Origin of the sequence: Pseudoalteromonas sp. CH_XMU1449-3 (genome assembly GCF_037027245.1) — a bacterium.
GTDB classification, from domain to species: Bacteria; Pseudomonadota; Gammaproteobacteria; order Enterobacterales; family Alteromonadaceae; genus Pseudoalteromonas; species Pseudoalteromonas shioyasakiensis.
This window is the reverse complement of sequence record NZ_JAYMDY010000018.1, coordinates 1-57671: the sequence shown is the minus strand read 5'-3', so window position 1 is coordinate 57671 and position 57671 is coordinate 1. Positions and strand designations below refer to the sequence as shown.

Here is a 57671-nt window from a genome sequence, read left to right as displayed (position 1 = left end):
AAACCGGTTGCATGGCTTTTTCGAGGTTAACTGTTTGACCTTTTTTATAATGTGCAAACCCAGTTAAGCTGATTGTTTCGTTTGATAAGTCAGCACTAAAACCATCGCTATGTTTAGCGACAACCGTTAAACACACACCATTGGTGGCAATACTGTCACCGAGCTTGACGTCTTTCATATCCAAATTAGGGCTTTGAATACGAATAGCTAGATCACCTTGCTTTTGTGTTAGTTCAACAATTTTACCTGTTGCTTCAATAATTCCAGTAAACATAGTGCTACTCTTTATTTTCAATGTCTGTGGCTTGCTTTGCTTTTATCGCTGTTAAGCGAATATCGTCGCCAATCATCACTGTATCAGTAAAGGTCAGTTCAGTGATATCACTCATCATGGTGACTTCTGCAAAGTTTAGTAAGCTTTTGCCCATATCACCTATTAACTTAGGGGCAATATAAACAATGTATTCGTCAATTAAATCTTGCTCTGCGAACACCCCAGCAAGGGTTGCACCCGCTTCGAGCCAAATATGATTAAATTGTAGTTCAGCAAGACGCTTTAAAACCGCCGATAAATCAACTTTATTGTTATTTGCTGGCACCACTTCGTGTTTAACAAAGTGAGGCCACTTGGTGTGATTATCAAGCGAAGTGGTAAAAATTATCACCGGGCTCTCGATGCTGAATAACGCAAGCTCAGGCGTTAACCTGTTTTGTGAGTCAATAATGATTCGGGTTGGTTGGCGCAAAGGCAACGAGGTTGGCATGGTAAATGGCAACTCATCAACACGGACATTAAGTTTGGCATTATCAGTAATAACGGTGTCTGCACCGGTAAGGATAGCACAGCTTTGCGCACGAAATGCTTGCACATCTTGGCGCGCTTTAGGGCCTGTTATCCATTTACTTTGGCCGTTATTTAGCGCGGTTTTACCATCTAAACTACATGCCATTTTACAAGTCACATATGGCAATCCAGATTCCATACGCTTTAAAAAACCTTTATTTAAATCGCGCGCTTGTTGCTCAAGTAAACCAGATGCAACGCTAATACCGGCGTCAGCTAAAATTTGTAGGCCGCGACCACTCACCGCAGGGTTTGGGTCAACCATAGCGGCAATCACCTTGCTAACACCCGCGGCTTTTAAACCTTCGGCACAAGGTGGAGTACGTCCATAATGACTACAAGGCTCTAAAGTCACATATGCAGTGGCGCCTTTCGCGTTGTCGCCAGCTACAGCCAAGGCATTCACTTCAGCATGGCCCTGCCCTGCTAATTGATGAAACCCTTCACCGACTATTTCGCCATCTTTAACCAAAACACAGCCAACATTCGGGTTTGGCGTCGTAGTAAAACGACCTAGTTTAGCAAGCTCAATGGCACGCGCCATGTAAGCAGTATCAAGCTCTGTAAACGACATGATTAATCACCTAAACGAGCGATTTCTTCACCAAACTCGCGAATATCTTCAAATGAACGATAAACCGATGCAAAGCGAACATAGGCTACTTTGTCGAGTTTCTTTAGTGACTCCATGATGCATTCGCCAATTAAATGGCTAGAGATTTCACGCTCACCCGTAGCACGAAGTTGAGATTTAATGATGTTAACGACTTCGTCGACCTGCTCAGTGCTCACTGGGCGTTTCTCTAAAGCGCGATGCAAGCCATTCAGTAACTTGTCTTCATTGAATGGTTCACGGCTACCGTCTTGCTTGATGACTCTTGGCATCACAAGTTCAGCGCCTTCAAAGGTGGTAAAGCGCTCATGGCATTCGTTACATTCACGTCGACGTCTCACTTGGTGACCACCGCCAACTAGTCGAGAATCAATTACTTTAGTATCTTTTGCGGTGCAAAAAGGGCAATGCATAGGGTTCAACTTCCGTTTATAAAAAACAAAAAAAGGCCGCTTAGTAAGCGGCCTTTATAATAGCAAAAAACAACGCTATTGTTATCTTAATTACGGTTTAACCAGTAATTAAGCGTAAACTGGTAATTTTTTACAGATAGCTTTAACTTTCTCTTTTACTTCTGCTTGTACAGACTCATCGTTGATGTTGTCTAGTACGTCACAGATCCAGCCAGCAAGCTCTTTTGACTCAGCTTCTTTGAAACCACGGCGAGTAATAGCCGGAGAACCAATACGCAGACCAGACGTTACGAACGGTGAACGTGGGTCGTTTGGTACTGAGTTTTTGTTAACAGTGATGTTTGCGTTACCTAGTGCCGCGTCAGCATCTTTACCTGTGATATCTTTGTCGATTAGGTCAAGAAGGAATAAGTGGTTGTCTGTTTTACCAGAAACAACTTTGTAGCCACGCTCTTGCAGTACTTCAACCATCGCTTGTGCGTTCTTAACAACTTGTGCTTGGTACGCTTTAAATTCTGGCTGTAATGCTTCTTTGAAAGCAACTGCTTTAGCAGCGATGATGTGGCATAAAGGACCACCTTGACCGCCAGGGAAAACAGCGCTGTTTAGCTTTTTGTAGATCTCTTCATCACCACATGCAGAAACGATTAGACCGCCACGAGGACCTGCTAATGTTTTGTGAGTTGTTGTTGTAACAACGTGTGCGTGAGGGATTGGGCTTGGGTATACACCTGCTGCGATAAGGCCAGCAACGTGAGCCATATCTACGAATAAGTATGCACCTACTTTATCAGCGATTTCACGGAATTTAGCCCAGTCAACAACGCCTGAGTATGCAGAGAAACCAGCGATGATCATTTTTGGCTTGTGCTCTAATGCAAGTGCTTCAACTTGAGCGTAATCAATTTCGCCAGTTTCGTCGTTTAGGCCGTATTGAATTGCATTGTACGTTTTACCAGAAAAGTTAACGTGTGAGCCGTGAGTTAAGTGACCACCATGAGCTAAGCTCATACCTAGTACTGTATCGTGCGGCTGAAGAAGAGCTTGGAAAACAGCTGCGTTTGCTTGTGAACCCGCATGTGGTTGAACGTTAGCGTAATCTGTGCCGAATAATTCGTTTGCACGGTCAATTGCTAATTGCTCAACAACGTCAACATGCTCACAACCGCCATAGTAACGTTTGCCTGGGTAACCTTCAGCATATTTGTTGGTAAGCTGAGAACCCTGCGCTTCAAGTACGCGTGGGCTACAGTAGTTTTCAGACGCGATCAGTTCGATGTGCTCTTCTTGACGAGCCGTCTCTTTATTGATGGCTGCAAATAACTCTGGATCGAAATCCGAAATATTCATGCTACGTTCTAACATGGGGTCTCCTAAGGCAACGTGTATGGTGTTTTTTAAAGGCTGTATTGTACGCTTAAAACGCACTTTTGCCTATCTTGTAAAGATGAACATATTTAAACAGGGATTGAATTTATTTCACAGTGTTTTAATAATGATATTTTTTTATTGATACATAACAAAAATTTATAAATTTAAAATATTTCATAGATATTTAAAATGTTACTTAAACAAAAAATCGCACTGTTAAATTGCGTTTTTATTAGGGCAAACTAAGCTTATATAACTAGTCAATATCAAGGATGGTATAAGTACATGTTAGCTAAACCAATATACGAATTAATCCCCTACGGATACTTTTTTCTCGGCATCAGTTGTATCACATTAGCCAATAATTATGTGCCTACATTAATCGGTGTAATCTTATTTTTATTAGGTGCTAACATTTGGCGGATGCGTTCTGAAGCCAGAAGAACCGATCATTCAAGCCAGCGAGTCAAGCAAAGAAAACGTCGCTATTACTATGAATTTAAACCTTTTATCATTTTTATTTCGGCATTCACCTTGATGCAATGGACGCAAAATGAACTCGTTTCGGTGATCAGTATTTTGCTGTGTATCTCGGCAGGGGTCATTCTAAGCATGCGGATTTTAAACCGTCATAGCCATTCGTTACTTCATTGAGGGCTTTATTAAAAGACTGCATAAAAAAGAGCGGCTTAGCCGCTCTATAATCAAGGTTATGCTAATTTATTTAACAGCTCAGTTCGAAGCAATTGATAATCAAACTTAATATCTTCAGCCAAGCACTCATTTGCTAGCGCATCAGCGAGCGGTTTTGGCATAGGCAGTTCGATGTCTAAAATTTCTTCTACACTGTCTTTAAATTTAGCAGGGTGTGCAGTCGCTAAAAAGATACCTGCACTGCCATCTGCTAGATTTTCTTTCAAGCCTTGATAAGCAATTGCAGTATGAGGCTCTGCGATGTAACCCGTTTGATGAATTTTTTTCATCACCTCTTTTGTTTCTTCTTCACCAACACAGCTTGAATAAAAGTCATCATAGCTAAACCATTTGTTATCCAACATAAACTGAACACGTGGCCAGTTATTCGGTTTACTCACATCCATAGCGTTCGATAACGATTCAAGCGTGTCATTCGGTGCCCACTCTTTGCTTTGTAAGAAACGTGGCACAGTGTCGTTTTGGTTAGTTGTAGCACTTAGTTTCGCTACTGGCATACCAAGCACAGCACCGATCATCGCAGCGCACACATTACCAAAGTTACCACTTGGTACTGAGATATGCGCTTTACTACGCTGCTCTTTAGGTAATTGAGCAATGGCTTCAAAGTAATAGCAAACCTGTGCAACTAAACGACTGATGTTGATTGAATTAGCAGAATTTAGACCTAGCTTTTGTTTAACTTCATCGTCTAAGAAAGCTTGCTTTACCATGCTTTGGCAATCATCAAAGCTACCATCAACAGCATAGCAATGAATGTTATTGCCTAACGTTGTAAATAGCTTTTGCTGCGCTAGTGAAATTTTACCTTTCGGGTATAAAATCACGACATCGATATTTGGCTTATTATAAAATGCATGAGCAACTGCAGCCCCTGTGTCACCTGATGTTGCTGTTAAAATAGTGACTTTTTCGCCTTGGTTAAATTGTGCAAGACACTCAGCCATAAAACGGCCGCCAAAGTCTTTAAACGCAAGCGTTGGGCCATGAAATAGCTCTAAGCAATAAATATCTTTTTCTACTTCAACCAATTTCACATCAAAGTTAAATGCATTTTGTACCATCTGTGCAACGGTATCGGCAGGTAGTTCATCGCCAATTAGGTGCGATAAAATCTTACTGCTTCGGCTAACAAAGTCTAAATCAAGTAACGCATCAATGTCTTGAATTGGCGTTAGGCTTTCAGGGAAGAACACCCCTTGGTTACGCCCTAACCCCGTTTTTACCGCTTCTACAAACGACACCTGTTGTGTTTCATCTTTTAAATTATGTAATTGCATGTTTATTCCTTAAAATCTTTAAAGCTGTCGTGTGCCAAGCTGATCAAGTTTACAGATATGGCTGAAACCTTGTTCATTTACGTAATTATCATTCAGCCAAGCTGCACACTTTTGAGCAGCTTCGAGACTCTTACACACGGTAAATAATGTTGGGCCAGCACCAGAAATACTGACAATCTCTGCGCCAAGCTCTGGCAAGGCACTTTTAGCTTCAGCAAAACCTTGGATTAATGGTGCGCGATGTGGCTCAGCGATTTCATCTGTCATAATTGATAACGCAGCATCAAAACGACCTGTTAGCAATAAGCTGCTAAATGCAGACAGTCGCTGTGCAAACTCAACACTGTCGTGCATTGATAATTGCGTTGGCAATACCGAACGCGCTTTTGCGGTATTCAGTGAAAAACCTGGAAAAGCCGCTACGTAATACCATTGATTATCAACGGGTAACGAAATTGACTTGTTCGGAATGAGTTCACCAGTTAATTGCAAGCCACCTAAATAACAGGGTGTGATGTTATCGTAATGACGGCCGCCACTAACAATAGCTTCAAAATCAGCCATCAACTCGATAAGTTGTTCTTGAGATAAATTTGTTTCTGCAAATTTATCAAGGGCAGCAAACGCAGCCACTACAGAACAAGCACTTGAACCTAAACCTGAGCCAATTGGTAGGTTCTTTTTAAGCTCAAGTTTTACCGCTGGCATTGTCGGTGCAACGTGTTCTTTAAAATGAATTAAACATTGATAAGCCAAGTTTTCTTCAGCATTAGCTGGAAGTTTATGGGCATAGTCGCCAGAGCAGACAAAAGTATCTTGCTCAGCGGCACTCACCTCTACAACATCACCTAATAAGGTGCCATCAATAGGTGCCAGTGCGGCACCTAGTGCATCAAAGCCGACAGCAAAATTCCCGATTGAAGCGGGTGCATATACACGGATCATCACCAGCTCCTAACGTGTTAACGTTTTTAAGATATCAGCAAATACGCCTGCAGCCGTTACTTCAGCACCTGCGCCATAACCACGAATCACAAACGGACGTGGTTGATAATATTGACTTAAGATTGCCAATGCATTTTCACCGTCACGGATATCGTAAAGAGCATGGCTACTATCTACGGCTTCAATGCCTACTTTACATTGACCGTTTTCAATAGTGCCCACATATCGAAGTACTTTACCTTCACTTGCAGCACTTTGAATGCGGTCGTTAAACTGCGCATCAAGAGATGGTAGTTTTGCCATGAAATCTGCTACAGAATCATCTTCTGCAAACCCTTTTGGTAAAACTGATTCAACTTCGATATCGCTAAGTTCTAACTCAAGACCCGATTCACGAGCAATGATCAGTAGTTTTCGGGCAACATCAGTGCCTGATAAATCATCACGCGGATCTGGCTCTGTAAACCCACTTTCTTTTGCTTTTAATGTTGCTTCGCTAAGTGATAAACCATCTTGTAGTGCACCAAACATATACGATAATGAACCTGATAAGATACCGCTGAACTTAATAAGCTCATCACCGGCACCAAATAGTGATTTCAGATTATCAAGTACTGGTAAACCTGCACCTACGTTTGTTTCGTATAAAAACTTACGGTTATTCTTTTGTGTTGCTGCTACTAAATCTTGGTAGTAAGCATACGAGCTAGTATTGGCTTTTTTGTTTGCCGCAACCACATGGAAACCGGCATTCAAGAAATCAACATATTGCGCAGCAAGCTTATCGGCTGAGCTACAATCTACAATCACAGGGTTAATTAAATGGTTTTGTTTAACAAATTGCTCAACCAGATTTAAATCAAATGCCTGCTCTGACTCGGCTAGTTTGTCTTGCCAGCCATCAAAAGCAATACCTTCGCTATCTAGATAAAGCTGTCTTGAGTTAGCAACACCGTACAAGTTCAGCTTGATGTTACGTTTTTCAAGCCATGCTTGTTGACGCTCTAACTGCTGAATAAGCTCTTGGCCCACTAAGCCACAGCCAAGCAAAAACACATCGATTGAAGGAATGTGAGTAAAGAAGTTCTCATGGCACACTTTTACTGCGTCGTTGCACAGTTCACCGTCGATAACCGCTGAAATGGCGCTTTCAGTCGAATCTTGTGCAATAGCAACAATGTTAACCTGCGCTTGAGCTAATGAAGCAAAGAACTTAGCCGCTAAACCTTTGTGCGCACGCATGTTATCGCCAACTAGAGTAACAATCGCAAGGTTACGCTGTACTTGTACTGGTTCGATTAAACCGGCTTGTGATTCTAATTCGAAAGCAGTTTGTAATGCTTCTAAAGCAAGAGATAGGTCACTCTCATGCACACAGAAACTGATGCTAAATTCACACGAAGATTGAGTGATTAGTACAATTGAAACATTGTCGTGCGCCAGTGCATTAAATACTTTTGACGCCATGCCAACTTTACCTTTCATGCCTGGGCCAGACACCGTTAACATAGCGAGGTTTTGTAAACTTGATAACGCTTTAACTGGATCGTTCGACACACTGTCGTTACTGATCACAGAACCTTCTGCACGTGGGTTATGAGTATTTTTGATCTCGCACGGCACGCCTGCTTTAGCACAAGGTAAAATCGTTTTCGGGTGCAATACTTTCGCACCAAAGTAAGAAAGCTCCATTGCTTCTTTATAAGATAACGAATCAACCTTAGATGCTTTTTTGATATAACGCGGGTCAGCATTGTAAACACCGTCAACATCAGTCCAGATCTGGCATACATCAGCTTCTAGGCATGCTGCTGCAATGGCTGCTGAGTAATCTGAACCATTACGACCAAGTGTTGTTAGCTCACCTTGCTCATTGGCAGCAGTGAAACCCGGCATGATATAAATTGTGCTCGGTGCCGCTTTTAATGCTGCTTGAAAACGTAACTTACTTGCGGCCAAGTCAGCTTCAGCATCAATGTAGCCACCCACTGAAGCTATACAATCTGTCGCTTCTAAATAACGAGCATTACTGTCTTTAAGCATACACTCCATCAAGGCAACACTTACGCGCTCACCAAAACTGATTGCATAAGCACGTATTTGGTCTGGGCAACACTTCAAAAGTGCAACACCATCTAGTTTATTCTTAAGCTCGCTCAATTCAGGCCAACTTGCTACCTGACCAAAGTCAGCTTCAACAGCAGCTTTTAATTGTTCACAGCGCGCAACCAATGCTTGCCATAACTCACTAAAATTTTGCCCCTGCTCTGCAGCGCTTGCTAATGCTACTAATGAATCTGTCATGCCACCTGGTGCTGACAGCACTAACAGCATTTCATCGCGTAATTCTTCTTTGACTAACTGAGCTACCTGTTGCAAACATGCGTAGTCGGCCAAGGACGACCCACCAAATTTTAATACTCGCATTATTTATGTTTCCTCATTCCATAAACGAAAAAGGCCTGTGTTCTAGTGAACACAGGCCTATAATTTTGTTGCACCGACCTATGCCACTATCCCGTAAGGATGATGGTTGTAATAATAATGGTCGTTGCGTGATTAAATGTTTTCATAGCCTGTAGACTGCCTTAAATGTAGCCAGCCTGTCAACCCTTAAAGAAAAGATAAATTATGCGTTTGTGTTATATAAAAGATTAGTGAATACCAAATTTATGCAAAGTTGCTTTTAGTCGCACAAGATCTATCGGTTTATCAATGAAGTCAATAGCACCCAATTTTACTACTCTTTGTTTCATTTCAGCCTGAATATCAGCCGAAATCACTATAACAAAACACTCTATTTTCTCTGCTTTGATTGTTTCGAGCACTGCAACACCATCCAATTCTGGCATGGTTAAATCTAAGCACAATAGATCAAAGTTTTGCTCGCGCAATAAGGCAAGAGCTTCGCGGCCATTAGTGGCTTGTTGAACATCTGCATCCAAGCAATCCCCTAAACAGCGTACTACCTGCTTACGGGCAATATTTGAATCATCACAGACCAGTACTGAAAAATTAGGATTATTCATGAAATAAAAATCTTCGCTGTAGCAAATACAACATCAAAAAAGGCTAAATTAAAGATGGAATAAATTTATAACACACTTTTTCAAGCGCAGTAAGGGCAAGTTTTTTCAAAATTTACTAACAATTTATAAATGTTCCAGTAAAAAAGGATATATTTATTTCTTTTTAACCATTTATTAGCTAACTTTAGAACTAGCTGAATGTATTACAATTGTCACCAAGGAGCTATGGATATTCCATGCTACAAAAAAGCCTGTCTAAAGAATTATTAACAAATGTACTCTCAGTCTACTTTTTACTTACTTTTGTAGTGACCTGTGGACAAGTTATTGCTGAGTACGTTAATACCAAAGATTACATTCGCGACGAATTAACGACTTTGCAAAAAACATTTAGCCGCAGTTTAACCCGCGCTATTTGGGAACTGAACGATAAACAAACCATCACCACGGCTGAAGGCTTGCTGGCAATCCCTATGATCGAGGGTATTATTGTGCGTGATGATAGCGGCGAGGTACTCTCTCAGTTAGGTCGTTCGTTAGATATTCACGAGCTATACAGTCAACAGTTAGTGCAAGAAGAAGCGATTATCGAAGATACGCCATCAGGCTTATTCGGTTACACATTCCCTCTCATTTTTGAATTTTCAGGTAAAACAACCCAAGTAGGTGATGTAACCCTGTTTTCAAGTCGTGAAGTGGTCTTTAGCCGCATCATGATTTCTATCTACTTTTTAATTGGTAATGCGATGATCAAAACCACCTTTTTGATCATTCTTTTCTTACTTGCATTTAGAAAGCGCTTAACCGAGCCATTGGCACAATTCACAGAACAAATTGAAGATCTTGAACTAAACGACCTAGAAGGCCGCCATATCGAGATCAAAACTGTTGAGCACAACGAATTAAAAGTAATGGAAGAGTCTTTCAACCGCTTAATTGATAAGGTGGTACTTTACCGTGAAGAGCTCGAACATACGCAAAAAGAGCTTTTGATAAGCAACGAAAAGCTCGACCAACATAACTTACAGTTAGAGCAAGAAGTAGCTCGCAAAACTTCAAACTTAAGCCAAGCGATGATGGACTTGCAGCAACAAAAATACGAGCTAGAAAAACAAAAGCTGACACTAACTGAAGAAATTGATTTACGTAAACAAACTGAACAAGAACTCATAACCAAGCAAACTGAGTTACAACGCTACCTTGATGAACTAAATATGGCGCAAGAACGCTTAGTTGGCTCAGAAAAAATGGCTGCTTTAGGTGGCTTAGTCGCGGGTATTACTCATGATGTAAACACACCTATTGGGATTGGTGTTACTGCAACGTCATTCCTACAAGAACGCTTGGACCAAATTGAAGCGGCATATAAAGAAAAAACCCTATCGCCAAAAGCGCTTGAAGAGTTTATTAATGACGCCAAGCAAAGTACTAGCCTACTGACTAGTAACCTAGATAGAGCTTCAGAGCTGGTTGCAAGCTTTAAGCAAATTGCGGTCGACCAAGCCAGTGAAGCAGTACGTACCATTAACTTTAAAGAGTATTTAGGTGAAGTGATCCGCTCACTCCATCCAAAGCTAAAGAAAACATCGCATCATATTAATTTAGATTGCCCTGATGATTTAACACTTAACCTGCCTGCGGGTGCGATTAGTCAAATTTTCACAAACTTGATTATGAACTCACTCATTCATGGTTTCGAAGGAATTGAAAGTGGCATCATTGATATTGTTATCAAAGAAGAAGATGACGAAGTCGTTATCGACTTTAAAGACAATGGTAATGGCGTATCAAAAGAGCAGTTAGAAAAGCTATTCGACCCATTCTTTACAACCAAGCGCGACCAAGGCGGCAGTGGCTTGGGCACACATATTACTTTTAACCTTGTTAAGCAAACCCTGAGTGGCGATATTGAGGTATCAAGCGAAGTCGGTAAAGGCTTGCACTACCATATTAGTTTTCCGAAAAATATGCCAAAGCCACTTTCAATGTTTAACTCATAAGCAATTAACGCTGATGCCGAAATGATTCATTTCGGCATCAGTTTTTTATTGCTATGATTGGGCAAATTTATTGAAAGGATTAGCCTAATTATGTGGTTTAGTAACCTTATCTGTTACCGTTTTAAACAAGACGTTTCATACTCTCAAGAAGACTTCGACAAAGCCCTAGAACAAGACTTGTTCCGCTCATGTACAGGCCAAGAGCTTTCAACTTTCGGTTGGACAAAAGCCTTTGGTAAACATGGTCAAACCCTATCTCATTTCTCTCAAGACAGCATTTTAGTATGTGCTAAACGTGAAGAAAAAGTACTGCCAGCTGCCGTTATCAACGAATTGGTTGCAGAGAAAGTAGAGCAAATCGAAGCTGAAGAAAACCGCCCAGTAAAGAAAAAAGAAAAAGACGAACTAAAAGAAAATATTCTGCACACTTTACTACCTCAAGCATTCAAAAAATCGAGCCTACAGTTTGCGTTTATTGATCAAAAGAATGGCTGGGTTGTGGTTAACAGCGCAAGCTTTAATAAAGCAGAAGAGCTTTTAGCCCTATTACGTAAATCACTTGGCACGTTACCTGTCGTACCTGCATTTGCGAATTACGATTTAGATGTATTTTTAACTGACTGGTTAACTAATTTCAGTACCCCTGAAGGCTTTTCTATCGGTAATGATGCAGAGCTTGAAGAAGCCGATGACAGTGGCGCTCAGGTTAAATTAAAAGGCCATGACTTATCGTGTGACGAAGTAAAATCACACTTAGAAAATGGTAAGCGCGTAACTAAGCTGGCTCTTGATTGGCAAGAACGCGTTAAGTTCATGCTTCAAAACGATGGTTCAATTAAGCGTTTAAGCTACTCAGAAACATTAAAAGAAGAAAACGCCGACATTCCAAAAGAAGATATGGCAGTAAAACTTGATGCTGACTTTATCTTAGCGTCAGAAGAAATTAAACAGCTGCTAGAAGAGCTGACTCAAGGCTTAGGCGACGCAGAAGATTTATAAATTAAACCCAGATAATGGTTAACATTAAAAGCGCGACTTAGTCGCGCTTTTTGTTGCTGTTATTCAGTAAAAATCGCTTTTACTTCGTTAAGCATATCGTTATATTCATCGTCACTGAACATATCAAGTGATTCAATCACGCCTTTGTCCATGTAAGTTTGCAATGCCGCAGACTTATCAGAAACCTGTAAGATCCCTTCTAAAATCGCGCCAATACGAATAAAATCAACATAGCAAATATGCTCTGGACGATAGTTTGGATTTGCCCAGCTTTCAGCTACTTCTACAAACTCATCAGTAAAGCCCCAAGCACGCATAATTGCGCCACCTACTTTACCACCCAGCTTTTGAATGGCATGAGCAAGGAAACTTGGGTTTGCGAACACCTCGGGGTGCTTTTCAGCTTCTGTTAAAATGGGCAGTACGCCAATGTTATAAACCAATGCCGCTAAGGTAATTGTGTCGCGATTCAATGATGTATGCTTATTTCTGCGTAAGAAGAAGTCCATCAAGGTAATTGAGTGACATGCTACTTTGAGGGTTTTCTGCCATGCCTTGTCCATATAGCCTTTGATAAGCTCATTATGCGATACAAACAGCTGCTCCATTGCCATTGCAGTTGCAATGTTCTTAATTTGACGCAGGCCAATTCGTGTTACAGCTTGGTGTAGATTTGTAACTTTAACTGAGCGCCCCATAAATGCACTGTTGGCGACTTTGATCATTCGTGCTGATAATGCCGGATCATGAGAGATGACATCTGCCATATCCATCAAGTTTACCTCGGGGTTATCCGCGGCTTGCCTTACCTTCACTGCAACTTCTGGTAAGGTAGGTAACACTAAAGTGTCATTATTTATTCTGTCGACCAATATGGTCAGTAATGCATTTTCTGTTGACATATGTGTGCCATCCTCTTGGGTTAGCCCGCCTAAACAAAGACAGACTAATGACTGACATTATTAGATTAGTTATAGTTTTAGTATTGTCTAACTTAGCGCTAAAGTTAAGAAATTCACAGAAATTATCTATTTTTTATATTTTTTATATTTTTTAACTTCTTAACTCATAAATAAATATTGCTTCTAGTGCTGTAAACTTGCCATATATATGTCAGGTTTGCTTTAATGCATAGACTTTTTGTTTTCTAAGCAATGACTCTCACTTTTTTAACGGGCAAAAAAATGACATTAAATAAAATTAGCCAAGCACTTATCTTATCAGGTGCTGTTTTCCTTGGTGCATGTTCTGACCAGCAAGCTACCACTTCTCAAACTAAGCCTGCTGCAGAGCAAACAAAGCAAACTACTGAACAAAACAACCCACAACTTATCAATGCTGAGAAAAGCCGCTTAGACATTTACACTGACTTTACGCTTACTTCTGATCTTAGCCACTTAAGCGATAACCAGAAGCAAATGATTGGCAAGTTAATCGATGCCTCAAAAATCATGGATGAGCTATTTTGGCGCCAAGCATTTGGTGAGAGCAAAGACGCTTTCTTAGCAAAAATTAATGATGAAAAAGTTCAGAAGTTTGCAGATATTAACTACGGCCCTTGGGATCGCTTAAACGGTGACCAAGTATTCTTGTCAGGCTATGAAGAAAAGCCACTAGGCGCTGAGTTTTACCCAAGCGATATCACAAAAGAAGAATTAAACAACGCAATCGTTGATGACAAAACCGGTCTTTACTCCGTGATCAAGCGCGATGAAAAAGGCCTTCTTTATAGCGTGGCTTACTCGGTTGAGTACGCACAAGAGCTAGAAAAAGCAGCTAATTTATTACGCGAAGCAAGTAAATTGGCTGATGATAAAGAATTTGCTAACTACCTAAGCATGCGCGCAGACGCACTAGTAAGTGATGACTTCCAACCATCTGATTTTGCCTGGATGGATATGAAAAATAACCCAATTGACGTGGTTATTGGCCCTATCGAAACCTATGAAGATCAATTGTTTGGTTACCGTGCAGCGTATGAATCTTATGTATTAATTAAAGATTTAGCATGGAGCGAGCGTTTAGCTAAATTTGCCGCTTTCTTACCTGAGCTACAAAAAGGTTTACCTGTAGACGAAAAATACAAGCAAGAAGTCCCAGGCTCTGATGCTGACCTTAATGCTTATGATGTTGTTTATTACGCAGGCCACTCAAATGCAGGTAGTAAAACAATTGCTATCAACCTGCCAAATGATGAACAAGTTCAGCTAGAAAAAGGCACTCGTCGTTTACAGCTTAAAAACGCAATGCGCGCTAAATTCGATAAAATCTTAGTGCCAATTTCAGAGCAGCTAATTGTTCCTGAGCAGCGTAAACACATTACCTTTGATGCTTTCTTCGCAAACACTATGTTCCACGAAGTAGCGCACGGTTTAGGTATTAAAAATACCATTACTGGTAAAGGAACTGTTCGCCAATCATTGCAAGAGCATGCAAGTGCCCTTGAAGAAGGTAAAGCGGATATCTTAGGCCTTTACATGGTTGAGCAATTACTTAAGAAAGGCGAGATCACTGACGGTACGTTAGAAGATTACTACATCACCTTTATGGCTGGTATCTTCCGCTCAGTACGTTTTGGTGCATCAAGCGCACACGGTAAAGCGAACATGATCCGCTTTAACTTCTTCGCTGAAGAAGGTGCATTCTCTAAAAATGCTGACGGCTTATACAGCGTTAACATGGAGAAAATGAGCCAAGCAATGGAGAAACTATCTAACCTAATCCTTACTATTCAAGGTGACGGTGATTACCAAAAAGTTGATCAGCTAATCGCAACTCATGGCGACATCAAAGCTGAACTAGCTAAAGACTTAGAAAAACTAAGCCAAGCTAACATCCCTGTTGATGTTACTTTCAAACAAGGTAAAGAAGTATTAGGTCTTTAAGCCTTATTCTTCTCTAACAAAAAACGCTGCAATTGCAGCGTTTTTTGTTGCCTGAAATCGAGTAAAACACGACTAGTGTGCAACGAAGTTCAAACCATATTTGGAGTTTAGTTCTAAAATATCCCCGTTGATCAGCATTTTGTGAAACTCGGCATTAAAAGCATCAATAAATTCATCGAGTTCGCGTTGTTTACTAAAGCCATAGTAGCCCTGATTAACCGTCACCGGCGGCGATAAAACAATCACTTTATCTGCTATATCTAAACTGTCGATCACAGGCTTTGCAGCCCGAGGATGGGTAAGAATTAAGTCAACTCGGTTATGCATCAATTGTAAAAAGCTAGCCCGCACATTACCCACTTCAGATAGCGATAAATTTGCCTCGTTACGCTTAAATTCAGGACCATAGTTCCAACCTCGAATTATACCAATAATATCTTTTCGCAAACTGGCAAAGTTTCCAACCCAAGTCACATCGTTGTTCTTTTTGGTATATAAAACAATCGGGTCTTCGTAAAAAGGTAAGTCACTAAATTGCATATACTGCTGACGTAGAATGGATTTGTAAGGGCCGATAATGGCATCAGCCTGACCTTGCTCTACCATTTTTAAAGCGCGTTTTAGTGGCATGATATCAATAACCAACTCATGCCCTAAACGTCTGCAAATTTCGTGTGCGATATCGGCACCTAAGCCGACCACTGTTCCTTGCTGATCTTGTTCTAAAATGGCAGGAAAGTGGCTACCGACAAAATAGTAACTTTTAGCCACACATGAAAAAGAGCTCAGAATAAGCAACACGGCAAACACTGTGTGTTTCATTTATTCTGCACCTCTGTATTTATCATCCATTTAGCTTAGTTCAATATAACTAGATCAAACAGTTTAAAAATGCGCTTTTAATGCGGCAATTTGTTCGTCGCTATAAGGTACTGCAGGTAATTTACCCCAGATTGGTGTTGGCCAAGCTGCATCAGTTGTGAAACGCGCAATATGATGAACATGTAATTGCGGTACCATATTCCCTAGTGCTGCTACATTGAGTTTGTCTGGGTTGAATACCTGTTGTAATAATTTACTCAGTTTGCCCGACTCTTGTAATAAGGTAATTTGTAGCTCTTCAGAAAGGTCGATTATCTCTTTAACGCCAGCGACTCTTGGCACTAAAATAAACCAAGGATATTGGCTATCATTCATCAGCAATACTTTACACAGTGGCCAATCAACAAGCTCAATGCAGTCGCGTTGTAGTTCTGGGGCCAAAGAAAACGGCGTATCAGTATTTTTCATCAGTAAATCCTTTAATATTGGGTAAACAAACCTTACTTTATAGCATTTTGTTGCAGTTGCCTAAGCTTACCATTACCATCGTGGCAGTTTTTATTCGAGCGAAGGTGCTCCTGTGCTAAAAAAAATTAAATCTCTCTCACTTGCTTTGCCAGTGCTGGCAACAGCATTCAGTGTGACCGCTGAACCGCTTACTCTTGAGCGTATTTTTGACGATCCAAGCTTAGCAGGCAAAGCGCCTGTACAACTTAAATTCTCTCCAGATGGCAGTCGTGTAACTTACCTGCAAGGTAAAACCGATGATTACAATCGCTACGACTTATGGGAATACAACTTAAAAGATAACAAAAACCGCTTATTAGTTGACTCTGCTGCACTATTTTCTGGTCCAGAAAACTTATCTGATGAAGAAAAAGCACGCCGTGAGCGCCAACGTATTTTTGGTAAAGGGATCTTAGAATATAAATGGTCAAAAGACGGTAAAGCGCTTTTATTCCCGCTTAATGGCGACCTTTACTATTATGAGCTTGCCTCAGCTAAAAGCCGTAAATTAACCGACACAGAAGCATTTGAAACCGATGCACGTTTCTCACCTAAAGGCCATTATGTGTCGTTTATTCGTGAGCAAAACCTCTACGCACTTAACTTAAAAACGGGTCAAGAAATCCAATTAAGTAAAGATGGTGGCGGCGTTATTAAAAACGGTATGGCCGAGTTTGTTGCGCAAGAAGAAATGGGTCGAATGACTGGCTACTGGTGGTCTGGTGATGAGTCTAAAATCGCTTATACCCGTGTTGATGAAAGCCCAGTAAAAGAAGCGATCCGTAATGAAATTTACGCCGATGAAGTAAAGCTATTTAATCAACGCTACCCGTTTACAGGTACCGACAACGTTAAAATTCAGTTAGGTGTTGTAAGCATCAACAATCAAAAAACTGACTGGGTTGATTTAGGCGACGATCAAGATATTTATATCGCTCGCGCAAAATGGTTAAAAGATAACAAAACGCTTTCATATCAGTGGCAAGACCGCTCGCAACATAACTTAGAGTTACGTTTTTATAATAGCGACACTAAAAAACAAACCGTTGCCCTAACAGAAACCAGTGATACTTGGATTAACCTGCACTTTGATTTGCAGTTCTTAAACGATAAGAAACATTTCGTTTGGGCATCTGAGCGCGACGGTTTTAAACACCTTTATTTATACCGCACAAACGGTGAAATGATCCGTCAAATCACCCAAGGTGAATGGGTTGTTGATAGCTTAAAAGGTATCGATGAGAAAAAAGGCATCGTTTATTTTGCAGGTCGCAAAGATACAGCACTTGAGAGCCACTTATACAGCGTACCGCTATTCAAAAAAGGCGAAATTAAACGCGTAACTGAGCTAGGTGCTTACCATAATGTGGTAATTGCTAAAGACAACAAAACCTTTATCGATAACAGCTCTTCAGTGAATAAGCCTGGCTCTGCGGCATTACGTAAAATTAATGGCGAATTCATCACTTGGCTTGAAGAGAACAAGTTAGATAAGTCACATCCATTAACGCCTTACCTAGCTGATTTGATCACGCCTGAATACGGCACGTTAAAGGCTGAAGACGGACAAATCATGCATTACCGTTTATTCAAGCCAACTAATTACCAAGATGGTAAAAAGCATCCAGTTATTGTTAACGTGTATGGCGGCCCTCATGCTCAGCGCGTAACGAACAGTTGGCGTAGTAAAAACTTATACTTCCAGTACATGGCACAACAAGGCTATGTTATTTTCCAACTTGATAACCGTGGTTCATACAACCGTGGTAAAAAGTTTGAAGACGTGATTTATAAGCACTTAGGTGTTGCTGAAGTGGCAGACCAAATCAAGGGTGTTGAGTTCTTACGTACCCTTGATTACGTTGACCCTGAACGTATCGGTATTTATGGCCACAGCTACGGTGGTTATATGGCGCTTATGACTATGTTTAAAGCGGGCGACTACTTCAAAGCTGGTGTTTCTGGTGCGCCAGTCACTGATTGGGCACTTTACGACACTCACTACACTGAACGTTATGTAGGTCACCCTGCAACTAACGCGAAAGGTTACGAAGCAAGTGCAGTTTTCCCATATGCCGAAGGCTTAAAAGGCCCACTGATGATTTACCACGGTATGGCAGATGATAACGTGTTATTCACTCACGCCACTAAGTTATTCAAACAACTGCAAGATCAAGAAAAGCAGTTCGAAATGATGACTTACCCGGGTTCAAAACACAGTTTACGTGGCAAGAGCGTACAAACGCACCTACACCAAACCATCACCAGTTTCTTCAACCGACACTTTAACGTTGAGTAATCACGTTTAATTTCGGTGACTTAGACTAAAGGCTGATTGTTAAATCAGCCTTTTTTTTGTCTCAATGTATTCTACTATTTAACTAGATTTTCGACCTATTTTAGCTACGCTTAATACATTGCTCCTATGGGCATGACGAAGGAATACACATGAATTTACGCCGTTTTACAATTTTTCAGCGCCTCGCCATGTTAGTGAGTGTGGTCGTGATAGGGCTGATATTTTTAAGCGTCTCGAGTTTAACGCAGCAATACAGCTCGCTAAAGCAAGAGCAATACATTAAGACCCAAAACCTTGTTGAGTCTGCTTACTCTATTATTGAGCATAACTATGAATTGTTTGAGCAAGGTAAGCTGAGTGAGCAACAGGCCAAACAAGCAGCCCTCGAAACAATTTCTGCACTACGTTATGACAACAACAATTACTTTTGGATCAACGATTATCAACCCGTAATGGTTATGCACCCGTTTAAGCCCGAATTAAATGGTAAATCGCTAGCGGGCAGTAAAGATCCAGATGGCGTGTTGTTATTTGTCGATATGGTTAATATCGTCAAAAAACAAGGTGAAGGTTTTATTCCCTACAAGTGGCCAAAGCCAGGTAAAGATAAGCCGGTTGATAAAATTGCCTACGTAAAAGGCTTTGATAAATGGCAATGGATTGTTGGTTCTGGTGTCTATATTGATACTATTGAAGAGGCATTCTCTTCGCTACGTAACCATGTAATTATTACCGCAGTTGTGATTATTGCCCTACTGGTTGCGCTAAGCTACCTAATTGCCAATAGCATCTTGCGCCCGACACAACTTGCCGCCGACATGATGAAAGACATCTCACAAGGTGAAGGCGACTTAACCCAAAAGCTTGATGAAAATGGCAATGATGAAGTGTCTCGTTTATCGCGCTACTTTAATTTGTACACCGCAAAAATGCGTGAGTCACTCAAACATGTTGCCCACAATGCCGAGCAAGTAAATCAGTTTGCCCATAGTGTTGATGATGCCAGTAAAACCAATCACTCTTTTATTGAGCTACAAAACGACAGCTCGACTCAGGTAGCAACCGCGATGGAACAAATGACTCATCAAATTCACGATGTTAGTCAAAATGCCGACCAAGCTGAACATGCCGCTAATGAAGCGGCACAAAATGCCGAAGCGGGCAAGCAGGTTCTCAACAAGACCATCACCGCCATTGAGACCCTGTCGCATAATATTGAACAAGTGAGTAAGGTAACGGCGGATCTTGCTGCAGAGAGTAACAACATTGGCTCAGTACTGGATGTTATCCGTAGCATAGCTGAGCAGACCAACTTACTGGCACTCAATGCTGCCATTGAAGCGGCCCGTGCTGGTGAACAAGGTCGAGGCTTTGCCGTAGTGGCTGACGAAGTGCGTACATTAGCAAGTCGCACAGGTAAAAGTACCGACGAAATTCAAGCTATGATCAGTAAACTACAAACCGGCGCACAAGCTGCTGTTGATGCAGTTTCGGCAAGCCAACAGTTATCAACCGAAACAGTTTCACAAGCAGGTGAAGCAAATAGCTCATTGAGTGAGATTGAGCGACTTGTCTCTATTATTAAAGATATGAACAGCCAAATCGCCCGTGCTACCGAGCAACAAACCAGCGCCGCAGATGAGGTTAATTTACGGATTAATGAGCTTTCACAATCAACCGAACAATCACTGTCGAATACCGAAGGACTTTCGAACGCCAGTGAAAACTTAAAGCAAAGCTCACAAGCGTTAAGTGATGTCGTTAACCGCTTCAAGCTCGACTAACACCACAAAAAAAGCCCCACACTGCTGTGCGGGGCTTTTCAAACTTAAAACTTATAGATTTTAGCTTTTAGCTTATAAACAATAACGAGCGAATAAGCTGCTTACTGTTGCTGCGGTAGGCTTACCATGTTGCCAATCACCACCTTCTACGCCGCTACCTGCGATGTCCATATGAACATACGGTAATGGTTGCGCTGATTCAGTGCCATGTTTATCTAAACCACCAACAATCGCTAAGAATGCCATTGGGAACTGGTGACCACGAGCTGTCACTGCAGAAGCAGCATTGTTACTTGATAAAACATCGTCAGCTAACGTGCGAGGACGAATAAAGTCATAATCTTCACGGCGGCTACGAGATACTTCGGCGCCATCTGCCCATAAATCGCCTAAGTCAGCAATTTGGCGCGAAATTTTCGCTGCGCGAGCTGGACCATTTTCAACATATGCGCTGTAAGGACCCATAGCACGTGCTGCGTGGCCTGTTAGTGTTGCAACAGTGAATAGCTCTGGATTTACTTCGTTTAAGGCGCGATCTTTCATTTCACTTAGTAAGTCACCCATTGCTAAACGACCTTCAGCATCTGTGTTACCGATACGAACACGCACACCTTCACGGCTGGTAATGATTTCATCAGGAACAAAACAATCAGAACCAATTGAGTTACGAACTACGGCTAAGTAAGCAATCACTTTTACGCCTTTTGGTGCAAAGTCAGCCACTGATTTCATAAAACCAGCAACCGAAGCTGCACCGCCTTTATCGCGGCTCATACCTGCCATAAAGCCACCCACTTTAAGGTCTGCACCACCGGTATCGTAAACTAAACCTTTACCAACAAACATTAAGGTACGCTCAACGTCGCCTTCAGGCACGTATTCTAGTTTTACAACACGAGGGTGATGACGCTCAACAGCGTAAGATGCGCGCGCTACAGTGCTCATCATTGGGTAATCTTTATCGATAGTGTTGATATCTGAAATCACTTCAACAGACACCTTGCTACCCGCAAATAACTCAACGCAGTAATCAGCAAAACGTGGTGGTGCCATACGCTCAGGCTCGGTACCACATAAATCACGTGCAGCGTATTGACCCGCAGCAATAGCATTAAGCGCTTTGCTCATTGCCTCATCTGCACCCACTAGGCTAATTTGGCTAATTGGTTCAATCGCTTGGCCGTGGAACTCACGTGCCTCAAGTGGTTGCCAAAGCGCTTGGCAAGCACCTAAATAAGCCACTTCAAGGGCATGCTTGTAACGGCTATCTTGATTTACGTTAGCAAGTAAAATTGCAGGCTGAGTGCTACCCGATGCTTTCGCCTCTAGTACACCTTGCTTCGCTGCATCAAAGTAACGACGAACATCATCATAATCACGATTTAGAGGGCCTGTAGGCGCTAAGATAACGCGTTTAGAGTCAATAACAAGTAATGTCACTTGTTTGCCAATACGTGCGTCTACAGCTTGTTGAGCGCTAATAGCTTGGCTTAAGCTTGCGTCTGCTAAAGAAGAAAAATCATCACCGATAATAATCAATGCATCGTGATTTGCATCCGCTAATTGCGGGGCTGCAACTGCATGAGGGTATGCCATAAAAAAAGGTCCTGCTGTTAGAAACATAGGACCTTATTATCATTGATTTAGAGCGCTATTGCCAGCCAAGTAAGGCAACTTACGATATGGCTGGCAAGCTAAGTTTACTGCTCTGTAATGTGTGCTGAGTCTTTACGATGCTTAACAATCACAGACCAAGCTTCAAGCATAACCAGTACACTCACAACCAGTACTAACAAATCAAGTGTCACCAGTAACCAGTTACCTTGTTGATAGTACTCGCCCAGTTTAATAACCCCAGCAAAGAACGCCATAACTAATACAAAACTCATTGGGATCAAGGTGTATTTAGCCGGGCGATTCGCTTTAATAAGCATTACCGAGATAACCAGTAGGGTTAAGCTTGCTAAGATTTGGTTAGTCGAACCGAATAATGGCCAAATAATCATACCGCCACTACCGTCAGCGCCACCAGCACCAAAAGCAAGCAGTAAACAGCTAAGTACTGCAATGAGTGTAGCTACAATACCATTACGAATGATGCTGATATTATAAATATCACCCCACTCTTGAATGATATAACGCTGCAGGCGCACGCCAGAGTCCATCGTAGTCCCCGCAAATAAGACCACCATTACGGCAAGTAAGGTTGATGCCACCTCTTGCGAGATACCCCAACCACTTTCAATTAAGTTTGCGCCACCATTAATAAAGGCGCTCACACTACCGGCACCTAAGTGACTGTAAATTTCGTGCCATTCTTCAGGAGATACCGCAAGTGCAACACCACTTACTGCAACTAGTGTAATAAGCGCAAGCATACCTTCACCTACCGCACCTAAGTAACCCACAAAGCGACCATCAGTTTCTTTGTTCAACTGCTTAGAGCTGGTACCTGAAGACACAATACCGTGGAAACCCGATACCGCACCACAGGCTATGGTCACAAATAGCAATGGAATAATACTTGGTGTATCTACCGCAGTTTGAGTATTAAACGCAGGCGCTGTGATATCCGGCATTGACACAAAAACCGCACCATATAGTAATACTAAACCAACCAATAACTGCATACCGTTGATGAAGTCGCGTGGTTGTAAAAGCATCCATACTGGCAATAATGAAGCAATGGCTGCATAGATAAATAAGATGATGATCCAGTTCGCATTCGCACTTAAGCCAAACATTTCATCAGGTAATGAAATCGGCATACCACTACCAAGGTAAATAGTGTAATAAAGAATTCCCACACCAATTAAACAAAGCGGAATTAACGACACTTTACGGCGTAGTAACTGGCCAATAACTAAGGCCACGACAATCGCTGACCAAGCAGGGAATACCGCGTTAGGTTGCGATACAAATGACTTGGCAATCACCACACCAAATACCGCATTCACCATCAGTAGTACTAAGAACACCACAATCATAAATAATGCACGGGTGCGTTTACCAATTACGCTTTCAGACAAAGCGCCCATTGATTTGCCTTTGTTACGCGCACTGGCCCATAGAGCGCCCATGTCGTGAACACCAGCAAAAAAGATAGTACCAAATACCACCCAAAGTACCGCAGGCACCCAGCCCCAATATACGGCAATCGCAGGGCCAACAATTGGCGCTGCACCTGCAACAGAGGTGAAATGGTGACCCCATAACACAACTTTGTTGGTTGGCACATAATCCACACCATCCTCAAGTTCATGAGCGGGTGTGACAAAATTATCATCCATTTTAAATATTTTTTCGGCGATGAATTTCGAATAAAAGAACCATCCGAACAACATACCGACTATTCCGAGCAGCACGATTACGACCGATTGCATAGTCATCTCTCTTATTAAGTTATAATGTTGTCTAAGGTGTTGAACTAGGCAGGCCTAGCACCCCAACTAGACACTAACAAACTTTCAAGCACCAAGGTGTTAACCTTTAGTCTAATATACTCAGCTGAAAATGCTCGTGAGCTTGACTCTTTATTCCGACACCTATCCCTAACAGGCGTACTGGCTGGTTGTTACCTCGCTCATAGGCTTTACTCATTAACTCAGTAAAAATGCGTTCGTCTAATTGATGGTGGCTTTGATCGGCACTGGTCACGACAAAATTGGCAAACTTGACCTTCACAGATAACTTATTGATGCGGTTGTTTAATTGCTGTTTATCAAGACGGCGAGTTAATTCATCCATCAAGCGGGGTAACTGGCTTAAACACTCATCTAAATTATTTTTGTTGTATTCATAGGTGTGCTCAACACTGAGCGACTTTCGTACTCGCTCAGTTGACACTTTGCCAACGTACTCGCCTGCACACTTTTGATATAAAGACACGCCAAAATTACCAATATGCTGCTGCATCCAATTAACCCCTTTCGCGCGCACATCAGCCCCAGTGTAAAGCCCTTTAAGTTGCAGCTTTTCTAATGTCACCTTGCCAACGCCAGGGATTTTGCCAAGCGGTAAACTCGCCAAAAAGTCATCAACTTGATCGGGCAATACCACAAACTGACCATTAGGCTTGTTTTCATCGCTGGCAATTTTGGCAATAAACTTAATTGGCGCGACGCCTGCTGAGGCTGTTAGTCCGGTGGTGTCATAGATTTCTTGGCGGATTTGCTCCGCCATCAGTGTTGCACTGCCTTTGCACGCAGTACTGTCGGTTACATCAAGGTAGGCTTCATCTAACGATAACGGCTCAATAAGGTCCGTGTACTTTGCAAAAATGGCGCGAATTTGCGTGGAGATTTCTTTATAAACCTGCATTCGTCCGGGCACGATAACCAGATCGGGGCACAGTTGCTTGGCGTGATAGTTCGACATCGCCGAGCGCACACCATATTTACGGGCAATATAATTAGCAGTTGAAAGCACCCCGCGACGACTATTACCACCTATAGCCAGTGGCACATTGGCAAGCGCGGGGTTATCACGCATCTCCACGGCTGCATAAAAGCAGTCCATATCGATGTGAATGAATTTTTTCATCAGGAATACAACAACTGTTTATATATACAGTTATTATATTTAAACTTCCTGAGAGTGCAAGCTAAGAGGTTTGGCTTGTTTGTTGGTTTGGTTTTTTTCGGCTAATAAGCCGTGAACCAAATAACCAAAACGCGGCTTCTAATAACAAGCCCACGACAATTAAAGCGATAAATCCTGACATTGTGCCCATGCTATAACAGAGCAAAGCTAGAGCTAGCAAGATGAAAAGTGCAATCCACTTTATCACCTTCAAGGTTAGTTGCTGCATAATTAAGGTCCTTTAATGTGTGTTCATTTTGCTCACACTTTACGTAAGCGTGAACTTATAAATCTAGCACAATCTACTGAGCTTTCTAATTTCCTTGAGCTAAAAGCAGCATATTGCTAACCTAAGATTTCTCACAATCAACGAAGATTTACTATGCAATCGTTTATAGAACAACACCCTATCAGAACAAAAATTAATGTTGCATGGGGCGAAATGGATGCCCTGCAGCACGTCAATAATGTGGTGTATTTTCGCTACTTTGAAACAGCCCGTATCGATTTTTTTACTCAACTAGGCTTTCTTAAAGATTTACAAGCAACAGGTGTGGGCCCGGTGATCAGCGAAAACAATGCCCGCTATAAACGCCCTGTGACATTTCCTGATACTGTGTATGTTGGTGTAAAGATTAGTGACATTGAACAAGATCGTTTTATGATGCATTACACTGTATTTAGTGAAAGCCAAGACGCAGTAACAACCATTGGCTCATCACAAGTGGTTATGTTTAATTTTAAAACGGGTAAAAAAGCACAGTTAAATGATGAGTTATTAACTGCACTTAAAGCCCATTCTAGCGATTAACAAGGATCTACTATGCTTTATAGCCCACTTGGTCGAAGTGGTATTGATGTATCTCGTGTCTGCTTAGGTAGCATGACATGGGGTATGCAAAACAACCAAGCCGATGCCGATGAACAAATCGCCTATGCATTAGATAAAGGCGTTAACTTTATTGATACCGCCGAAATGTATGCCGTACCACCTTCTCCAGACACCTACGGTAAGACAGAAGAGATCATCGGTAATTGGTTAGCGCGTAATAAAGACAAACGCGATGATCTTGTCATTGCCACTAAAATTGCGGGTAACGGCTTACCTTGGGTACGCGATGCAGGCGATATTACTCGCCAAGCCATTGTTGAAGCCGTTGATGCATCTCTTAAGCGCTTACAAACTGATGTTATCGATTTATACCAATTACATTGGCCTAACCGTACATCACCGCACTTTGGTAAACAATGGCCAGGTAAAGTGTGCTTCTCAGAGGCTGACACTGATCAAAATATCGCGGGTATGTTAGATATTCTTGAAGGGCTGAATGACTGTATCAAGGCTGGTAAAATTAAGCACTGTGGTTTATCAGACGATACACCTTGGGGCATCAGCCAGTACTTACGCTTAAGTGAACAGCATAACCTTCCGCGTATGGTATCGATTCAAAACGAATTTAGTCTACTGCACGCCAAAGACTGGCCGTATTTGATTGAACAATGTATTCATGAAGATATTGCTTACCTACCTTGGTCACCGCTAGGTGGCGGCATGTTAAGTGGTAAGTACTTAAATGGTGCCCGCCCTGAAGGTAGCCGTTGGACGCTAGTGCAACGTAATGGCCTATTCAGAGACACTGCACAATCACGGGCTGCGATCGCTGAATATGTTGAAATTGCTAACGCCTTTAATTTAACACCTTCACAACTCGCACTAGCATGGTGTGATCAGGTAGATGGCGTAAGCTCTACAATTATAGGAGCAACATCAATGACGCAGTTAAAAGAAAATATAGATGCTTTTTCTGTGCAATTAAGCGATGAAGCTAACGATAAAATCGCTGACGTATTTAACCGCTATCCGATGCCTTTCTAAGCAATTATTTGCATTAGTATAAGCCTGTTACCTGACAGGCTTATTAATACTTATTCATCATTTTTATACTCTACCTACAATTTTACCCATACTTTAGTGTATAGTTATTCATAGTGTTTCACTATGTAGGTTGTTAATGAGTAAATACATAAAACAAGTAGTATGCGTAGTTGCAGGGGTATTACTTGCTCCCATTACTCATGCCTCCGACAAGCTCTCTATTACCTGGCTTGAAACTGATAACAAACCTTTTTTTCTTGATAAATCAGAGCAATATCCTTTTGGTGGCTTATGTAACAATATAACCGACCAGCTGATTGAAGCGATGCCAAACTTTAAGCACCAAAAATCACTATTACCACCAAAACGTTTGAGCAAATATCTCGACGAAGGACATCTTGCCTGCTATGCCTGCATGATCCATCGTGATAAAAAAACCAACCGTGCTACTTACTCAATCCCAACCACAGTGTACCCACCGTTTAGCGTATTAAGTACCAAAGAAAAAGCACTGAAGATTAAGCAAAAACACGGTAACCCAGTGTCATTAATCTCATTATTGACTGATGCAAATTTTATGTTTGGGCAAAATGATGCGCGAAAGTTTGGCAGTAAGCTTGATACTATAGCGAAAAATACCAAGCTTTACGAAAGTGCAGCATTAAGTGGCACCGGCAGCCATGCAAACCAAGCGCTACTATCGCAGTTAGAACATGGCTACATTGATTACACGATTGATTACCCATTTGTTGCTGATTATTACAATCAACAAAACCAACAGAATATTCAAAAACTCAACATTGTTAATCCGGCTCAGAATGTGGTTTTTGGCGCCATTGGTTGCTCAACGAATGCACCTAATAATTATGCCGAAAAAGTGCTAGCAGAAATAAATGAGGCGCTGAAGAACAAGGTACTGCCAAGTGAGAGATACCAGCAAAGCCAACGAACTTGGCTCGAACAAAGCTTTCCTGAGTTTTCAACTTATTATCAGCGCTACATTTTAGAACCGCTTAAAGAGCCTGCCATTGATGAGATAACAACTCCTGCTGACCATCCATAAGTGTTACCGCAAAAGTTGAATTAGCGACAACCTTCCCTACTCCTTCAGGCGTGCCTGTCATAATGATGTCGCCATCTTCTAGATCCATAAATTCAATGATTTCAGCTAAAATTTGCTCTGCGTTATGCAGCATTAACTTTGTATCGCCTAGTTGAGTGTCTTTACCATCAATCTTTAGACTAAATTGATAGTGTAAGTTGGAATTAACGGCAACAAACTCTGTAAAAAGCGCTGAACCATTAAATGCTTTTGCGCGCTCCCAAGGTAGGCCTTTTTCTTTAAGCGTGCTTTGTAGACCTCGCTTTGTTAAATCAAGCCCAAGCCCAACCGCAGCCAGTTGCTTGTTTTTAACTAAAAAACAAAGCTCTGTTTCGTAATGTAAAGTCTCACCTAAGTGTTCACTATTGAGAGAATCGGTGATAGCACTATTTGGTTTTGCAAACAGCACCATATTTGAAGGCATTTCGTTGTTAAGCTCTGCAATATGCGCTGCATAATTACGGCCAACACAAATGATTTTACTAGGTAAAAACGTTTTATCTGCAAATTTAACCTTATGCATTAGTCCTCCGTTAAGTAATTTATTCCAAATAATGGCCTTTACATAAAAAAGGCTAACAGATGCGACAGCACCTGTTAGCCATGAGGAACATTAAGGGAGAAAAAAGTTAGTTGCAAGAAATAGCAGTATCGTTTTTCTTCGAGGTTGTCACATTCAATTTAGCAATCGATACGTGCCATGCACCTTCAGTGGCTAGCTGCCAAGGTGAGAACACTTGTCCAAGTTGCACACCTTGCTCAGCAAAGCAGCTCAAATCGATTGTCAGGGTTTGCCAATCACTTGCTGCTTTAACCTGTTTGCTAATATCAAATTGGCCGTCACAGTTTTCACCGCATTGCATACCCAGCATTAACGGCGCATCAGCAGCTTGGTCTACCTTAATTTGCATTTCTAACTGCCCCGCTTTTTCAACGTATGAACGAAGATCCGACGGGAAAGCCGCCATTAAACGAACCGCAGCCGCTTCTTTACCATTAAAGCTGATTGCGCGCGCATCTTCTTGTACATCTTTATCAAAGGTTTTTACGCTAACAGCGTTAAGTGCTGCACGACTACTAGTCATGGCTTGTAGCTCAGAACCACTTTGTAGTTGCAGTGACCACGGTGCTTTTACGGCACGCTCAAATAGTACTAAGTCTTCTAATTTAGCGGCAACTTGTGATTTTTCGCTTAAGTCATCTGCTAATGTATTTTTATCTTGGTAAGTTAAACCAAAGCCGTAAGGCAATAGTGGCGCGTAATCTTTATCACCACGGTTTTGGTTACCTACCGGGTTATTTGGCCATGAGAACGATAACTTACCTTTAAAGTCATGATTGATAGAGCCATCTTGCTTTTTAAAGATAACATCGCTGATTGCATCACCTTCACTACCTGGTAACCAAGTTGCGACAAACGCATCACTGGCATTGAGCTCTGCATTCACCCACATTGGGCGACCACTAATAAATAGCGACACCACAGGAATACCGGCATCTTTTAGCTTTTTAAGTAGGGCTAAATCAGTTTTATTACCGCGTTGGTATTCAAGGTTATCTAAATCACCATTACCTTCTGCATATGGTTGTTCACCGAATACCACAATCGCAACATCTGGCTTAGCTTCAAATTCGCCATTTATATTGTATTGAACCTGACCACCGGCCTGCTCAACTGTATTTTTGATCCCATCAAAAATTGAAGAGCCACCCGGGAAGTCACTATTTTCGTTACCTGTGCCTTGCCATGTGATTGTCCAACCACCTGACTGCATACCAATGTTATCAGCGCCCTGACCGGCAACTAATACGTTTGAATTTGCTGATAGCGGTAACAACTGTTCTTTATTTTTCAGAAGAACCAATGATTCACGTACCGCTTGTTTTGCAACTGCGCGATGTTCTGCACTACCAATGATTTCTGTTTTACCTGAAAGCGGACGCTTAGCAGGGCTTGGCTTATCAAACAAACCTGCGCGCATTTTTACACGTAAGATACGTGTTACTGCATCATCAATGCGGCTTTGCGCAATTTCGCCACTTTTAACTTGCTTAATAAGGTTTTCATAAAGAGGTTTCCATGCATCTGTTGGCACCATGTACACATCAAGACCAGCATTTGCTGCTTGCGCGCAGTTGCCATTAGTACAACCTGGAATTTGGCCGTGACCGTTCCAGTCACCAACTACAAAACCATCAAAGCCCATTTTGCCTTTTAGTACGTCAGTAAGTAGGTATTTGCTGCCATGAATTTTTTCACCGTTCCAGCTGTTAAATGACGCCATTACAGTTTGTGCGCCAGCACCTAAGCCGCCTACATACCCTTGCGCATGAATATCAAATAACTCTTGCTCAGATGCTGTGTTATTACCTTGGTCATCACCGCCTTCTGTGCCGCCATCACCTAAAAAGTGCTTAACGGTACTTATCACGCGCTTATCAGATAAAAAGTCGTCATCAACTGCACCTTGCAATCCTTTAACAATGGCTGCCGAATATGCTTTCACAATTTCAGGATCTTCAGAATAACCTTCATAAGTACGGCCCCAACGGTCGTCACGAACAACCGCAACCGTAGGCGCGAATACCCAATCGATGCCGGTTACCATCACTTCTTGCGCAGTAGCGGCGGCAATTTTTTCGATTAACTCAGGGTTGTTTGTTGCACCTAAACCAATGTTATGAGGGAATAGTGTCGCACCAATAACATTATTGTGACCATGCACGGCATCGGTGCCCCACATAGTCGGAATTGAGCTGCCATCGAGCGAGTCATCAATTGAGGCTTGATACATTTTTTCAGCAAGATCAATCCAATCTGCGGCACTGGCATGTTTATCATTATTTGGGAATGCGCCACCGCCATTAAGGTAAGAACCAAAGCCGTATTTACGCATATCTTCAACGGTAATATCGCGAATTTCTGGTTGGATCATTTGCGCAATTTTTTGCTCAAGGGTCATATTTGCCAGCATATTTGCAATTTTTGCTTCCATTTCTGGATTTGCAGCAATGCCCGTTTCGATGTTTGGCCAAATTTCTTGCTCAGCGCTCACGTTTGCCACCTTATCTTGCCCAGTGCAAGCTGTCATGCTGGCGCCTGCCATCATTAACGAGAAGAGTGTGAATGTTTTTTTCAATTTCATTTTTACACCTATGAAGATTGCTGAGTCTGAGTCGATACTTTTGAGCCAACCAGCGCAAAGTAAGTAATATATAAATAACAGGCGATAGGTAAGAATAACGCCATTTGTACGCCAATAGAATCGGCTAACACACCTTGTAGTAATGGAATAATTGCGCCACCTACAATCGCTAAACATAAAATACCAGAACCTTTTGATGTGTACTTACCAAGGCCGTGTAAAGCAAGGCTGAAAATGGTTGGGAACATAATCGAGTTACATAAACCCACAAGCAGAATTGCCCACATAGCCAGGCTGCCCTCACCTGTCATGGCAATAACAACCAGTAAAACAGCCAATAAGCCATGACATGCTAACACCTTACCTGCATTAAATTTTTGCATTACCACTGCGCCAATAAAACGACCAACCATGGCTCCTGCAAAATAGTAGCTAATATAATGCGCGGCTTCGTTTTCTGGTAAACCCGCAATGTTATCTAGGGTCAAAAAGCCGACTAAAAAGCTGCCAATCGCCACCTCTGCGCCTACATACACAAAGATACCTACAGCACCTAGAATTAGGTGGCGGTAACGCCAAACACTACCTAAATCAACAAAGTCTTCTAAGTCTTGATGTGCCGCTTCGCTATCACTTTCTTTACCTAATTTTGGCAGTTTTAAAAACGCAAAGATAACCGCAAGTACAAGTAAGGTTAATGACAACATTAAATAAGGGAGTTTCACTTCCTCTGCTGTAGCTTGGCTAATTTCAGAGAGAATTAACCAACCACCAAAAATTGGCGCGACTGTTGTTCCTAAAGAATTAAAAGCTTGCGTCATAGTCAAACGCGAAGACGCTGTTTTTTGTGGACCAAGAACACTTACATAAGGGTTAGCAGATACTTGTAAAATAGTGATACCCGAAGCAAGAACAAACAAAGCCAATAAAAATAACTCATACACATGAGCAACAGCAGCTGGGTAAAACAGCGCACAACCAATGGCTGCAACCACTAAGCCGACAACAATACCAAACTGGTAACCAATACGACTGACCAACTTACCTGCCGGAATCGACATCACAAAATACGCGCCAAAGAAGCAAAACTGTATAAGCATAGCCTGCGTATAGTTAAGTGAAAACATGCCTTTTAAGTAAGGGATTAATATGTCATTAAGACAGGTGATGAATCCCCACATAAAAAATAATGTGGTCAATGATGCCAGCGCAAAGTGCTGCTTTGGCATATCTGCTTGGCCTGCTGCAGCCGAAACAGGAGTTGATACATGAGCCATAATTTTCTTCTCTAGTTAATTATATTTATCAGTTTGTTACAGCAAACTCTGGTACTTAATCACTAACAACAAATAGCGAAAAATGTTGCAACATTAAATGTAAGCGCTTACATTTATAACATATAAATCATATTTAGCAATTTATTTGCAGAAAAAATGTAAGCGCTTACAGCGGAGCCAAAACTCTAAATATTCAAGCCTTACACTAACCCAAAGGACGAGTATTAACTGTGTATAAATCAATCTCACTGTTACCAGATTCGGCTTTGCTCAAGCCCGAATTCACTTTTGGGGTGGCAACAGCCTCATTTCAGATTGAAGGGGCACGCGATAAGCGCCTCGATTGTATTTGGGATACATTTTGCGAAAAGCCTGGCACCATTGCAGATCAAAGCCATGGCGATGTAGCTTGCGATCATGTTGCGCGTTGGCAGCAAGATGTCGAGATGATTGCAGATTTGGCTGTCGATGCTTACCGCTTATCTATTTCGTGGCCGAGGGTCATGCAACAAGATGGCTCGGTTAACGAGCAAGGTATGGAATTTTACGCTCAGCTATTATCGGCGTTAAAAGCACGTAATATTAAGACCTACGTCACCTTATATCACTGGGATTTACCTCAATACCTTGAAGATAATGGCGGTTGGTTAAACCGCGAGACAGCCTATAAATTTAAAGACTATGCCGAACTTGTTACTCAACACCTTGGTCACTTAGTTGATTCATTCGCCACCTTGAACGAGCCATTTTGTAGTGCCTACTTAGGTTATGAAGTGGGTGTACATGCACCTGGCATTAAATCGCAACAAGCTGGCCGACAAGCAGCGCACCACTTATTACTTGCCCACGGCCTTGCTATGCAAGTATTACGTAAAAACTGCCCAGACACAGAAGCAGGTATCGTATTAAACTTCAGCCCGACCTACCCTTTAACCGCCGATGATAAAAAAGCCGCAGAGCTTGCTGATCAATACCATAATCAATGGTATATCAAAGCGGTTTTAGAAGGTGCTTACCCATCTTTACTGGATGATTTAGCAGATGAAGTTAAGCCAACTATTATTGCTGGCGATATGGCAATTATTAGCCAAGATGTCGACTTTATTGGCGTTAACTACTATACCCGCATACACTACAGAAATACCGCTGATAACTGGTTTGAAGAAGCAAACCTTACAGATGTTCGCGTTACCGATATGGGCTGGGAAGTTTACCCACAAGGTTTAACTGAACTTTTGGTATCACTTCATCAGCAATATGATTTACCAAAAATGTATATTACCGAAAATGGCGCAGCCATGGCCGATACGTTAGAAAATGGTGAAGTGAACGATATAGAACGAGTAGATTATTATCACACTCACTTAAATGCAGTGTGTGATGCAATTCGCCAAGGCGTTGATATTCAAGGCTACTTTGCGTGGAGCTTAATGGACAACTTTGAATGGGCGTATGGCTACGAAAAGCGCTTTGGGTTAGTTTATATTGATTATCAAAGCCAACAACGCATTTTAAAAGAAAGCGCAAAACAATATCGCGCGCTACTCAAACAGCGATAAAAATAACAACAATCGAGAACACACATGCTGACAAAAAGAGAAAAAATAGCCTACGGATTAGGCGATACAGCAAGTAATATCATCTTTCAAACGGTGATGTTATTTTTAACTTTTTTCTATACTGATATCTTTGGTATTTCACCCGCGATTGTTGGCACCTTGTTTTTGGTGGTGAGAGTCGTTGATGCAATTACCGACCCATTAATGGGAGCTTTAACTGATTCAACCCGCACTAAGTGGGGAAGCTATCGTCCCTACTTACTCTGGCTTGCTTTACCATTTGGGGTGATCAGCATGATCACCTTCACCACGCCCGACCTTCCTGAATCAGGCAAAGTCATTTATGCCTTTGTCACTTACACTTTGCTGATGCTGGTTTACACCGCGATTAATATTCCTTACTCAGCGTTAGGTGGGGTATTAAGTAGCGACCCTAAAGAGCGAGTATCCATTCAATCATATCGCTTTGTGTTTGGTATGCTGGGCGGCTTAATTGTCAGTGCCTGTACTTTGCCTTTGGTAAATTGGCTTGGCAAAGGTGATAACGCAACGGGCTACCAACTCACTATGGCCCTGATGAGCGGCTTAGGTGTAATCTTATTTCTGATTTGTTTTCGCTTTACCAAAGAGCGTGTTGCAGCTCATAACAGCTCATCGTTGAGCTGGAAAACCCGCATGAACACACTATGGCAAAATGGTCCATTTAAAGTGTTGTGCTTTGCTGCATTTATGCTGTTAACCAGTATGGTATTGCGCACGACCCTTGCCATTTACTATGTAAAATATGTACTTGGTGAAGCAGAGCTAGTCACCTACTTTGTTACCATCGGCATGATAGGTAATATTTTGGGCTGTGCCTGTGCAAACCCACTCAGCAAACGTGTTGATAAGAAAACCGCCTATATTCGTTTGCAATATATCTCTGCAGCTATCAGTTGCGTGGCATTTTGGTTGCCGGGTGAACAACTGATACTTGCCTTTGCAGTGTACTTTTTATGGTGTTTCTTCACGCAAATGGCAACCCCGCTACTGTGGGCAAAAATGGCCGACACCATAGATTACGGGCAATGGAAAACTGGTGAAAGGCTAACAGGCCTAGTCTACGCAAGCGTGGTCTTCTTTATTAAGCTTGGTCTTGCCCTTGGCGGTGCCATTGCAGGTTGGTTACTGGCATTTTATGGCTATGAAGCTAATACCGAACTCAGTGAACACACGCTTTCGGGTATATTAATTTCGTTTACCCTTTACCCAGCAATAGGTAGTATGCTTGTCGCTTTTATAATGAAAAGGTATATTCTGGATAACCAAACGGTTGAGCAGATCAGTGCCGATTTATCGTTAAAGCAGCATCCATAATTTTGTTTAAAAAGGAATAACATGGCCACCATTTACGAGGTGTCGAAACTTGCAGGTGTTTCTCTTGCAACCGTTTCACGAGTAATGAACAACAATGCAAATGTCAGTGATGCAACACGTAAAAAAGTCACTGCCGCAATGGATGAGCTTGGCTATCGACCTAACTCAATTGCTCAGTCATTGGCATCAAATTGCTCGAACAGTGTTGGCCTACTGGTCTCTGAATTACAAGGTCCGTTTTACGGGCCTATGATGAGTGGCATTGAAAATACCTTTCGTAACCAAGGTAAGCATTTGATTATTGCTGCGGGTCACAGTGATGAAGAGCGTGAAAAACAAGGAATTGAGTTTTTGATTAGCCGTAACTGCGATGGCCTTATTTTACATGTTGAAGCGGTCAGCGATGACTACCTTATAAAACTCAGTAAAGGCCGTACGCCATTTGTATTGATCAACCGCTATATCAGCGAACTCAGTGATCGCTGTATTTTACTTAACAATATTAAAGGCGGTTACTTAGCTGCGAAACATGTTTTAGAACAAGGTCATAAAGATATTGCCTACATCAGCGGGCCGCTTTGGAAACAAGATGCCAAAGACCGTCTAGAAGGTCATAAACAAGCTCTGGCTGAGTTTAATCTTGAGTTTGATGAAAACCTCTTATTCCAAGGTGATTTCATGGAAGCGAGCGGTTATGAAGGTTTAAAAGCGCTTCATGAACAAACGCACCCATTCACTGCGCTTATCTGTGCCAATGATGAAATGGCAGTAGGTGCCATGGCTAGCGCGCGCGATTTAGGGTTAACTTTACCTAAGCAATTGTCGATTATGGGTTACGATAACGTATTTTTCACCCGTCACGTTTACCCACAATTGAGCACCGTTAATTACCCAATAGATGAGATGGGTCGCATGGCAGCAGATTGGGTGTTAAATCATGTTTATCAAAAACAAACCCCACCACTACAAACGCTATTTGAACCGGAACTGGTAGTTCGGCATTCAATTAGCCGCCAATCAGCTCAGATAACAAGCCAAGGTTAATTGGCTTTAATAACACTTGTTCAATCTCAAGTTGTTCAATTTTTTCTGGCTCTGGCTCTGCGCCACTAACAATGACTAGATTTAAGTCAGGGTGGCGCTGTTTTATTTCATGGGCTAAATCAAGCCCTTCGCCATCAGGCAAATGCATATCGAGTAACACTTTAGCAAAGTTTTGATCGTCACTCAGGGTCGCAAGACACGCAGCACAACTTGGTGCTATAACAGTTTCAACACCTAAACTTTCAAGCAATAATTGAGTGATTTGCGCTGCATCACCGTCGTCCTCAACCAATAAATAGCGCGTACTCTGTAAGGTCACTTCAGGGCTGTCGTCTTGCTCAACTACTGGTTCTGTATTGCCTTCGCAAATGTAATGATTGAGCACTTGGTAAAGCAACCCAGAATCAACCGGTTTTGCAATCATATCGTTAAAGCCAAGCGCACTTAACTCAGTTTTCACCCCTTTCATGGTGGCAGCTGTAAGCGCGATGATTGGTCCTTGATAACCCATTTTACGAAGCTCAATAGTGGCTTCTTTGCCGCCCATAACCGGCATATGCAAATCAATAAATACAATATCAAAAGGCTTACCCGCTTGCTCTGCATTAGCTACTTTTTCAATTGCTTGTTTACCGTGCTCGGCATAATCCACTTCTGCGCCAGTGCTGGTGATCATATGGCCAACGAGATTACGTAAATCTTTTAGGTCGTCGACCACTAATACTCGCCCAGTGGTTTTTAACGTTGTTAGTTTTTGCTGGCAATCGGGGTTTGAATCAAAGCGCAGCACTTGGCGTTCAATATCTCGAATATTGCCAGGGTAAATCGAAAGGGTAAATTCAGAGCCCACGCCTTGCGTTGATTCAAGTTCAATAGAACCTTGCATACGACTAAGTAACTCTGAACAAATAGCAAGGCCCAACCCTGCTCCACCGACATCTCGTGATTCTACATCAGCAATTTGTTCAAATGGTTTAAAGATCAGTGCTTGTTTTTCAGCTGGAATACCAAGGCCTGTGTCTTTAATACTAAAAAACAGCATTTCTCGTTCATTAACCCAAGCAGTCCAAGCTCGCACTGTGATCTCGCCTTGGTTGGTAAACTTGATTGCGTTGTTGATGATGTTAATGAGGATTTGGCGTAACCGTGTAGCGTCTGTGTTTATAACTAAAGGCAAGGCTTGCTGTGACTCAAATTTAAGCGATAAACCTTTATCAAGCGCAGAAACGCGCATTAAGGTATAAACGTCAGCCATTAGGCTATCTAAGTTAACATCACTGCAATTGAGCTCCAGTTTATCGGCAGCAATCTTTGATAGGTCGAGCACATCATTAAGCAAACTCAGTAAATGTTTACCATTTCGGTAAATCACACCCAACTCATTTTGAGCATGCTGATTTTTATCACTTTGCATGAGTAACTCTGTGTAACCCAAGATAGAAGACAGAGGTGTGCGTAACTCATGACTCAAATGGGCCAAAAAGCGGTCTTTAGAGCGGTTTTCAGCTTCTGCTTTTAAACGCTCAACACGCTCATCTTCAACATCTCGGCGAGCTAAAGCGTAGCGTATAGCACGGGCAAAGCGGCTAGAGTTCATCTCGCTTTTAACCAGATAATCAACCGCACCGGCATCGAGCGCTGCAGAATCGAGAGCTTCATCTGATTGCCCGGTTAGCATGATAATCGGGCCGCGAAAGCCATTTGCCACAGCCCGTTTTAATACTTCGAGGCCATCTGATGCGCCTAAGCGGTAATCTAACAAACAAATGTCATGTTTGTTTTCGCTAAGCTCACTAATGGCCTCTTCAGGGCAACTTAACCACTCAACATCGAATGTATGGGAACCTAATTGGTCTAAGTAATCGCAAGTAAGAATATAATCGTCTTCGTCGTCTTCTACTAAGAGTAATCGGGTTACCTTGTCTAACATTCTTATTCCTTATACCAATTTGCTTAATTTAGTATGATTGCGAATTGGACTTAATCGTTCTGTGATGTTGGCAGCTCTACAAACTCTACCCAGTATTTCCCTAATGTTTGCATTAACTCAACTAAACCTTCAAAAGTAACCGGTTTAGTGATGTATGATGCAGCGCCCAAGTCGTAGCCTTTAACCATATCTTCTTCTTGTTTTGATGTGGTTAAAATCACAACCGGAATCCCCTTTAAGTTAGGGTTGGCTTTGATGGCTTGTAAAGCTTCTCGACCATCCATACGCGGCATATTTAAATCGAGTAAAATCAAGCCCGGACGAGGCGAGTTTTCTTTTTCACTAAATTTGCCTTTACGCTCAAGGTATTCAAGCAGTTCTACACCGTCTTCAACAAAAAACAGCTCGTTCAATACACGGCTTTCGGCCAATGCATCTTGGGTTAATAAACGATCATCTTCGTCGTCATCAGCCATTAAAATGGTAATTGGTTTAACTTTATTAAGTGGCATTACGCCTCTCCTTGTAATGTGAAAAGCGATGCTTCCACGGGTAATTTAATTGTGAAACTTGCACCCTCACCAACGCGACTGCTTGCGGTTATTTCTCCGCCGTGACGCTCAACAATACGGCGACAAACCGATAAACCTATGCCTGTGCCTTTATATTGAGAACGACCATGCAATCGCTGAAACGGAACAAATATTTTTTCGAGGTACTCTTCAGAAAAACCGATGCCGTTATCTGAAATAGTAATAATTTCCCATTCAACATCAGTGTTGTGATTTTCGCTGAATTCTGACGTTCGCTGGTATGTAATATCAATCACAGGCGCAACATCCTCACGCCTAAACTTCACAGCATTAGAAAGAATATTTAAGAACAATTGCAGCATTTGGCTTGGATCGGCTTGAATATGCGGTAAAGTGTCGAGATTAACCGTGGTCTCAGATTCTTTTATCGCAATTTCAAGATCATCAAGAACTTCTGCAACAACTTCATTTAAATCAGTATCAATAAAGTCTTTACCCCGGGTGGTTACACGTGAGAACTCAAGCAAGTCGTTGATTAAATTAGACATACGCTGAGCGGCATTTTTCATGCGGCTAATATAGTCGATGCCTTTTTCACCGAGTTCATCTTTAAACATCTTTTCGAGGCGGTCACTAAAAGCTTGAATCTTACGCAGTGGCTCTTGTAAATCATGACTTGCAACAAAAGCAAAGTCTTCTAACTCTCTGTTAGAGCGGCTTAACTCGTCTGAGTATATGGTTAGCTCTTGGGTACGTTCTGCAACTTTTGCCGCTAGATTCTCATTTTGGCTTTCAAGTTCAGCTCTATATTTAGCTTGGTTACGTTGGTTAATACGAGTTAATACAAACATACCTATAATCAATAAGGTACTGGTCACAGCCGTAATCGCAAATGTTAGCTTAGCTTCATTTCTAATCTCAGAAAGCTTTGCAAACTGCTCTATTTTAAAGTTCAGTTCACGCATTTGAATTTCATCAACTGCAGCGCGGATATCTTTGTATAAATCACGGCCTTGGTCTGTTAATAACAAGCGGCGAGCTTTAACGTCTTTATTTGCAAGGGCCAGATCGGTGGTTTTAGTCATCACCGCAACTTTGTCGTTTACTAAATATATTAAACGAGCAATGCGGTCTGCTTGGCCTTCAATTTCAGAATGAAGACTTTTCACAAGCATAATCTGCGCCTGCATTGAAGCGATTGCATCATTGTAAGGCAGTAAATAATCTTCTCGGTCAGTAAGTAAATAACCACGCTGACCTGACTCAGCTTGCACTACAGATAAATGCAAACGCTCAATCGCGGTGTTAAGCGAGTTGGTGTTATCAAGACTACTTTGTGTTTCGGTGAGTGAGCGAATGCTATTAAGGGCTAAAAACGCATTAGCCACCACGATACACAGCACCACGGCAATAAAGCCAGCCCAACTGACTGCTATTTTTCCTTTTTGTTTTTGCATTTGCTTCCCAGTTTTTAAGTGCTTAATCAGCTGCGTGAGTGTCGCTTATTTCCTGTAAGTGCTCACTACACTGCTGACAATTAGCTATTATTTTATTTAATGCCTCTAGTGCTTTTTGTTTTGGTATATCATTTTCTAATACGAGCTTAACTAACTCTGCATTCATTGAAATACGGTTCAGCGGCGCACGGGCATCGTGCACCATTTTTCGTAAAGACTCGTTATTATTCATAGCTATCCTTTTATTTGTATTCGCCAATGCCTCCATAAGCATTTAAACGGTTATAAAGTGTTTTAGTACTGATCCCCAGCATTTGTGCTGCAATCGTCTTATTACCTTGTACTTTATCTAAAGTAGCGTGGATCAATTCTTTTTCAACTTCTTCAATGGTTTGCCCTGCAACGACTTGGTTTGCTTGGCTCTCTTTATTCACTTTAGAAAATGGTGACTCTAATGATTCAGGTAAGGTAATAGTAGTGCCTTTAGGGTCACTCATAATAAAAGCACGGTGAATAGCGTGGCGAAGCTCACGCACGTTACCTGGCCAATCATGAGCTTCTAGCTCTTTGATTTGCGCCGCTTGCCATTTAAAGTCGGTGCCGTTTTCTTCATTAAGCTGCTCTAAAAAGGCATTGGCAAGCAGTGGAATATCTTCTTTGCGCTCACGAAGCGGTGGAATATCAATGGGGAATACCGCTAAACGAAAGTAAATATCTTCACGTATAACATTGTTTTGCGCAAGGTCGGTCAAGGTGCGGTTTGTTGCAGAAATAACACGGCAATTCACTGCTTGCTCTTTGGTACCACCCACTCGAGTTACTTTTTTGCTTTCAAGCACACGCAGTAAATTTGGCTGCATATCAATTGGCATTTCAGTTACTTCATCTAAAAATAAAGTACCACCAGCAGCTTGCTCAAACACCCCCTCTTTACGCGCAATCGCGCCTGTAAATGCGCCCTTTTCATGGCCAAAAAGCTCGCTACCAATCAGCTCTTTTGAAAATGCACCACAGTTAGTTGCCACTAGAGGACCATCACACTCAGTGGCGTTGTGAATTGCTTGCGCCACCACTTCTTTACCTGCACCACTTTCACCCATCAACATCACATTAGCAGAGGTTGCAGCGACGCGTTCAATCATAGTGTAAAGCTTTTGCATCACCTCAGATTCACCTATTAGAGTGCCGAAGTGGCGTTTAATCGCTGGCGTTGCTTTTTTCTTAGGGGCTGCTTTTTTAGGGTTAAGTACACGCTCAATGTCTTCACGTTGAAGTGGCTTAACTAGGTGGCCGACATTTGGCTCACACATTTCAGCCAACTTACCTTTTACTGAAGGGTGACCTGAAATTAACGTAACACGCGGCGATTGACCGATAGCTTTTAAGTGCTCAAGTAAATGAAGTCCGCTGCCATCTGGCAACATAAAATCTAAAAAAACATGGTCAAACGTATTGTTTTCAAACCATTGCTCAGCTTCAGCAAGGTTCGCTGCGGTATTTATATTGTGCCCTAGGAACTCAACTATATGACAAACTACATCGCTAAATTCACTGTCATCATCAACTAAAAGTACGTTCAACATATTCATTTCCTAAGCTTTTTCTACCATTCTACGCAAAGTTTTTTCGAAAATAAAACTAAACGTTAGATACCTAAATAGTTCTTAATTCCAGTTATATTACCTTATTAGTTTCGATTTAGGGTAAGTATAATGAATTAAATTCGGAAAAAAGGTTATTATGGCGAGTTCAATATTAAGCCAAGCTGTACTTGCATTAATTTAAAGTTGTAATTCTATGAAGTTATTAAGAAAAGTAATTCACCCAAGTTTAAGTAATGACTATGGAACGGTGTTCATTCGTCACACTGCCCGCGCCATTGTTTTAAAAGGTGAACAAATACTACTTTTATACACCGCCCGTTATGATGACTATAGCCTACCTGGTGGTGGCGTTGATGAAGGCGAAAGCATTAAGCAAGGGCTTCTACGAGAGTTACATGAAGAAACAGGCGCACTACAAATTAAAATAAAGCAGCCATTAGGATTATACGAAGAAGTTAGGCCTTGGTATAAAGACGACTTTGATTGTGTTCATATCAAATCTTATTGCTACTACTGTGAAATTAGCGATGAATTTACAGACCCAAAAATGGAGCATTACGAAGTGCAAAATGGCATGCACCCTAAGTGGGTGAATATTTTTGATGCCATCGCACACAACGAAACCACCATGGCAATGAGTGATAAACAGGGACTATCGATTCAGCGCGAGACCTTTTTATTAAAGCTGATTGCTGACACTCTTTAAGTTATTTTACATTACTTTACGCAACCATCAGATATTGTGGCAGTCTATACTTATAGTTAAAACCAATTATGAGAGTAAACCATGAGTAAGGTAGCCCCCCTTTCAAAGCCAACCATCCTTTTACATTGGACCGTTGCCATTTTGTTTATCGGCGTATTCGCGATGGGCATTTATGTTGCTGATTTTGCCGAGCCACCTGCTAAATTTACTTATATGGGTTGGCATAAATCAATGGGCTTAGTGGTATTAGTTTTTGCCATTGCAAGGCTTATTTGGCGTATTAAAGAAGGTGCATTACCCGCGACATCTGAAATGCCTAAATGGCAAACAGCGATAGCTCACCTCACTCATGGCTTATTATTACTTGCAACTCTAGCTATGCCGTTATCTGGTTTTATCATGAGCTATACGGGTGGTCGTGCAATTAGCTTCTTTGAGTTTGAGCTATTGAGCGCACCAGAGAAAACACCTTGGCTTGCTGATGCAGGCAGCTTTGTGCATCACAGTTCAGTGCTTATTATCGTGGTGATTTTAGCCTTACACATTGCTGCTGCACTTAAACACCAGTTTGTTGATAAAGATGGCATGTTGAGCCGCATGCTAGGTAAGTCTTAAATCAAATTTAAGCGGGCTTAGGATGAGCATAAAAGCGCCATAAGCCCACTAAATTACTTATTAAAAACACCGTTTCCATTACCACTGCTAGTGGTGAAAAAACCAAAATGTTATGGACTATCCAACCAATCGTGCCAACAATCATCAGTATGCGTAGGGTAAAATCTTTGCCTTGGAATGAAGCATAAGTTTGCAGTAACGTTGCCGACAGCGCGATAAAGCTAATCCAGCTTTGCCAAGTAAGTAGTACTGCGCTAATACTCAAAAGCATAAAAGCTATCATCACCCAGGCTTTGCGGGCAAAAATACAATAGCCATAACGTAGTGCTGCAATCAGCATTAAACATGCAGCGCTGAAGTTATCGAGCAGCATAAAGTGCACAGATGTCAGTAAAACCGAGCTAAACAAACAAGCTAAAATTGCCTGCCTTTGTTTAAACTGAAATGAAGCCAAATCGAGTAATGTGGCAATGGCAACTAAGCACTGAGATAAAATAAACATAACGACTCCTGAAAAATCAGCAGTGTAATGTTTACTGTTTTGCTACGCCTTAACTTAAGTTAAGACGCCGTCTAATTCGCGATAAAGAAATCGCAGAAACCCCTAAATACATAGCAACCTCGTTTAAACTCAGTTGTTCAAGCCAATGCGGTTTTTGTTCCAGTAAATATTGGTAACGCTGCTCAGGGGTATTGAGTAATAAAAACGCTTCTTTTGCTTCTTTAAACATTAATTGCTGACTAATTAACTGATGTTTTATTGCTTGCCAGTCGGCACTATCAAGTAAAGCCAAAGGCACCTTAATAAGCTCAGCATCACGTATCACTTTGAGCTGGTAAAGCGCTGGGGTTTTGGTTAACCAGTTACCATATAGCAGTGCAAATTCATCTTGAAAGTAGAACTCTTTACACTTTTGCGCACCTTGCGATGATGCATGTAATGCCCCAAGCACCCCAGATATAATTAAGTAACCTGCATCTTGTTCGTCACCTTGCTGCAATAAAACATCACCTTTAGCGAAACGCTTTATGGCGCATTGCCCAGCAAGCTTGTTACGAAATTCACAGGCTAGTTGATGGTAACTATCACCAAGTGGGAGTAACTGGGTATCAGTCAAGACTGCCAACCTTGCATTAGTAGTTCAGTAATTTGCTGGGCGTTTATACCTTCTCGAACCACAAAGCGCTCACCACACCAAAGCGGTGAAAAACCACTGTCGCCTTTAGCCTCTGCTTTTGCACGTAATGCCGTCATCGCAATCGACGCATACGGAAATGGCGGCGCCTGCTCTGGCATCGCCCCTAATTCTTGCATCACTCTGTTGCGTATTCCTCGGGCCGGTCGGCCAGAGAATAAGGTTGTCAATTCTGTTGAGTCTGGCTTAGCCGTTTTTAATACTTCACGATGTAAAGCACTTGTTGTCGCTTCTTCACAAAGTAAGTAAGCGCTCCCCACCTGCACTGCTACTACACCTAATGCTTGGTACTGGGCTACATCTTCTGCTGTACAAATTCCACCCGCAGCAATAACGGGAATATCAAGCTTTACACACTCTCGCACCAATTGAACAGTGGTTGGTTGCAGCGATAAATCCATTGATAAAAAATGGCCGCGGTGGCCGCCTGCTTCAATCCCTTGTGCAATAACCGCATCGGCACCATTTGCTTGTAACCAGCGCGCTTCATCTAATGTCGTGGCTGATGAAAGAACCGCTCCGCCCCACGCTTTAATCTGAGAAACAATCTCTTTACTGGGCAGGCCAAAGTGAAAGCTAACAATGGCAGGCTTATAAGGCGCGATAATATCGATCACTTGCTGATTAATTGGCTGGCGTGAAGCGTTACGGGTAAATTGTGAGGCATCGACAGCAAACTCATCGAAATAAGGCTCAAGTACATTATGCCATGCAGTTTGCTGAGCCATTGTATAGTCAGGTGTTTGATGACAAAAGAAATTAAGGTTGTAAGGCTTATCAGTATGCTGGCTAATGTAATCAAGCTCTGAGACAAGCTGCTCAGCCGAGAGCATAGCGCAAGGTAACGAGCCAAGCCCCCCAGCTTCACAAACAGCCACTGTCAGTTTGGCGTTTTGCACACCCGCCATTGGCGCTTGAATAATCGCAAGTTCGGTATTTAACACAGAATTTGTCATTACGTATTCCTTGTAAGTTTTGCAGCCTGTTGCAGTTTTTACAGAAAAAAGAGTGCCTAGCCAAGTTCAAATTAAATAAAACACAATTAAATCAAACAGCTAGAACAGCGAAAAATAGGTATTAGCCTTGCAAACCTTTTCCTACAATTTTGTAAGGAGATAATGATGACTGATACTGTAACTACAATCAATCCAGCCAATGAGCAAACCTTAAATACATATAATTTATTGTCATTGCAACAAGCACAGAGTGAAGTTGACCAATGTCATCAAGCTTTTTTAAAGTGGCGCACCACATCCCACGAGCAGCGTGCAAAATTACTCAATCAACTTGCACAAGTAATTGAATCAAACCAGCAAGAGTTGGCCCAGTTGATGACCGATGAAATGGGAAAGTTATATCAACAAGGCCTACAGGAAGTTGAGCTTTGCGCTGCAATTTGTCGCTATACCGCAGAGCAAGGGCCACAAGTGCTTGCTGATGAAAGCCGTGATATGCAAGACGGCCGTGCAATTATTAGCTACCAACCAATCGGTGTCGTTTTAGGTATCCAACCTTGGAACTTCCCGCTTTATCAAGTCATTCGCTATGCTTGTGCGAATATCATGGCGGGTAATACCACGGTGCTAAAACATGCAGGCAATGTATTTGGCATGGCTGAAAAAATTGAGCAATTATTTACTCAAGCTGGCTTTGATGACTATTGCTTTAAAAATCTACTGATTGACGGCAAAACCGCAAGCAAACTTATTGAGCACTCAGCTATTCGAGGTGTGACATTTACTGGTAGCGACGAAACAGGCAAAAAAGTTGCTGAGCTTGCAGGTAAACAGGTTAAGAAAACCGTACTTGAGCTTGGCAGTAACGATGCCTATGTTGTACTCGATGATGCTGACTTAAATACCGCGATTACCGCATGTACACAAGGGCGTTTGATCAATAACGGGCAAACCTGTGTTGCCGCAAAACGCTTTATTGTTGTTGATGCTTTATACGATGATTTTAAAGCCTTAATTAAAGAACAATTTGAACAAGTTGTTCTTGGTGATCCGAATGATGAAAAAACCACGCTCGGTCCAATGGCCCGTAAAGATCTGCGCGATAAACTTCATCAGCAAGTGACTGATTCAGTAAATGCGGGTGCGAGCATTGTTACCGGCGGTAACGTTGCTGAGCACACAGGCTTTTATTACACCCCGACTCTGCTTGAAAACATTAAACCGGGCATGCCCGCCTATGATGATGAATTATTTGGCCCTGTAGCATCGCTTATCAGGGCAAAAGATAATGATGAGGCTATGCAAATTGCTAATGACTCTCGCTATGGTCTTGGTGGCGGTATTTTCTCAAAAGACGAACAAGCAGCCATTGAGCTTGCAAAGCACCATTTTGATACCGGCATGGTGAATATTAATGGCTATGGTCTTGCTCAGCCGAACTTACCATTTGGTGGTGTAAAAGACAGTGGCTATGGCCGTGAACACGGCGGCTTTGGGCTACGTGAATTTGTTAATATCAAAACCATTATGATCAACGACTAACCACAAAAAAGGGCTCATTAGAGCCCTTTCTTATATCTAATTGTCCACCCTGAATAAGGTTCTCACTTTTCAAACATGGGCACTTGCTGCTTAGACGCTGATGGCATTTTTAACTCATCCACTGCTTTTTCTTTATCAATCTGCTCTTGTTGTTTTTGATTGTCAGAATCGGGGTTATAAACAAGTTCAGTAAGTAGTGCAAAATGATCTGAGCCATATTTTGCCAAACGCTCAATACGCTTAACGCTAAACTCATTACTATGAAAAAGGTGATCAAGCGGCCAGCGCACAAAGAAATAACTGGCATGAAACGTATTAAAAAAGCCGCGACCTTTGCGTGGGTCTAACAAACCGCTAATACGCATGAACAAGCGGGTGCTCCGCGACCAAGCAACATCATTTAGATCTCCTGCAACAATACAAGGTCGCTGTCTGTTTTTAAGTGCTTTAGCTAAGATTATCAGCTCAGTATCACGCGGTCGTGAACTGTCTTCTTCTGTGGGACTCGGAGGAGCAGGATGAATAAAGTGCCCTTGTACTTCTACGCCATCTGCATCTTCAAACAAAATATGAATTGAGGGGATATCGCTTTCTATAAGCTCACAAACTTTCTGTTGTTTGATTTTAAACTTGCTGTACAAGTGCATGCCATAGCGATTATCTTTTGGGCAGTACACTCGATATGGGTACTCTTGTTCTAAACTGCTCAGTTCATTTTGCCAAGTTTGATCAGACTCTAACGTAATGAGTAAATCAGGTTGGTGCGTTTTAACTAAGCCAATGAGTTTGTCATATTCGGTGTTCGACATCAGTACATTTGCCGACATAATACGAATACTGTGCTTATCGGACTTATTACTTGAGGCAACTTCTTTGTTAGCGAGCCTTGTGTAAGGGTAAATCCAGCCAACTTGCAATAACAGCACTAGGATACTAGCCAAAGCGCAACCAATATAAAGCATTGATCCCGTACGACTGATTAAATAGCTTGCAACAATTAAGCTCCCACAAGCAAGGTAAACCACTTGCAAGCGTACAAAGTCACAACTGCGAATTAAATAATGTTGGGAATATGAAAATGGCAAGATTGAGACCACTAGCAGCATGGCCAATAGTGAACTCAATCCATAAGTCATGATCGATTCAAGCAAAATTAGCGACTCAAAATAGAAATAATTTCTCGGGTATCTTCCACTAAACGCACGACAGTATCGTCGACTTGAATTGAAATTAGACCATCTCTGTCTCGTGATTTAATCACTTTGCCACGGCGGTAAATATCACGGTCAAGAATATCGCCTCTACGTAATTTTTTTTGCCAACCAGGTGGTAAATCACCACCATTATCAAGTTTCTTTTCTAGGCCAGGTGGCAGGCTTTTACCTTTGTCCTTATCCTTGTCTTTATCTTTTGCAAGTGCGCCAGCCGTCACTAAGCTCAAACCTATTACTGCAACTGTTAACAATGCTTTCATACGAGTGCTCCTTTTGTTAGTCCCAGTTAAGCGTAGCAAGTTTTTCTGAACTGGGTATGAAAGCAGCTAAAAAAAGCCGCTAAGCGGCTTTTGACAGGATTAACGATGGCGAGTAACAATTGATAAAATCTCTCGCGTATCGTGTACTAGATGAATAAGACGGTCGTCGATTTCGATGGCAATAATACCATTTCGGTCGCGACGTTTAATCACTCGCCCATGACGATATATATCACGGTCAAGAATATCACCATGATGATAACGCTTATACCAACCTGGTGGTAAGCCACCACCATGCCCTACTTTTTTGTATAAACCAGGTGGTAAATCACGGTAACTGTAACGGCCGTATCTATCATAACGATCATGTCTGTCATGATGGTGATGTTTGTGGTGTTTTTTATGCTTTTTATGCTTTTTACGTTCGTGCTTATGTTCGTATCTATCATGGTCACGATCATGTTTCGCGTTTGCTTCCATAGGCATCAAACTCAAACCTAAAACGGCAACTGAGATAGTAAGTAATTTATTCATAATAGAGACCCTTAACGTTTGCTCTTGATAAAAAGCCTAACGTTTTAGCCTGAATCATAGATGAAGGGTTACAATTTAAAAACGCAACTGTTTACATATCAACACATTAGAAAGCTAACCTTTACATTTCTTTAAACTTCTTTGGCACTATTTACGAAAAATCGAGTCTGAGTTACAGTTCCGTTTGGGGCGTTTGTCGTTATATTTGCAACATAAACAAACGCTTCCTCACTACATAATAAGGATAATTTATGAATCTACTAAAATGGTGTTTGGTCATTAGCATTACTGCACTAACGGGCTGTAGTGCCATGATGAGCCAATATGGCAATCAAAAAACGCAATCAAGTTCATTGGTTGAGTATCTTTACCCAGACCAGCAAGACAGAGCAGCCCATCAAGCAACGATCCCAACTTTGAACTTACCTGCTACTGTAGGGATTGCCTTTATTCCTAACAAGTACAATGATGGCTTACACCACGGAGACGAAGTGGCACTGCTGAACAAAGTTAAAAAGCAGTTTATGCAATATGACTATATTGACCGCATTGAAGTGATCCCAAGCACATATTTAAAAGGCGGCGAAGGGTTTACCACATTAGAACAAGTATCACGATTATATGATGTGGATATTATGGCGCTTGTTTCGTACGACCAAGTATCGCAAAGCTTAGAAAATAACGCCGCTTTTTTATATCTAACGATTGTGGGTTTATATGTGATTCCGGGCAATGAAAACTCAGTACAAACCTTTGTAGATACCGCCGTATTTGATGTAAAAAGCCGAAAAATGCTGTTTCGCGCTCCAGGTATACATAAAGCAGAGCAACGCAGCACAGCGATTGGCATCAATGAAGTCGCTAAAGAGCAGTCGCTGGAAAGCTTTAATGGTGCCGTTGATGACATGATCACGAATCTCGATGCGGAATTGGCGCAATTTAAAACCCGCGTTAAAGAAGAAAAAGTAGCTAATGTCACGCACAGAAATGGTACTGGCGGCAGTAGCTTATTTTGGTTAGTTGCAGTACTGGCAGGTTTTGCCGTACATCGCCGTAGCGCATAACAGACAAAGTTATTAATCGCGAAAGCTTTTACCCATCCTAAAAAGCAGTTACCCTTTGGTTTTTGTTGTACCTAACCAAAGGGTTTTCATGAAGTTGTCGATACTCTCAGTGCTTGTGAGCACCTCATTATTTAACCATCAAGCTTTCGCTAATAATGAGCTAGAACATATTACAACGACCGCCTCGCGCAACGAAGTGTTGGCAGATCCATTGCCTGTTGTGGTCAGCAGTATTTCACAAAAGCAACTAGCCCTAATCGCTCCTACCCATATTGAACAAGTCCTTAAGCAAGTGGCCGGTGCTAATCTTCAACACGGTAACGGCCAAGAGTATTTACCCGCTCTACGTTCGCCTGTACTTTCTGGTGCTGGTGCCTGCGGTGGCTTACTTACCGCTGAAGATGGTATTCCACTTCGCGCAGCTGGTTTTTGCAACATCAATGAATTATTCGAAGCCCACACAGAAATGGCTGAACGTATCGAAGTACTGAAAGGCCCGGGCTCTGCCCTTTATGGTTCAAATGCAGTGCATGGTGTAGTCAACGTGATCACGCCAGATACGACCTATGACCACAACCAACTTGGTTTTGATTACGGCTCGTTTGGCTACACTCGCTACAAACTTGGTACGGGGCGTGACTTTGGCCAGCAAGGTTTAGGCATTAATGCCACGATCACCCGAGATACGGGTTATCGTGATGACGAAAGTGTTGATCAAGAAAAGCTCTCGCTACGTCACCGTTTTGATGGCGAAAAACTAAGTGTAAGTACAGGCCTGACTTACACCCATTTAGATCAGCAAACAGCTGGCTACATCGAGGGCTTTGAAAGCTATAAGGATGAGCAAATAGCTCAGTCTAATTTTGATCCTGATGCATTTCGTAAAGCCCGATCTTTGCGTGTTTGGTCAAAGCTAAATTGGGCACAAGATGAGACTAACAGCTTTACCCTAACGCCTTATATCCGCGATCAAAACATGACCTTCTTTAAGCACTTTTTACCGGGTACTCCCCTTGAAGAAAATGCTCAGCAAGGTGTTGGCCTTCAATCAAGCTGGCAGCATAAGCTAACAGGTTCTAGCCTGTTAACCGTTGGCTTTGATGGTGAGCTTACAGATGCTGACTTTTTACAATATCAAGACAGCCCCACTCAAGGCTCAGCGTTTTTAGTCGCCACCGTGCCTCAAGGTAAACATTACGACTATCAAGTAACTAGCACCCTATTAGCACCATTTGTGAACCTTGATTGGCAACTTGATGAGTTACTTATCAGCCTTGGTGGCCGATACGAGCGTATGCGATATGACTACAACAACCATATGTTGGCTGGCCGCACAAAAGAAGATGGTACTCCATGCGCAATGGGTGGATGTCGCTATTCTCGACCAGAAAGCGGTGTAAATCGTTTTACTAACTTTTCGCCTAAGCTTGGTTTAAGCTATCAATATGCTAAAAACCAGTTTATCTACGCCAATGCTTCAGAAGGTTATCGAGCACCGCAAGCGGCAGAGCTTTATCAGTTACAACGCGAACAAAATGTCGCAGATCTGAAATCTGAAACAGCTAAAAACCTAGAGCTTGGTTTAAAAGGTCAACAAGCACAGCTGCATTATGTAGTTAGCATTTATGCAATGAATAAAAAGAACACAATTTTCCGCGACAGTGATTTTTATTACGTCAATGATGGCCAAACCCAGCATCGTGGTGTTGAGCTTGAGTTAGCTTATGCCATTACGCCAAGCTTATCGATGCAGTTAGCCGCGAGTCACGCCAAGCATACATACAGTTATGACCAGTTACTCAGCGGAGTTAATATCAATGGTAATCTCATTGATACTGCACCACGTAACATCGCTAACTTACAGCTACTTTGGCAAGCAAACGACATCACGCGTGTTGGTCTTGAGCTACATACCACCAGCAGCTACTTTACTGACCCTGAAAACCAGCATAGTTACCAAGGCCACTCATTAGTAAATTTAAGAGCGGCGTGGCAGCTATCAGCTAACTTTACTGTGACTGCACGAATAAACAATTTAACCGACGAGCGTTATGCAGAGCGCGCTGACTACACTACATTTAGTGGCGACCGCTACTTTCCGGGTAGACCGCGCAACGCCATGTTATCAGCAAGTTATCAGTTTTAAATAACCGCATTTTTTGGTGAGCTATCTCATAGTTCACCCACGCTGTTTAGTGTTTTGGTATGATAAATGTACCTCTTGCTATTACTCCTAAACAGCGTGACATCTTCTCAAAATCTAATTCGTAACCTTCTTTTAGTGCTGGGCATTTTTCTTATTGCAGCCAGTTTGCGAGCCCCTATCACTGGTATTGCGCCGGTACTTGAACAGATCATTGATCAGTTTAAGTTAAATGCATCACAAGCAGGCATGTTGACGACTTTACCTTTAATTGCATTTGCTGTTGCTTCACCCATGGCAGCAAGCCTTGCTAAAAAATGCGGCCTTGAAGTATCACTGTTTATTGCCCTTGTATTAATTGGCATAGGGGTTGTCTCTCGTGTTATTGATTCTGCCACAGTACTATTTATTGGCACCGCTGTAATTGGTGTCGGTATCGCGATTGGTAATGTGTTATTACCAAGCTTGATAAAACGTGACTTTCCACACAAAGTCGCTGTAATGACGTCCAGTTATGTTTTGGCAATGGGCATTTTTGGTGGCAGCTATTCAGCACTCATCATTCCGCTAGCTGAGTATAAAGACCTTGGTTGGCAATTGGCACTTACCAGTTATGCCTTATTGGTTGTGCTGGCAATTGTGGTGTGGTTGCCACAACTTAAGCAACATACCATGCCAAAACAGGCATCCGTTTCAAACAGTACGCAAAGCAAAATTTGGCACTCTACACTTGCTTGGCAAATCACCTTATTGCTCGGCTTTAACTCGTTTTTCACTTATATCATGCTAGGTTGGCTACCCAGCATTTTAATAGAAGGCGGCCATAGTGCGCAGCACGCGGGTGCTTTACAAGGCGCCTTTCAAGTAGCCTCAGCGCTACCAGGTATTGTGCTTATTCCACTACTTGCCAAATTAAAAGATCAACGCATCTTAACGCTAAGCTTAGCGTTACTTGGTGCGCTTTGTTCTGTTGGATTATTAGTTGCGCCTAGTTTTGCGATGCTTTGGTCAGTCACCTTAGGTTTTTGCTCAGGTGCCTGTTTTATATTGGGCTTATCATTTGTAAGCCTGCGCACTCATGACTCAATGCAAGCTGCGGCGTTATCGGGTATGGCGCAATGTATCGGGTATTTATTGGCTGCAACAGGCCCTATTATTGCGGGCGCCTTACATAGTTATTTTAATAACTGGGCGGGAGCACTTTGGCTGTGTATTGCATCTAGCCTATTGTGTGCTTTATTTGGTTACTTAAGTGGCCGAAATATCACCATCGGCCAACAATAAATATGAAACCGCGGCTATTTAGGTGCGGTTTCAAAGGCGCTCATATTACTAAGGTTATCGAGCCAAGGTTTATGTGAGCGATACCAAATATGCGCTTTAGGGATAAGCTTATCAGCTTGCTCTATAGCGCCAATACGTAAGCCATAAATACGCTCGCCTGCACCTACAGAAGTCGCATACAAGGCCGTACCACAGTTACCACAAAACCCTTGCGCACGCTGGTTACCACTTTCGGCAATTTTTATATATTCTTTTGGCTCAGCACCTGTAAAGGTAACCCCATCTGGTACAGACACCACAACCGTACGAAAAGGCGCACCTGAGATAATTTGGCAGTCAGTGCAGTGACAGTTAATCACTTTATTTTCGTCAACTTCTGCGTAGTAAGTTACCTCACCACAATGACAACGACCGGTAACCTTCATATTAAACTCCTTGTTGAGGTGGCTGCTCTTTTACTGGATAGTGATTGGCATGTTTTAAGCTTTGTAAATCATTAAAACGTACTCCATGCTGGGCCATAATAAGGCGTATTTTTTTGCTAATCAATTGCCTAATGTAAAAGGGCTGGTTCGGCACAAAATGATGGATTGTATGGGTTCGGCCAAAATCAAAACAAAATAACTGAAACGGTAAAAACCAACGGCTGGTGATCACATGCGTTTGCTCAAGCAAGTTATTTACACCGCCATAATAATGCATTGAAGATGTCACTAAGTTAAGAGACGTTGAGCGAATGATATTAGGCACAATAAGTACCACCATTAAAAACTCAGCTCCCGCCAGTAACTCAGCTCCCCACGGCGGCAATGTAAATGGCTGTACAAACTGCACTGCGTAATAAGCAATTACCCCATAAAGAATCGCAAAATACGCGGTTGCAAACGGAAAGCCTGCATTAAACACCCGTAAAAACTTAAAGCCGCTAATTTCTTTACTAAATCGCTTGGTATTGATTAATAAACCTAGCAGACCATCAGTAATGACCAAGCCCCTCAAAAATGGCGATTTAATGCCATTGCCCACTAAACGCTCTTCTAAATCTTGTGAGGTGCCGGATACTTTATGGTGATGTAAGTGAATCTTTCTGCGATACCAAGGATTCACCGTATTCGGCCGCATAAGCCACACGGTTAACATCATAAAGTTATGTATAAAAGGGTGATTACTAAAATACTGCTTATGGATAAGGTCATGCTCAAGCTCATGCGATACCGAGGTAATAAAGGCAGCCAGAATGATGCAAAGCCACGAGGGAATAACCGCTAAGTAATAAAGAGTCGCAACGCCAATCAGTGAAAACAACGACACGAGTAGAATAACCATCGCAATGGCGTTTTGCTGGTTAAGAATAGGGTAATGCGCTCTAAGCGATTGCTCTTCGACCTTAATGGCTGTAACAATCGCCTTTATGTTTTGCTTTGCGGTTAATTCTGACATCACAAGGTTTGCTAACTGATTGATGTCAAAATCATACCGTAATTAACTACTGCTCTCGAGAGAATTGCGTTAAAAATGGCACTACATCATTTGCTGGCAATGGTTTAGAAAAGTAATAGCCTTGTATATAGTCACAACCGGCTTCGCTTAGCACAGCCAATTGCTCGCGCTCTTCAACTCCTTCTGCAACGACTTTAATACCTAATACACGACTCATTTGAATAATCGATTTAACCAGCGCTTCGTCGCCTAAATCAACATGTACTTCATCAATAAATGACTTATCAAGTTTAAGTACATCAACCGGAAAACGACGCAAGTAGCTAAGAGACGAATAACCCGTACCAAAATCATCTAACGAAATTAAACACCCAGCTTGCTTCAACTGCTTTAACACATCGAGATGATTCGTATTTTCTGGCGCTAAAACACTCTCAGTTAATTCAAATGAAATTTGTGATGGTTTAACCCCTTGCCCTTTAATAATCTCAAGCCATGCATTACGTTCAGGGTTAAACTCAGTAAATTCAAATAAAGAACGGTTCACATTAAAAACAAAGTTTTCATAACCTTGTGCTTCTAACGCCTTTATTTGCTGGCAGGTTTTAATCAATACAAGTTCACCGAGGGGAATAATCACCCGCGACTCTTCTGCTAACGGAATAAACTCAGCAGGTGATACCCATTGCCCTTGGTTGTTCCATCGCACTAAACTTTCGAATTTAGCGACCGTATTATTTTCAATATCAATAATAGGTTGAAAATACACTTCTATGTCGTTGTTCTTTACGGCTTGTGTAAGCTGCTCAACCAGTAAGTTGTGCTTTTTAACCTTGTTATCCATCTCTTTGCAGAAAAACAGATATTCATCGCCTGTTTGTTTTGCATTCAAGGTAGCAAGCTCAGCTTGGCGAACTAAACGACGAGCAATTTTTTCGATTTTTTCTTGTGAGCTAGCAGCGCTAGTTTGCTCAAATCGACTAATGCCCAGCGTAACTGACACCTGCTGACTAATGCCGCCAATAGAAACGGGCTCAACAAGTAACGCGGTAATTTGTTTACAAACATGCTCAAGTTCACTGACATGCTGATAAGTTTGTAAAATAGCAAAACTATCACCATCGATACGCGAAAAAGCAGACTCTTTAAAGCTTTCATCGAGGCGCTCTGAAAGCTCGCATAAAACCTTATCGCCAAAGGTTAAACCGTAAACGGTGTTGATATCTTGAAACTTATCAACATCAAAGTAGATAACGGCTAAGTTAGTATTCTCATCATCTTGATAAGACAAAGATGACAGCAACTGGCATAAGTACTCTTTGAAGTAAAAACGATTGGTCAAACCGGTGAGTTGATCGTGGTTTGCGTGAAAATAAATTTTCTGCTCGGCTTCTTTTTTCTCGGTGATATCCAAAATAAACGCCACATAGCAATCTTCACCATTATTTTGCATTTTGGTTATCGATAAAAATTGCGTGTACAACTTACCTTGTTTGGTTTTATTGGTGATTTCACCAGACCATTTTCCCTCAGTATTAATTTGGTGCCACATTGCTTTATAAAAATGCGGATCATACTTGTTTGAGCTTAAAATTTTTGGATTTTGCCCTAAGACTTCATCCAACGAATAACCCGTCATTTTAGTAAATGCGGTATTCGCGTAGGTAATATGTACATTGTGGTCGCAAATAAAAATCGCTTCGTGACTTTGCTCAATCAATTGGTTTGAGAAATCTAATTTAGCAATAAAACGGTCTTTTTCGATTTCACGCTGGATAAGACCAGTAAATAACGAGAAAAAAGATTCAATTTGCATCGCATCATTTATTTCATGCTGAAATAGCGCTACAAGAATAGTATCGGTTTTACCCGAAATACTTTGTAAAGGCACACCCACATAAGCTTCGATACCCATATCAACAAGTAGCTGATCATTAGGGAATAACTGCTGAACTCCTGCATTGTAACTTGAGATGCTGCCACAGCTCACATCATTACAAGGCGTACAGCGGATATCGTAGCTGATGTTTTCAACAATTTCGTCATGCGCACACAAAGCTATAGTCGTTGCATGCAAAGTTGACTCATCGACTTGAGCTAAAAAAACATGAGAAGCACCAAGCACTTCTGATAAAGACAGGCATATTGCATTATAAAAGTTCTCACTTTTAAGATTTGAAATACTTTCAACAATACGCTTTAAGTCGTATGTACCCACGCTATGCTACCCTATCGATATTGTGCACTAAGTGATTGACTTCACTTATAGTTCAGACCGCAAATTGTATTATAAGATGTATTCAAACACCATCGTACTCTAGTCTTAAATGATTAATTTTCAACCAAATAAGCACACATTTTTCGGGGTTATTTGTAGACTAAGCATAGTTCGAACTTGACCGCTTATAAATAGAACAAAAGTTGCTTTAATAGAGCCTGAATTGGTACTTAGATTTGAGTTATAGGTGCTAGGCTCTGGGTGCTAGGTTCTAGGCTCTGGGTGCTAGGCGCTAGGCGCTAGGCAAAATGTACCCGTAGGAATGGCTTTAGCCATGAATTATGTTTTTCAGCATTGCTGGTTCGGTTTTCTTGGTTCGGCAGTAAACTACCTTATATGGACTCCTCCTATTGCACAATACCCTTCGTTAATTTTGTCAGACTGCGTACTTATATGCGGGCTCATAATGAGGAGCTACCTCGGCCCTTTGATGTATTCGCGCCCTTGTGCCTCTTCTCCTACTCGGTGT

At 41.9% G+C, this 57671-nt stretch carries 50 protein-coding genes (1 of these 50 running past the window's edge); 18 read left to right on the top strand and 32 right to left on the bottom strand.

The window, feature by feature from the left end; translation table 11 throughout:
• The 4 genes from WA256_RS17825 to glyA form a co-directional block, all read right to left on the bottom strand.
• Window positions 1–274 carry the start of a riboflavin synthase gene (locus WA256_RS17825; RefSeq protein ID WP_054562663.1) on the bottom strand. Its footprint begins 380 nt before the window's first position, so the window shows 274 of its 654 coding nt (coding positions 1–274); it begins with the start codon at window positions 272–274; its stop codon lies off the left edge, out of view.
• A gap of 4 nt (window positions 275–278) precedes the next feature.
• Window positions 279–1418, bottom strand: coding sequence for a bifunctional diaminohydroxyphosphoribosylaminopyrimidine deaminase/5-amino-6-(5-phosphoribosylamino)uracil reductase RibD (gene ribD, locus WA256_RS17820; RefSeq protein WP_269407672.1), 1140 nt, complete (start codon window positions 1416–1418; stop codon window positions 279–281).
• 2 nt (window positions 1419–1420) lie between these two features.
• Complete coding sequence (nrdR, locus tag WA256_RS17815) at window positions 1421–1870, bottom strand: transcriptional regulator NrdR (RefSeq protein WP_054552576.1); 450 nt, start codon at window positions 1868–1870, stop codon at window positions 1421–1423.
• 108 nt (window positions 1871–1978) lie between these two features.
• Window positions 1979–3235 (bottom strand): serine hydroxymethyltransferase, encoded by a 1257-nt coding sequence (gene glyA, locus WA256_RS17810; protein WP_054562665.1) that lies wholly within the window; start codon window positions 3233–3235, stop codon window positions 1979–1981.
• 291 nt (window positions 3236–3526) lie between these two features.
• Here glyA and WA256_RS17805 point away from each other — a divergent pair, with 291 nt between their 5' ends.
• Entirely contained in the window at window positions 3527–3895 is a 369-nt protein-coding gene (locus tag WA256_RS17805) for a hypothetical protein (protein ID WP_269407671.1), read from the top strand.
• A 56-nt stretch (window positions 3896–3951) separates the two neighbouring features.
• On the opposite strand, the gene thrC is transcribed toward WA256_RS17805, so the two are convergent.
• The 4 genes from thrC to WA256_RS17785 all read right to left on the bottom strand — a co-directional run bounded on the left by thrC (window position 3952) and on the right by WA256_RS17785 (window position 9209).
• Window positions 3952–5235 carry a threonine synthase gene (gene thrC / locus WA256_RS17800; RefSeq protein ID WP_062566081.1) on the bottom strand — a complete coding sequence of 428 codons (1284 nt, stop codon included), beginning with the start codon at window positions 5233–5235 and terminating at the stop codon, window positions 3952–3954.
• An 18-nt stretch (window positions 5236–5253) separates the two neighbouring features.
• Window positions 5254–6180 (bottom strand): homoserine kinase, encoded by a 927-nt coding sequence (gene thrB, locus WA256_RS17795; protein ID WP_062566082.1) that lies wholly within the window; start codon window positions 6178–6180, stop codon window positions 5254–5256.
• A 9-nt stretch (window positions 6181–6189) separates the two neighbouring features.
• Window positions 6190–8607 carry a bifunctional aspartate kinase/homoserine dehydrogenase I gene (gene thrA, locus WA256_RS17790; protein WP_335992768.1) on the bottom strand — a complete coding sequence of 806 codons (2418 nt, stop codon included), beginning with the start codon at window positions 8605–8607 and terminating at the stop codon, window positions 6190–6192.
• A gap of 227 nt (window positions 8608–8834) precedes the next feature.
• Complete coding sequence (locus WA256_RS17785) at window positions 8835–9209, bottom strand: response regulator (protein WP_054562669.1); 375 nt, start codon at window positions 9207–9209, stop codon at window positions 8835–8837.
• Between the two features lie 236 nt (window positions 9210–9445).
• Between WA256_RS17785 and WA256_RS17780 the strand changes: the two genes are divergently transcribed.
• Window positions 9446–11209 (top strand): sensor histidine kinase, encoded by a 1764-nt coding sequence (locus WA256_RS17780; protein ID WP_054562670.1) that lies wholly within the window; start codon window positions 9446–9448, stop codon window positions 11207–11209.
• A gap of 90 nt (window positions 11210–11299) precedes the next feature.
• The gene (rdgC, locus tag WA256_RS17775) at window positions 11300–12208 is read left to right on the top strand and encodes a recombination-associated protein RdgC (protein ID WP_054552583.1); all 909 of its coding nucleotides are present in this window, start codon (window positions 11300–11302) and stop codon (window positions 12206–12208) included.
• Between the two features lie 59 nt (window positions 12209–12267).
• Here the strand turns inward: rdgC and WA256_RS17770 are convergent, their stop codons facing one another.
• Window positions 12268–13110 carry an HDOD domain-containing protein gene (locus WA256_RS17770; protein ID WP_062566084.1) on the bottom strand — a complete coding sequence of 281 codons (843 nt, stop codon included), beginning with the start codon at window positions 13108–13110 and terminating at the stop codon, window positions 12268–12270.
• A gap of 282 nt (window positions 13111–13392) precedes the next feature.
• Here WA256_RS17770 and WA256_RS17765 point away from each other — a divergent pair, with 282 nt between their 5' ends.
• Window positions 13393–15093: a dipeptidyl-peptidase 3 family protein gene (locus WA256_RS17765; protein WP_062566085.1), complete on the top strand. Its 1701-nt coding sequence runs from the start codon at window positions 13393–13395 to the stop codon at window positions 15091–15093.
• Window positions 15094–15165: 72 nt separating this feature from the next.
• Here the strand turns inward: WA256_RS17765 and WA256_RS17760 are convergent, their stop codons facing one another.
• Both WA256_RS17760 and WA256_RS17755 read right to left on the bottom strand, forming a co-directional pair.
• The gene (locus WA256_RS17760; RefSeq protein WP_063529901.1) at window positions 15166–15915 is read right to left on the bottom strand and encodes a substrate-binding periplasmic protein; all 750 of its coding nucleotides are present in this window, start codon (window positions 15913–15915) and stop codon (window positions 15166–15168) included.
• 63 nt (window positions 15916–15978) lie between these two features.
• Entirely contained in the window at window positions 15979–16383 is a 405-nt protein-coding gene (locus WA256_RS17755) for an HIT domain-containing protein (protein ID WP_175080265.1), read from the bottom strand.
• Window positions 16384–16495: 112 nt separating this feature from the next.
• Between WA256_RS17755 and WA256_RS17750 the strand changes: the two genes are divergently transcribed.
• Together WA256_RS17750 and WA256_RS17745 are read left to right on the top strand one after the other, a co-directional pair.
• Window positions 16496–18721, top strand: coding sequence for a S9 family peptidase (locus WA256_RS17750; protein WP_335992767.1), 2226 nt, complete (start codon window positions 16496–16498; stop codon window positions 18719–18721).
• Between the two features lie 149 nt (window positions 18722–18870).
• Entirely contained in the window at window positions 18871–20505 is a 1635-nt protein-coding gene (locus WA256_RS17745; RefSeq protein WP_063527400.1) for a methyl-accepting chemotaxis protein, read from the top strand.
• Between the two features lie 72 nt (window positions 20506–20577).
• Here the strand turns inward: WA256_RS17745 and WA256_RS17740 are convergent, their stop codons facing one another.
• The 4 genes from WA256_RS17740 to WA256_RS17725 form a co-directional block, all read right to left on the bottom strand.
• Window positions 20578–22101, bottom strand: a complete 1524-nt coding sequence (locus WA256_RS17740) for a M17 family metallopeptidase (protein ID WP_054552591.1) — start codon at window positions 22099–22101, stop codon at window positions 20578–20580.
• A 104-nt stretch (window positions 22102–22205) separates the two neighbouring features.
• Window positions 22206–23888, bottom strand: coding sequence for a carbon starvation CstA family protein (locus WA256_RS17735; RefSeq protein ID WP_063529047.1), 1683 nt, complete (start codon window positions 23886–23888; stop codon window positions 22206–22208).
• A 106-nt stretch (window positions 23889–23994) separates the two neighbouring features.
• Window positions 23995–25047 carry a DNA polymerase IV gene (gene dinB, locus WA256_RS17730; RefSeq protein ID WP_063529048.1) on the bottom strand — a complete coding sequence of 351 codons (1053 nt, stop codon included), beginning with the start codon at window positions 25045–25047 and terminating at the stop codon, window positions 23995–23997.
• A gap of 61 nt (window positions 25048–25108) precedes the next feature.
• Window positions 25109–25315 carry a hypothetical protein gene (locus tag WA256_RS17725; RefSeq protein WP_058586546.1) on the bottom strand — a complete coding sequence of 69 codons (207 nt, stop codon included), beginning with the start codon at window positions 25313–25315 and terminating at the stop codon, window positions 25109–25111.
• Window positions 25316–25468: 153 nt separating this feature from the next.
• Here WA256_RS17725 and WA256_RS17720 point away from each other — a divergent pair, with 153 nt between their 5' ends.
• The 3 genes from WA256_RS17720 to WA256_RS17710 all read left to right on the top strand — a co-directional run bounded on the left by WA256_RS17720 (window position 25469) and on the right by WA256_RS17710 (window position 28025).
• On the top strand, window positions 25469–25897 hold the full coding sequence (locus tag WA256_RS17720) for an acyl-CoA thioesterase (RefSeq protein WP_063529049.1): 429 nt from the start codon (window positions 25469–25471) through the stop codon (window positions 25895–25897).
• 12 nt (window positions 25898–25909) lie between these two features.
• Window positions 25910–26962, top strand: coding sequence for an aldo/keto reductase (locus WA256_RS17715; RefSeq protein ID WP_335992766.1), 1053 nt, complete (start codon window positions 25910–25912; stop codon window positions 26960–26962).
• 136 nt (window positions 26963–27098) lie between these two features.
• Complete coding sequence (locus WA256_RS17710; protein WP_335992765.1) at window positions 27099–28025, top strand: ABC transporter substrate-binding protein; 927 nt, start codon at window positions 27099–27101, stop codon at window positions 28023–28025.
• Here WA256_RS17710 and WA256_RS17705 read toward each other — a convergent pair.
• From WA256_RS17705 to WA256_RS17695, 3 genes are all read right to left on the bottom strand, one after another.
• Window positions 27976–28587: a fumarylacetoacetate hydrolase family protein gene (locus WA256_RS17705; protein WP_335992764.1), complete on the bottom strand. Its 612-nt coding sequence runs from the start codon at window positions 28585–28587 to the stop codon at window positions 27976–27978. The two genes, WA256_RS17710 and WA256_RS17705, sit on opposite strands and share 50 nt — an antisense overlap.
• Window positions 28588–28693: 106 nt before the next feature.
• Window positions 28694–31171 (bottom strand): glycoside hydrolase family 3 protein, encoded by a 2478-nt coding sequence (locus WA256_RS17700; protein ID WP_442961451.1) that lies wholly within the window; start codon window positions 31169–31171, stop codon window positions 28694–28696.
• Window positions 31172–31218: 47 nt separating this feature from the next.
• On the bottom strand, window positions 31219–32487 hold the full coding sequence (locus WA256_RS17695) for a sugar MFS transporter (RefSeq protein ID WP_063529053.1): 1269 nt from the start codon (window positions 32485–32487) through the stop codon (window positions 31219–31221).
• Between the two features lie 230 nt (window positions 32488–32717).
• Between WA256_RS17695 and WA256_RS17690 the strand changes: the two genes are divergently transcribed.
• From WA256_RS17690 to WA256_RS17680, 3 genes are read left to right on the top strand one after another with little or no spacing between them, the layout of a single operon-like run.
• The gene (locus tag WA256_RS17690) at window positions 32718–34046 is read left to right on the top strand and encodes a GH1 family beta-glucosidase (RefSeq protein ID WP_130166836.1); all 1329 of its coding nucleotides are present in this window, start codon (window positions 32718–32720) and stop codon (window positions 34044–34046) included.
• Window positions 34047–34070: 24 nt separating this feature from the next.
• Window positions 34071–35402, top strand: coding sequence for a glycoside-pentoside-hexuronide (GPH):cation symporter (locus WA256_RS17685; protein ID WP_063529055.1), 1332 nt, complete (start codon window positions 34071–34073; stop codon window positions 35400–35402).
• A 21-nt stretch (window positions 35403–35423) separates the two neighbouring features.
• Window positions 35424–36446 carry a LacI family DNA-binding transcriptional regulator gene (locus WA256_RS17680; protein ID WP_063529056.1) on the top strand — a complete coding sequence of 341 codons (1023 nt, stop codon included), beginning with the start codon at window positions 35424–35426 and terminating at the stop codon, window positions 36444–36446.
• On the opposite strand, the gene WA256_RS17675 is transcribed toward WA256_RS17680, so the two are convergent.
• Genes WA256_RS17675 through WA256_RS17655 form a run of 5 tightly spaced genes read right to left on the bottom strand, consistent with a single transcriptional unit; the run spans window position 36409 to window position 41949 of the window.
• Entirely contained in the window at window positions 36409–38376 is a 1968-nt protein-coding gene (locus tag WA256_RS17675; protein WP_063529057.1) for a response regulator, read from the bottom strand. The two genes, WA256_RS17680 and WA256_RS17675, sit on opposite strands and share 38 nt — an antisense overlap.
• A gap of 50 nt (window positions 38377–38426) precedes the next feature.
• Entirely contained in the window at window positions 38427–38888 is a 462-nt protein-coding gene (locus tag WA256_RS17670; RefSeq protein WP_062566100.1) for a response regulator, read from the bottom strand.
• Window positions 38888–40366: a sensor histidine kinase gene (locus WA256_RS17665; protein ID WP_335992762.1), complete on the bottom strand. Its 1479-nt coding sequence runs from the start codon at window positions 40364–40366 to the stop codon at window positions 38888–38890. The genes WA256_RS17670 and WA256_RS17665 overlap by 1 nt, the downstream gene beginning before the upstream one ends.
• Window positions 40367–40388: 22 nt before the next feature.
• Window positions 40389–40598, bottom strand: coding sequence for a histidine kinase (locus WA256_RS17660; RefSeq protein ID WP_335992761.1), 210 nt, complete (start codon window positions 40596–40598; stop codon window positions 40389–40391).
• A 10-nt stretch (window positions 40599–40608) separates the two neighbouring features.
• Entirely contained in the window at window positions 40609–41949 is a 1341-nt protein-coding gene (locus WA256_RS17655; protein ID WP_063529440.1) for a sigma-54-dependent transcriptional regulator, read from the bottom strand.
• A gap of 214 nt (window positions 41950–42163) precedes the next feature.
• Here WA256_RS17655 and WA256_RS17650 point away from each other — a divergent pair, with 214 nt between their 5' ends.
• Complete coding sequence (locus WA256_RS17650) at window positions 42164–42676, top strand: NUDIX hydrolase (protein WP_335992760.1); 513 nt, start codon at window positions 42164–42166, stop codon at window positions 42674–42676.
• An 81-nt stretch (window positions 42677–42757) separates the two neighbouring features.
• A complete protein-coding gene (locus WA256_RS17645; protein WP_335992759.1) occupies window positions 42758–43291 on the top strand; it encodes a cytochrome b in 534 nt (177 codons plus the stop codon).
• 7 nt (window positions 43292–43298) lie between these two features.
• Here WA256_RS17645 and WA256_RS17640 read toward each other — a convergent pair whose 3' ends face one another.
• The 3 genes from WA256_RS17640 to WA256_RS17630 are packed head-to-tail and all read right to left on the bottom strand — an operon-like array spanning window position 43299 to window position 45443.
• Window positions 43299–43793: a YgjV family protein gene (locus WA256_RS17640; protein WP_335992758.1), complete on the bottom strand. Its 495-nt coding sequence runs from the start codon at window positions 43791–43793 to the stop codon at window positions 43299–43301.
• A gap of 49 nt (window positions 43794–43842) precedes the next feature.
• A complete protein-coding gene (locus WA256_RS17635) occupies window positions 43843–44409 on the bottom strand; it encodes a Crp/Fnr family transcriptional regulator (protein ID WP_335992757.1) in 567 nt (188 codons plus the stop codon).
• Window positions 44406–45443, bottom strand: a complete 1038-nt coding sequence (locus WA256_RS17630) for an NAD(P)H-dependent flavin oxidoreductase (RefSeq protein ID WP_062566108.1) — start codon at window positions 45441–45443, stop codon at window positions 44406–44408. Before WA256_RS17630 ends, WA256_RS17635 begins: the two co-directional genes overlap by 4 nt.
• Window positions 45444–45608: 165 nt before the next feature.
• Between WA256_RS17630 and WA256_RS17625 the strand changes: the two genes are divergently transcribed.
• Window positions 45609–46985, top strand: coding sequence for an NAD-dependent succinate-semialdehyde dehydrogenase (locus tag WA256_RS17625; protein ID WP_062566109.1), 1377 nt, complete (start codon window positions 45609–45611; stop codon window positions 46983–46985).
• A gap of 62 nt (window positions 46986–47047) precedes the next feature.
• Here the strand turns inward: WA256_RS17625 and WA256_RS17620 are convergent, their stop codons facing one another.
• The 3 genes from WA256_RS17620 to WA256_RS17610 all read right to left on the bottom strand — a co-directional run bounded on the left by WA256_RS17620 (window position 47048) and on the right by WA256_RS17610 (window position 48993).
• Window positions 47048–48121, bottom strand: a complete 1074-nt coding sequence (locus tag WA256_RS17620; protein WP_335992756.1) for an endonuclease/exonuclease/phosphatase family protein — start codon at window positions 48119–48121, stop codon at window positions 47048–47050.
• Between the two features lie 17 nt (window positions 48122–48138).
• A complete protein-coding gene (locus tag WA256_RS17615) occupies window positions 48139–48459 on the bottom strand; it encodes a hypothetical protein (RefSeq protein WP_335992755.1) in 321 nt (106 codons plus the stop codon).
• Window positions 48460–48558: 99 nt separating this feature from the next.
• Entirely contained in the window at window positions 48559–48993 is a 435-nt protein-coding gene (locus WA256_RS17610; RefSeq protein ID WP_335992754.1) for a hypothetical protein, read from the bottom strand.
• Window positions 48994–49244: 251 nt separating this feature from the next.
• On the opposite strand from WA256_RS17610, the gene rhlP reads away from it, so the two are divergent.
• The 3 genes from rhlP (at window position 49245) to WA256_RS17595 (ending at window position 53484) form a co-directional block, all read left to right on the top strand.
• Window positions 49245–50057, top strand: coding sequence for a rhombotarget lipoprotein (gene rhlP / locus WA256_RS17605; RefSeq protein WP_335992753.1), 813 nt, complete (start codon window positions 49245–49247; stop codon window positions 50055–50057).
• An 88-nt stretch (window positions 50058–50145) separates the two neighbouring features.
• The gene (locus tag WA256_RS17600; protein ID WP_063528826.1) at window positions 50146–52203 is read left to right on the top strand and encodes a TonB-dependent receptor; all 2058 of its coding nucleotides are present in this window, start codon (window positions 50146–50148) and stop codon (window positions 52201–52203) included.
• A gap of 66 nt (window positions 52204–52269) precedes the next feature.
• Window positions 52270–53484, top strand: coding sequence for an MFS transporter (locus WA256_RS17595; RefSeq protein WP_269407654.1), 1215 nt, complete (start codon window positions 52270–52272; stop codon window positions 53482–53484).
• A 14-nt stretch (window positions 53485–53498) separates the two neighbouring features.
• On the opposite strand, the gene WA256_RS17590 is transcribed toward WA256_RS17595, so the two are convergent.
• Genes WA256_RS17590 through WA256_RS17580 form a run of 3 tightly spaced genes read right to left on the bottom strand, consistent with a single transcriptional unit; the run spans window position 53499 to window position 57142 of the window.
• The gene (locus WA256_RS17590) at window positions 53499–53909 is read right to left on the bottom strand and encodes a GFA family protein (protein ID WP_063528032.1); all 411 of its coding nucleotides are present in this window, start codon (window positions 53907–53909) and stop codon (window positions 53499–53501) included.
• 1 nt (window position 53910) lies between these two features.
• Complete coding sequence (locus WA256_RS17585; RefSeq protein WP_063528825.1) at window positions 53911–54924, bottom strand: fatty acid desaturase; 1014 nt, start codon at window positions 54922–54924, stop codon at window positions 53911–53913.
• A 46-nt stretch (window positions 54925–54970) separates the two neighbouring features.
• Complete coding sequence (locus tag WA256_RS17580) at window positions 54971–57142, bottom strand: putative bifunctional diguanylate cyclase/phosphodiesterase (protein WP_269407653.1); 2172 nt, start codon at window positions 57140–57142, stop codon at window positions 54971–54973.
• Window positions 57143–57671 lie beyond the last annotated feature (529 nt).

Coding starts and splice junctions, on each gene's coding strand:
- ribD (WP_269407672.1), bottom strand. CDS start 1,418: ATGTCGTTTACAGAGCTTGATACTGCTTACATGGCGCGTGCCATTGAG.
- nrdR (WP_054552576.1), bottom strand. CDS start 1,870: ATGCATTGCCCTTTTTGCACCGCAAAAGATACTAAAGTAATTGATTCT.
- glyA (WP_054562665.1), bottom strand. CDS start 3,235: ATGTTAGAACGTAGCATGAATATTTCGGATTTCGATCCAGAGTTATTT.
- WA256_RS17805 (WP_269407671.1), top strand. CDS start 3,527: ATGTTAGCTAAACCAATATACGAATTAATCCCCTACGGATACTTTTTT.
- thrC (WP_062566081.1), bottom strand. CDS start 5,235: ATGCAATTACATAATTTAAAAGATGAAACACAACAGGTGTCGTTTGTA.
- thrB (WP_062566082.1), bottom strand. CDS start 6,180: ATGATCCGTGTATATGCACCCGCTTCAATCGGGAATTTTGCTGTCGGC.
- thrA (WP_335992768.1), bottom strand. CDS start 8,607: ATGCGAGTATTAAAATTTGGTGGGTCGTCCTTGGCCGACTACGCATGT.
- WA256_RS17785 (WP_054562669.1), bottom strand. CDS start 9,209: ATGAATAATCCTAATTTTTCAGTACTGGTCTGTGATGATTCAAATATT.
- WA256_RS17780 (WP_054562670.1), top strand. CDS start 9,446: ATGCTACAAAAAAGCCTGTCTAAAGAATTATTAACAAATGTACTCTCA.
- rdgC (WP_054552583.1), top strand. CDS start 11,300: ATGTGGTTTAGTAACCTTATCTGTTACCGTTTTAAACAAGACGTTTCA.
- WA256_RS17770 (WP_062566084.1), bottom strand. CDS start 13,110: ATGTCAACAGAAAATGCATTACTGACCATATTGGTCGACAGAATAAAT.
- WA256_RS17765 (WP_062566085.1), top strand. CDS start 13,393: ATGACATTAAATAAAATTAGCCAAGCACTTATCTTATCAGGTGCTGTT.
- WA256_RS17760 (WP_063529901.1), bottom strand. CDS start 15,915: ATGAAACACACAGTGTTTGCCGTGTTGCTTATTCTGAGCTCTTTTTCA.
- WA256_RS17755 (WP_175080265.1), bottom strand. CDS start 16,383: ATGAAAAATACTGATACGCCGTTTTCTTTGGCCCCAGAACTACAACGC.
- WA256_RS17745 (WP_063527400.1), top strand. CDS start 18,871: ATGAATTTACGCCGTTTTACAATTTTTCAGCGCCTCGCCATGTTAGTG.
- WA256_RS17740 (WP_054552591.1), bottom strand. CDS start 22,101: ATGGCATACCCTCATGCAGTTGCAGCCCCGCAATTAGCGGATGCAAAT.
- WA256_RS17735 (WP_063529047.1), bottom strand. CDS start 23,888: ATGCAATCGGTCGTAATCGTGCTGCTCGGAATAGTCGGTATGTTGTTC.
- dinB (WP_063529048.1), bottom strand. CDS start 25,047: ATGAAAAAATTCATTCACATCGATATGGACTGCTTTTATGCAGCCGTG.
- WA256_RS17725 (WP_058586546.1), bottom strand. CDS start 25,315: ATGCAGCAACTAACCTTGAAGGTGATAAAGTGGATTGCACTTTTCATC.
- WA256_RS17720 (WP_063529049.1), top strand. CDS start 25,469: ATGCAATCGTTTATAGAACAACACCCTATCAGAACAAAAATTAATGTT.
- WA256_RS17715 (WP_335992766.1), top strand. CDS start 25,910: ATGCTTTATAGCCCACTTGGTCGAAGTGGTATTGATGTATCTCGTGTC.
- WA256_RS17710 (WP_335992765.1), top strand. CDS start 27,099: ATGAGTAAATACATAAAACAAGTAGTATGCGTAGTTGCAGGGGTATTA.
- WA256_RS17705 (WP_335992764.1), bottom strand. CDS start 28,587: ATGCATAAGGTTAAATTTGCAGATAAAACGTTTTTACCTAGTAAAATC.
- WA256_RS17700 (WP_442961451.1), bottom strand. CDS start 31,171: ATGGCAGGCGCCAGCATGACAGCTTGCACTGGGCAAGATAAGGTGGCA.
- WA256_RS17695 (WP_063529053.1), bottom strand. CDS start 32,487: ATGGCTCATGTATCAACTCCTGTTTCGGCTGCAGCAGGCCAAGCAGAT.
- WA256_RS17685 (WP_063529055.1), top strand. CDS start 34,071: ATGCTGACAAAAAGAGAAAAAATAGCCTACGGATTAGGCGATACAGCA.
- WA256_RS17680 (WP_063529056.1), top strand. CDS start 35,424: ATGGCCACCATTTACGAGGTGTCGAAACTTGCAGGTGTTTCTCTTGCA.
- WA256_RS17675 (WP_063529057.1), bottom strand. CDS start 38,376: ATGTTAGACAAGGTAACCCGATTACTCTTAGTAGAAGACGACGAAGAC.
- WA256_RS17670 (WP_062566100.1), bottom strand. CDS start 38,888: ATGCCACTTAATAAAGTTAAACCAATTACCATTTTAATGGCTGATGAC.
- WA256_RS17665 (WP_335992762.1), bottom strand. CDS start 40,366: ATGCAAAAACAAAAAGGAAAAATAGCAGTCAGTTGGGCTGGCTTTATT.
- WA256_RS17660 (WP_335992761.1), bottom strand. CDS start 40,598: ATGAATAATAACGAGTCTTTACGAAAAATGGTGCACGATGCCCGTGCG.
- WA256_RS17655 (WP_063529440.1), bottom strand. CDS start 41,949: ATGTTGAACGTACTTTTAGTTGATGATGACAGTGAATTTAGCGATGTA.
- WA256_RS17650 (WP_335992760.1), top strand. CDS start 42,164: ATGAAGTTATTAAGAAAAGTAATTCACCCAAGTTTAAGTAATGACTAT.
- WA256_RS17645 (WP_335992759.1), top strand. CDS start 42,758: ATGAGTAAGGTAGCCCCCCTTTCAAAGCCAACCATCCTTTTACATTGG.
- WA256_RS17640 (WP_335992758.1), bottom strand. CDS start 43,793: ATGTTTATTTTATCTCAGTGCTTAGTTGCCATTGCCACATTACTCGAT.
- WA256_RS17630 (WP_062566108.1), bottom strand. CDS start 45,443: ATGACAAATTCTGTGTTAAATACCGAACTTGCGATTATTCAAGCGCCA.
- WA256_RS17625 (WP_062566109.1), top strand. CDS start 45,609: ATGACTGATACTGTAACTACAATCAATCCAGCCAATGAGCAAACCTTA.
- WA256_RS17620 (WP_335992756.1), bottom strand. CDS start 48,121: ATGACTTATGGATTGAGTTCACTATTGGCCATGCTGCTAGTGGTCTCA.
- WA256_RS17615 (WP_335992755.1), bottom strand. CDS start 48,459: ATGAAAGCATTGTTAACAGTTGCAGTAATAGGTTTGAGCTTAGTGACG.
- WA256_RS17610 (WP_335992754.1), bottom strand. CDS start 48,993: ATGAATAAATTACTTACTATCTCAGTTGCCGTTTTAGGTTTGAGTTTG.
- rhlP (WP_335992753.1), top strand. CDS start 49,245: ATGAATCTACTAAAATGGTGTTTGGTCATTAGCATTACTGCACTAACG.
- WA256_RS17600 (WP_063528826.1), top strand. CDS start 50,146: ATGAAGTTGTCGATACTCTCAGTGCTTGTGAGCACCTCATTATTTAAC.
- WA256_RS17595 (WP_269407654.1), top strand. CDS start 52,270: ATGTACCTCTTGCTATTACTCCTAAACAGCGTGACATCTTCTCAAAAT.
- WA256_RS17590 (WP_063528032.1), bottom strand. CDS start 53,909: ATGAAGGTTACCGGTCGTTGTCATTGTGGTGAGGTAACTTACTACGCA.
- WA256_RS17585 (WP_063528825.1), bottom strand. CDS start 54,924: ATGTCAGAATTAACCGCAAAGCAAAACATAAAGGCGATTGTTACAGCC.